We start from the raw sequence: 46,044 nt of genomic DNA on the forward strand, positions 1-46,044 counted from the left end.
CAGCACTCCGAGTTCACCACCGCCCTCATCCGCTACGCCGGCACACTCTGGCATCCGGAAGCCGGGCACTGACACACGAGACCTGAGCGCGGCGCTTGGCGAGTCTCGCCAAGCGCCGCGCTCAGTCACACCCTGCGGCCACCGGCGCGCAAGTCACCGGGTGGTCGTCGGACCCGCCACATTGCCGCGCGTCAGCGACTGCCACGTAGTGACCAGATGTGCCATGAGGCGGTCGGAGCGATGATGGGAGCATGACGCGCAACGAGCACCAAGCTCTCGTAGTGCAAACAGAATCCGGCCGCCGGCTGCGCGAAAGAGGTCGAGCCGCTCATACGAGTCCTCTATCGATTCGTCGCCGAAGAGGCCGCCCAGAGCGATCCTCTCCACCGGGGCCAAGGGGCTGCCCAGCAGCTCCAGCGGCGGCAAAGGCCTCGCCCGCGTGCCGGAGCTGCACGAAGCGGCACATCAGATTCCTGCGGGTGGTAGAAGCCCTCCAAGCTATCGCCCCCGCCGAGGAGTTGGCGATGCACCGGGCTGAGCTCAGCCCACTGTCGGTCGGTCAAGCGCAGGTCATCACGTGGGCGCAGCCACCGATAGGCATAGGCATAGAACAGCACCTTGCGGGTCACGGATGACGCGTTGGCTCCGCGCGTATGCCACACCCGCGGATCGAGCAGCAGCGCCGATCCCGCTGGAGCGAGCACCGGCATTGCGCCCTCTACGGCTTGCGCCGGATCGGCAGGCGGCGTGAGGCCCTCACGCCGATGACTACCCGGCACGAGCCAGAGGTTGCCTCGGTCCGGGCAGCTGGTGTCGGTAAGGAAGTACCCCACCTTGATCGAGAGCAGAGGGCGCGGATGCGCGAGCGGGCCGATCGCTCCAGCCATGTCCTGGTGCCAGCAGTACTGGAACGGGCCGGCGGTCGACGAAGTGGTGTTGACGTCCAGGTGGGAGTGGTAGACGAAGATGTTCCAGCCGAGCACGTCGGTTACCAGCGACAGAGCGGCAGGAAGATCGACGAGATCAAGGAACTCCGGGTGCCGTTGCGCCAGACCGCTCAGGCGCAAATCGGGTTGGCTGCTCGTTGCCGCCGACTCGGGAAGTACCTCGTCCAGGCCCTGTTCTCCCGAAGCTACGGCGAAGTGACAAGTAGCTCTCTGTAATTAGAGTGACGCTCGGTCAGGGAGAGCGAGGCGGGGTCCGGGGACTTCGCTGGCCGCCTGGAGGGCGCCGAAGTCGGCGTGAGCCGCCTCGACGGCTTCGGGGTATGCCTCGCGCTTGGCGTGTTCGGCGAGCGCCCGGTAGATGCTGGCCACCGAGGGGTTCTGTCCCTTGCGCTTGCCGGTGGGGATGAACAGGTCGGGCTGGATCTGCTCAACGGACTCGCCGAGCGCCCGGCGCCGCAGCACGGTGTGCAGCATGTCGTCGGTGATGACCGGGGGCCGGCCGCCGTGCTTTCCCTTGCGGGCCGCGGTGTCGAGTGTCCCGTCGAATTGCGCTTGTCTGTGGATCTTGCCCTGAGCTGCGGGGCTGCCAGGTCGGATGAGAACACCCGGCTCTGGATTCTCAGTGCATCTGGCTTGTGCGGAATCCTGCATGGGGGACGAGTCGACCGCCCCAGGTCAGAGGCCGAGCCGACCGTCTATGAAGGGTTCCGGGATCAAGGGCGCAGCAACCGCTGAGCGGTGGCCAGCGTTACCTCGATGTCGTCGCTCCAGGAGCAGACCTCCAGCCACGAGAGGTAGCCGCCCTGTGCGAAGACCAGGATCTCGCCGGGGCACTCGCCGTCTTCCGTGAAGATCTGGGCCTCGGCCGCCACCACAGTGCCCGGGCCGGATGGCGCCGGTTCCACCGCTTGTGCGTCGAGATCGAAGTACGCGGTGCCGCACCCACATGTGCAGCGTTCTCGTACGCGGATGTGCGGCACCTGCCAGCGAAGTGCGAGGTGGACCGGATCGTCCTCGCCGAGAACGGCCTCCAACACGAGGGCTACATCGGCGGGCAGTGTCTCGGTCACCTCGCCACCGTATCCCCTGCCCAGATGCGTTTACATGCGGCCCAGTGAGAATCCGTCAGCATGAACGAGAACCAGTGAGAATCCGCCAGCTCCCATGCGACAGGACATCGAGCCCCTCGGCCCTGTTCTCGTATAGCTACGGCGAGGGGACAAGTAGCTCAGCGTGATTTCAGGGCCTCTGCTTGACTGTGGGGCTCGGGGACCGCTCCGTTGTTCATGGCGGCGAAGTCGGCGTGCGCGGCTGTGATGGCTTCGGGGTACGCCTCGCGCTTGGCGTGTTCGGCGAGTGCGCGGTAGATGCTGGCGACGGAGGGGTTCTGGCCCTTGCGCTTGCCGGTAGGGATGATCAGGTCGGATTGGATCTGCTCAACGGATTCGCCGCCCGCGCGGCGGCGGAGGACGGTGTGGAGCATGTCGTCGGTGATGACTGGAGGTCGGCCGCCGTGCTTGCCCTAGCGGGCCGCGGTGTCGAGTCCCTCCAGCGTGGACTCTCGGATGTTCTCCCGTTCGGTCTCCGCCATCGCCGCGAAGAACGCGAACAGCTGCTTGCCCGGGCCGGTCGGGTAGTAGATGCCGGGCAGGGGCCCGGCGAGCATCTCCAGGACCAGGCCGTGGGCGGTGAGGTGGTCGGCGAGCGCGGTTAGTTCGGCGGCGTCGCGGCCGAGCCGCTTCATCTCGTACACGGTGAAGATGACCCGGCAGTGCGGGGCGTGCGCCTTGACCTCCCCGTCCTCAGCGCCTCCTCGAATTTCGGGCGTACGCGTCGAGCTGGGAGTCGAGTTTCTGCCCGAGGGTCGAGCAGCGGGCGTAGCCGATGCGGATGTCCGCGCTCGGCAGGTCAGAGTCGATCGATGCCGGGGGCGGGGTGCCCGGCCGCCACGGCCGGCCCGGTCCGCGCTCGGCCGGGGTGGGCACCCGCAGCGCTTTCTTCAGCCGAGGCACCGCCCCGCTACGTGGAAGGAGGCCGCCGATGAGCCGCGAAGCGCTTGCGGGCCTTCAACGATTGCCGAAGGTTTTGCTGGTGCACGCCCAGGTGCACTGCACTGTTGGGTTAGCCTCATCGAAGCCGTTGCCGGTCAAACGACCCTGGAAGTCGAACCGGCCGACGTACCGCCCCCTGGCCCCTCCGCTCCAGTTGACTCTGAACGAAATCTCTTGGTCGGTCGCCTTGGCGTCGTCAATCGTCCCGTGCTCCCCGGGGTAATCAGCCGTGTTTTGCGGAGAGGCGAAAGTGCCATCATCGTCTTGATTGTCGATGTGGATTTGCACTACGTGACCAGTGCTCTGCTGGATCGTCCAATCCCCTCGAACGTCCTTGACAGCCATAGCCGTACCTCCAGTAAGGAATGCCAGCATTTGGTTTCCCCCTTTGCACGCTACCGCGCATGCCAACCGCACGCCATTTGAGGCAGTTTGGTTGATTAGGTGACTTCGCCTCCGTCCCACGACGAACCGAACGGGTGTCGATACGCAGGGCCGCCATGTCCAAAGCACCAGGGAAGACACGTGCGCTCAGGCCGCTGCACTCAGCCGCGTCCACGGCGTCGGCTCAGCTCCCGAGCCGTCCCGTCACGCCGTGGCCGGTGCGCTGTCGGGGGTGCGCGGTCCGGGGATGACGATGGTTGCCTGAGCGGCCGGGTCCAGTTCCAAGCGGCTGTTCATGTCCAGCTCGAACCGTCCGTAGGGGTTCACGTGCGTCCAGAACAGCGGGGACAGGGCCCGCCGGTCGGCGTCGGTGAGCCGCTTCTGCCACTTCTCCTCGTTCAGGATTTCCTGGAGCAGCAGGGTGTTGACGTGCACCAACGCCGACTGGAGCAGGTGCAGGGCGAGCATGGAGACCTCCTGGGACTCCTTGTCGGAGCCGGTCAGGTCGCCGTCCTTGCCGTAGAACAGGTCGTGATTGGCGGAGTTCCAGTTCTCCACGACCTGGAGCCCGTCGTTGATCTCGCGCCGCAGCTCCGCGTCGGCGAGGTAGTCGCAGATGAACGCCGTACGCACCGCCCGCCCGAGTTCCTCGATCGCCCGGTAGGTGGGGTGCTTCGGGCCGCCGCGGGTGAAGCGGCGCAGGACCTGCTCGGCCTCGGCGGTGCCCAGGCGCAGGGCGGTGGTGTACTTCACGATCTGGTCGTACTGCTGGCGGATCAGGTCCCAGTCGATCGTCTTGGTCGACAGCACCGGCGCCAGGTTCGGCCACGTCTCGTCCTGGCCGGCCGCCGGCCGGTACAGGCGCGCGGAGCCGACGTTCTTCAGCCTGGGCAGCAGGCTGAAGCCGAGCATGTGGGCGAAGGCGAACCCGACGATGGAGGCGCCGTGCGTATCGGTGTACTGCCGGTCGATCTCCACGTCCGTGCAGTGCCGCAGCACGCCCTCGATCATCGCGGCGACCTCGGAGGCCGGGCAGGACTTGAGCTGGCTGTAGACGCACAGCGACTTCTTCTCGACGTGCCAGTAGATCATCACCCCGGGCCCGCGGTATCGCTGATGCCACTCGGTCATGAAGTTCGAGCTCCAGGAGCCGAACTTCTTGGAGTCGCTCGCGCAGGCGGTGCCCTCGCCCCACCACGCCTGATCGCGGGCGGCGAAGGTGGCGTTGACCAGCCGCACCAGCGCCGCGCGCAGGTTGGTCCGGTTGACGAACAGGTGCCGTACCCGGCGCAGGACGGCCTCGCTCTCGCCGTGCTTTCCGGTGACCGCGACGCGCTTGATGCCCATGTTCGTCCCCAGCGCGAACAGCACCAGCAGCAGCCGGCGCCGCAGTACCGCCTTCGGGACCGCCTCCCTGGTGGCGACTGAGGTGAACTCGGACGTGAAGCCGGTGGCGAACTCGGCCTCCTTGAGGATGTCGATCAGGTCGATGGTGCCCCAGCGGCGCTCGATCTCCGCCTTCAGCGCGACCAGGTTCTCCGGCTCCTCCTGCTTGCCCAGCGGCGAGACCTTGGTCCACGGCTCGCCGTGCTTCCTGACGATGTCCACCCCGCCCGTGGTGCCCAGCTCCAGCGCCGCATCGAAGCGGGTCAGCGCCTCCCGCAGCCGCTTCTGGAGGGCCTCGATGAACTTCTCCGGGTCCTGCGGCTGGCGGATCGCGTCGTAGTGCACATCGCGGTTGTCCTCGAAGTCCGGCGGCAGGTCGTCCTCCGGGTTCTGCCACCGGTTCGCGCCCGGCACCCAGATCTCCCGCCGCCGCAGCGCGTCCCGCAGCGCCACGAGCACGCACAGCTCGTACGGGATGCGCTCGACCCGGCCGCGCTCATCCACGACCGCCTTGCGCCAGTCCTCGCGCACCACCCCAGCCAGCGGGATCTTCTCCGCCTCGTCGAAGAACGCACCCTCCTTCGCGATGGGCTGGTCCAGGTACCGCTTGAGCGGGTCGATCGCGTCCATCACCGGCCGGTAGGCGGTGTTGTTGCACTTCAGCTCCAGCGCACCCAGCAGCGGCGAGAGCATCCGCCGCCAGTGGTTGGAGTACGACGAGCGCAGCACCGTCCGCACCCGGGCCCGGTAACGCGCCTCGTTCGCCGCGGCCTCCGCCGCCAGCGCCTTCAGCGTGGACTCCCCGGCCACCGGATAGATCACCTTGCGGACCGTGCCGCCCGGCTCCGCCACCGCCGCCTCCGCCAGCCGCAGCAGGATGCCCTCCTTGCCGCGCACCCGCTTGAGCTCCTTGTTGAACTCGCCCTCGACCCTTCTCCGCCCGCGTGTTGATCTTCTGCACGAGCTGGATGAACAGCTCCACCAGCGAGTCGGTGATCTCCGTCTCCCGCACATGGCACAGCGTCGACAGCAGCGTGTACCGCACCGGCCCCGCCGCCGCCCGCAGGTCCGAGGGATACTCCTTCGCCGCACGCGCTCGCCAGGCCGCCACCAGCTTCCCTGACACGTCCCCGAACAGCTCAGGCGGCAACTGAAGCCGGCGCACCCGCTGGAGCTTGTTCACCTCCGCGAGCAGGCTGTCCAGCCCCGACGCGCCCGGGTCCGCCTTGAGCTCGGTGAAGAACGTGCCCCCGCCGCCCGCGCTCTCCTCATCCGCTCCGGCGTCCTCGGCGATCAGGTCGTCCAGCCGGGACCGGGTCGCCGCCGACAGCCAGTCCACGGTGGCCGCGCAGAACCGCTCCTCGAAGGTGCTGACCGCCTTGCCCACCAGCCGCGCGATCTGCCCTGGGGCCGGCGGCTCCAGCCGGTCCTTGCGACAGCGGGCCACCACCGCATCCGCGAGCCGGTCCCGGTTCAGCTCCACCCCGCACAGCTCGACCGCCAGCCACTCGGCGAGCTGGGCCTGGTCCTCCTCGGTGCACTCACGGAAGCCGAACGCGCCCCGGATCTCCATCCGGTGCCGCTTGATCGCCCGCCCCGACCAGTCGTACGCGGCCCACTCCTCCGCGGGCACCCTCACCTGCTGGGCGATGTACGACACCGCCGACACCGGCATCTCCCCCGCGTCCTCCGGGAACCGCGCCTCCACCTCGAAGAACTTCAGCAACAATGCGAACCCCAACCGGTTCGCCCCCGACTTGTTCCGCAGCCGCTCCTGGTCCTCCTCCAGCAGCGTCCACACCTCGATCAGGTCCTCCGGCTCCCACTCCTGCCGCACCCCGCGCTCCCTCCGGTCGTCATGACCGGACCAACCTCGCCGAGCACGGCCCCTGATGAGCTCAGAAGATCAAAAACGCTGACAAGCACACCCCAGATCCGCTACAGAGAGCTACTTGTCACTTCGCCGTAGCTTCGGGAGAACAGGGCCGTCCACAGCGCCGACCAGTCGACTGAGACGCTCCGCGGAGAGCGCTCCCGGTAGCAAAAGGTGCCCTGCCTGAAGGAACTCCTGGACATGCGCACACCTCGCGCTGAACGTTCCCAAAGAGGTGTGCTCGATGGACATGGTGGGTTTATTACCCGCGCGGTGGCACGCCAACACGGACCCCTGGCCAGCCCTTGGAGCATTGGTGCGGGCACAGGCCCCGTGACAACGCAGGCGTAACTACGGCCGGTCGATCGGGATCTCATAGACGATCTCGCCGTGCGCAGCCGGGACGATGATGTCCGCGGTCTCCACGGGACGGCCGTCGTCACAGAAGTACGTCCGACGGATGTGCGTCACGAAAGCGCTCTTCTGCACACCGAGAACGTTTGCCTCCGCAGCTGTGACCAGCCGCGGCTCCGGCTGCTCCACCGCATGAGTGATCACCACATCGATCGCAGCCATGCGTTCGACCACACCTAGGCCCGCGTACGGCCCACCTTCGGGCAAGACGACGATCGTGCCACCCGTGAGGCTGTAAGGCTCCCAGCTGGTCGACATTTGCACCGGCCTGCCATCAGCCAGGAACTCATACTCGGTGCGGACGCACGGATCACCCTCAGCAATTCCGAGCCGTGCCGCGATCTCAGGCGGCGCCGGCACCTTCGCCTCAGTCCGGTGCTCCCAGGTCCCCCGCTTGCCGAGGCCTGCCATGTCCGCGCGGAACGGTGACCCGCCACCTTGCTCGCGCCACCACGACCGGACCATCCGCAGCCGCTCGCACGGTTCTGCCACGTATGTGCCCGAACCCGCCCGCCCCTCCAGCAGCCCCTGAACGATGAGCAGCTCTTGCGCACGGCGAACGACGTTATCCCCCACCTCGTATTTCTCAGCGAGCTGGGCACGGGACGGCAGCCGGTCTCCCGGCGACCACTCACCGCTGGCGATGCACTGCCGGAGCCGCTCAGCAACAGCGAGGTAGGGCGGTTGGTCAGACATGTAGCAAATCTAGTCCACTAGCTCTAGTCTAGTTAACTAGCTTCACCGTGAGTGATTTCGCCGCAACGGAGGATCTGCCGTGCCCGCACCTGCATCCCGAGCGCAGGACATCGCGGCGCGCCTCTCCGCCGTCGATTTCGAACCCCGCGTGATCCGCTACGCCGATCGGCTCCAGGTCGAGGCCGACGTATCGGAGCCGTCGTCTCCGGCTCGCTGGCAAGCAGTCATTGCCGCGTTAGCCCGCGCCGACCGGTTCGGACTCAGCGGCAGTGCCGACGGACTCACCGCATGGGCCGTTATCTGGACGAAAGCCTGTGCTCATGCGCAATGCGGTGAAACGCCCCGCAAAGAGACGGACGAGCCGCAACAGCCGTCCGACCTCGCCGCCGGCCACTGGAGCTGACCCGTGAATGAGGACACCGACGACACTCTCGCAACCGGACAGTGGGCCCGCCCCGTAGGGCGCGCCTGGTGACCGCGTCGGCCTCCGACCGCGACTTGTTAGAGCACTGCCGCGCGTCCACCTTGTGGCCCCAATACGTCGGTGACCTGCATGGGCAGTGCCGAGGGACGCACGAGTACCGACTCCCGCCGAAACCGCCGGAGACCGCCGGTCCACTCATCACGACCTTCCGTTGCGACTGCCCCTGCCATGAGGCCGGTTCGCGCCCGGCGGGCTTGACCGAGGACCCCACTCGCTGAGATCAGGCAGCCCGCGAAGCGCGGCGCCAATAAGTGCACAACCTTTTCTCTCCCGACCACAGGAGCGGTGATTCAGGGTGGCTAAGCGTTACGAACTGATTGCTGATGATCTCCGTCAACAGATCGGCACGGGCACGATCGAATCCGACGCGCGCTTGCCCACAGAAACCGCCTTATCGTCTCAATACCGCGTCGGGCTGCCAACGGTGCGACAGGCGCTCAGTGTTCTGCAAGCAGAAGGGCTGATTGAGAAGCGTCACGGTCGGGGCAACTTCGTCCGGCGATCACGGCAGCAGCTTGAGTACGCCAATGATCGGAACCTGCCCGAGGCGGATTCGACGCGACGGCACGAGCCGACCGCAGGCTCTGATACAGACGTCACGGTCAGCTGCTGCGAACTAGGGGCAACGGATGAACTCGCATCCCGCCTTGGCGTGCCGGTGGGCACCCGGCTGCTTGAGTTCACCTATCGCAGCCAGCGCGTCGAGGACGATGCTCCTTACAGCATCGTCCGGTCATACATGGTTCGCGCCATGGTGGCCGAGGCCACCATGGCTCCCGTCTCGGACCGGTCGCCTTGGGGGGACGCGTACCGAGAGTGGTTTACCGGCACGGGAATTGAACTGGATCACGTGGTGGAGCGCCTCACGGCGCGCCCGCCGAGCGCAGACGAGGCGCTGGCTCTCGGCATCGCTCCTGGAGTATCAGTCGTAGCCATCCAACGAACCTCGGTCGACACCAGAGGGGTTGTGGTGGAAACCGCAGACTTACTGCTGTCTGGTGATCGAGTTGCTGCGGTATACACCACCCCAGTCATCAGAGCGCGCCAGCTCTGCTGAACTTCAGACCCCGAGCGGCCGTACCGATTCAGGTACGGCCGCTTCCCGTTGCTCTCACTTATCAAAATCGAGACCGAGCATTCGGATCGCGTTGCCACGCAGGATCTTGTACGTCGTCTCCGGCGAAAGGCCTGCGACATGCTCCGCTGCGACCTGCTTGGTGTGTGGCCAGGTCGAGTCGACATGCGGATAGTCCGTCTCGAAGGTCGCGTTGTCCACGCCAACTGTTTCAAGCGAGGCGACCCCGTGCTTGTCCCGGAAGAAACAGCAGAAGATCTGCCGGTAGTAGTACGTGGAGGGCGGCTCGGGAATCAGATCGCGAACCCCTCCCCACGCCCGATGCTCCCGCCAGACGTCGTCGGCACGTTCAAGGGCATACGGGATCCACCCCATCTGTCCTTCGGCATAGGCGAGCTTGAGCTGTGGGAACCGCACCAAGACACCGCTGAAGAGGAAGTCCATCATCGAAGCCATGGCGTTGTTGAACGACAGAGATGCCTGCACGGCGGGCGGCGCGTCAGGCGAAGCAGCCGGCATCTGCGAGGATGAGCCGATGTGCATGCAGACCACCGTGCCGGTGGCCTCGCACGCGGCGAAGAACGGGTCCCAGCAGCCGGAGTGGATGCTCGGCAGTCCGAGGTACGTCGGGATCTCGCTGAACGTCACGGCCCGGACGCCCCGCGCGGCGTTCCGGTGGATCTCCTTCACGGCGAGTTCCACGTCCCAGAGCGGTATGAGGCACAGCGGGATCAAGCGTCCGCCACTGTCACCACACCACTCTTCCGCCATCCAGTCGTTGTAGGCCCGGACGCAGGCGAGTCCGACCTCCAGGTCCTTGGCCTCAGCGAAGGTCTGTCCGCAGAAGCGCGGGAACGTTGGGAAGCACAGCGACGCTTCGACATGGTTCGCCTCCATGTCCTGGATGCGGGCCTTGGGGTCCCAGCACCCCCTCCGCATCTGCTCGCGGGTGATCCCTTCGAGGGTCATCTCATCCCGCGAGAAGCCGACGGCGGCAATGATCCGCTTGTACGGGAAGAGACCGCCCTCGTACTCCCACCAGTCCGTTAGCGGCCCGTCGGGGTCCGTGGTGATCCGATATTTGCCGCCGACGTACTCCAGCTCTCCGATGCCGGCGGTCAGAGGCTTGGGTCCGCGGTCTCGGTACTTGGCCGGGAGCCAGGTCTCGAAGAGGTGCGCTGGCTCGATGACGTGGTCATCGACGCTGATGATCCTGGGCAACTCGCTTGGGGCACTCATGCGTCTCCCTCGCAGTCACCCGTCCTCGTGGCCTCCCGAGGGGGCGACCACTTCTGACGGGCCGTCAGTTGACAGGCTAGCCTGAGCCCCCAGGCGTGTGCAGCCCCTTGCGCGGGTCACCTCGTTCGCTCGTCCTCAGACGGCCAGAACCCAACGCCGAACGTGGTCGACTCGGAAGCATCGAGGGCCAACTCCGACTATCGACTATCTGCCGCCCTCACTGTCGGCATGAGCATCTCCTCAACGCAGATCGCGGCAGCGCGTGACCCAAGCACGTCCGCTTATACACGCCATGCCACACTAGCGAGATGAGCATGCCCAACTCATGGCGCCCATACGGAAAGTCCTTTGGCGTAACCGTCGCCAACCCGCACTGTTGGCCGGATGGAGCGACAGCAGAGCCGCTCGTTTCCTGCTTCTCACCCAAGGCCGACGAGCAATGAGATGGCGCGAAGCGCAACGAAAGCACCGCCACCCTCCCTGTCAAATGCGAGAAAATACTCCTTTGCCTTACAAAAAGCCCTGCCGACCAGCGTAAGGAATTCGTGATGAGTGCCGTAGCGGCAAGCAGCTTTATGCTCATGGCGTCCACAGAATCTACAGTCACGAGTGGCACTCTGATCGCCGCGATTCCAGTGGCAGCTCTAGCCGGGCTGATTTCTTTCTTCTCGCCATGCGTACTGCCGCTTGTCCCTGGATATCTGAGCTATGTCACGGGCCTCTCTGCGGCAGACCTGGCGAGCGTAGAGGAGAAAGGGAAGCGCGGCCGAATGCTTACCGGATCCCTCCTCTTCGTGCTCGGCTTTTCCGTCCCATTCGTTACACAAGGTGCATTTTTCGGGTTCTTCGGCAGAACACTCTTGGAATACCAGGAGTCAATAACTATCGCCCTCGGATTCATTACGATCCTACTAGGCCTAGCCTTCATGGGGTTCTTGCCTGGCTTCGCCCAGCGGGACTTCCGCATCCACCGCAAACCAGCAGCCGGCTTGCTGGGTGCGCCCCTACTCGGCTTCGTTTTCGGCCTGGGGTGGACTCCTTGCCTAGGCCCAACTTTGGGCACAGTTATTGCGCTTTCGATGAACGAGGCGAGTGCCAGCCGAGGAGCCCTACTGATCTCCTTTTTCTGCCTAGGCCTCGGGCTGCCATTCATCCTTGCCGCGATTGCCTTCCGCAGGGCGCTAGGGGCTTTTGGGTGGGTAAAGAAGAATTATAAGTGGGTTCTTAGAGCTGGCGGGGGCCTACTGATCATCGTCGGCATCCTGCTGGTTACTGGCGTGTGGGGCGACATGGTGGCCCAAATTCGGGAGTGGGCACCTGGATCTGAAACGATAGGCTTCTGACCGCTGAGAGTTTAACTCCTCACGAACCACAAACCTCTGACATGCCGCTCGGCCGTCACCTTATCCGCCGGGAGCAGTCCGCTGGAGAGCTGCCAAGCGGAAGGGGCATGCGCTGCGCCGGTCAATTCGATGCGCCTACTGCCACCGTCACAGCCGTTGTGACGGTGGCAGTTCTTTTTGTGGAATCTACCGCCAAAGAGAACTTGCCGACAGGGACGGCGACCTCCCACCGGTCGAGGCAGGAGAGAGCTGACCAAACGGCGAAAAACCGCCCCTCCGCGGCCTGAAATAGACCACGAGAGTAACGAAATGTCCACCGCCGAGCGACTTGTGGAGTCGCACTTTAAATCAATGTTGCATGGCCCAAGCCGCTCTGTATGATCTTCCGGGCATGGCAAGCGAAGTCGGCATAAGTCGACACAGTTGAAAGATGACCAATTTCAATTTGCGGCCATGCCCGACGCAGTGGAGGGGAAAGCAATGAAGAAGCGCGTCATATCCTATTCCGTGGCCATGGCCGTTATCGTGCCCGTCATGGCAATAAGCACATCCGGGCAGGCGTTCGCCGACGGAAACGTGCAGTGGAAGAACCAGGCCACTGGTCGGTGCCTGGCTCACATGCCCGGCATGGTGCTCGCTGGCGACTGCGACAACCCGTCGACTAAGTGGCGGGACGTGGAGCAGAGCGACGGAACGTACCAGCAGCGCTGGGTCGACCAGTGCCTCGACAGCAACAAAGCGGGCAAGGTCTACATTCTCCGGTGTGAAAACGGCAACGACAACCAGAAGTGGTACGAGCAGAAGACGTCAACTGGTTGGCGCTTGAAGAACAAGGCCACGGGTCGCGTCCTTGACAGCAACTTCAGCGGAAGCGTCTACACGAACTTCGACGAGGGCGACGGCAACAAGCACCAGCGCTGGGCCTAGTACCCAGTCGGGACCCCAAAGGGTCATTTGCCCCAACTCGGCCGCAGAGGCCACGCCAGTGACCACTGACTACTAGCGTGGCTTCGAGCGCACTGGCCCACCGAATGGGGCGGTAGCGGGCCAGGCGCTTGAGCCGATCGGCATTTGTGCTGGATGTCCTGATGTTGGGCGGCGCCTTGGGAGAAATCTGGGAGATGATCTTCCCGGAGGGCACCGCGAGAACCAGGCCACACCAACGCAGACCAACGCCCTGACCTGCGGTGATCTCGATCAGCGCAGGTAGAAGACCTCTCCGTACCTTGTTCGGGACGAAGAGGTCGTGGGTTCAAATCCCGCCACCCCGACTTCGTAAGACCAGGTCAGGGGCCTGATCCACTCAGTGGATCAGGCCCCTGAGTGGTTTCCGGGGGCCTTTTGGAACCTCATCCTGGAATCCCCAAGGAAGAGGGCATGTCGTGGGCCTCGTCCATGAGGCGACGGGCTTCGTCCGGTGGTGATTCGGGCGGTACGACCAGAAGGTCGCAGCGGCCGATGCCGTAGGACAGCAGACAGATCCTGTGCCGGCCGGCCGCCGTACCGCATCGACTCAGGTGCACCACCCGGCCCACGAGAGTCATCCGGCGGGGACTGACGGGCCACATGCCGCCGTCCACCGTGATCCGGGTGATGCTGCCCCACCTGGCGTCCAGCGCGACGAGCAGCGCGGTCAGTTCGTCTCCCAGGTCGTGTGAGCGGGGCCACCATGCTCCGTCGGTCCGGCGGAGTCCGGTGTCCGGCTCCGCCAGGGCCAACCGGGCGGGGAGGGACGCCTGCTGCGGGGCGACGGTCGGCTCGCTCATGGTGCCGGTCACGTGGTGGGCCTTTCAGGTCTCGTCGCGATGCGGGTGGTCGGTGACCAGCCGGGGCCGGAACGGTCCCAGCACCTCGGGGGTGTGGACCGTGTCCACGGTGAGGTGGAGTCTGGTGCCGCCGTCACCGTCACCGGCGCCGCAGCTGCGCGGTTCGGTGGCGGCGAAGCGGAGGCGGAGCACCTCGGAGATCCGTCTCGCTGTTTCGGGGCACGCGGCGATGATCCGGACCTCGGCGCAACCGGCGGCGGGCAGTGTCTGCCCGGCTGCGTTCACCGCCGGGCGGTCGCGGGTCACACCCGGCTCCGGGCATGCGTCCTGCTGCGGAGCCGACGGCGCGGACGCAGCCGTCCGCGGCCTCCGTCCCGGTGGTCGCGTCGCTCGCCATGGTCGGACCGGTCGCGGGATTCCGGCAGATAGCGCTCGTACGGAAGAGCCGCGGCGCGTCGGGGGTGCTGTCGGTCGTGCGGATGGATCACGAATTTCTCCCAGGCCGATCGTTGCGGGCATCCTCGCCACGGCGGCGAGGATGCCCATGGAGGTCATGCCTCCGCGTGCCGTGGTGTGTTGGGGTCCCGTGCCGGTGACGCGTCGGCGTGGCCGGGCCCGCCTTCGGGCTCCCATGTCGTCCCGCTCGTGCCGTCGTTCCGCGCCGCGGCCATGAGAGCGCTCGCCGTGAGCCGGTTGTCGGGGTCGCCGGCCGCGGCCATCAGGTGGGCGGCGGTGCCGGGGGCGGTCTCCGGAGGGATCACCAACAGGTCCCAGCGGCCGACGCGGAAGGAGAGCAACAGCAGATCGTGGGGGTCCTGCTCGGCGAACCAGCCCACGTGCACCACGCGTGTACCCACGGGGACCTTGCCGGGGATGACGGGCCAGTGGGCGGGGTTCACCGCGACACGGGTGATGCGCCCCCAGGGGAGATCCAACGCCATGGCCAGGGCGGGGAGTTCACGTGTGAGATCGCGGGAGTAGGGCCACCAGGCACCGTCCACCGGCCCTGGCCGGGTGTCGGCGGGATTGAGGAACAGGCGCACCGGCAGCGACGGGGCGCTCTCGATCGGGGATGTCGTGGGGGTGCTGGTCGTCATCATGACGCGGACCCGTCTCCGAGCGCGTCTCCGTCTGCCCGGACTGATGGTTCGCCGAGAACGGCACCGGCGCGAAGCCGGTGCGCGAAGAATTCTCGGTAAGCCGAGCCTACTCCGCCACTACCCCGAATGTGTGCCCGCGCGGGCACCGGTTTTCCTCCGGCGGCAGGGTCGACGAGAGGCTCGGGCGGGCGTCACGCCGAGCCGTCGCGTTCCGGGTCCGTCGGTGGATTCTCCGTGGGGCCCGGGTGGGCTGGATTGGTGCCGGTGTCGATGAGGATCTGTTCGGCCTGGGTGACGTTGTCGGCCCGGACCGCCCGCGCCATCGCGGCGCGTGCCGCATCCGGCGTCGCCTGCGGCGGGATCACCAGCACGGAGAAGTGGTCGTTGTCGCCTCGGGTGATGAGGACCGTGTCGTCACCGGTCGGGAAGGAGTCGATGTGCACGACCCGGTCGTCGATGACGAGGCGCGTCGGGAGTTCGTCCCAGGCACTCGCGTCCAGGCCGATGCGCGTGATGGGGCCGATGTGCTCGGTCAACGCGATGATCAAGCCGGGCAGTTCCGTACCGATATCGCGGGAGCGTGGCCACCACGCGCCGTCGAGAATCCCCTCGCGCGAGTGTGTCGTCTCCAGCCGCACGAGAGCCGTCCCCGGTTTCACGGCCTGGTGGATGGCGTCCGGCAGGAGCTTGGGAAGGCCAGGGAATTCGGAGTCGGCCATGATGGATCCACCCGTCTGCGGGGTTCGGCATACGCCGCGCGCCCGTGGCGCCTTCGGCGTGATTGCCGCAAGCGGAATGCCCTCGGTAGCTTCACCTTACTCTCCGGTCGGCATGGCGGCCCGTCCGCGGAATTCGGCCACGGAAACGGGAAAAGAGCTGGTCACAGGCCTTCTGGAGAACTGCCCGGAGTAGAGTGAAAGAGCCCGGCAGTCGTCGGCCCCGCGCGGGCGGCGTGGTGTGGGGCACGGCGCGGCAGGGGCACCTGGCTGACGGATCCATGGCTCGCATGGCGACGCCGGATATCTCGCATGCCGACGCCGGACATGGAGAAGGCGGCAGACATGGCAACACTGCGCGAGCGGAAGCACTACCGCGAGATGGTCTTGCAGGCCCTGTACGAAACCACGGAAGGAAACCGTCTCCTGGGTGTCACCGGGGCAAAGCTGCGCGACGATCTCGATGTCCACGAAGAGGACCTGGCTGCCGCCTGCACCTATCTGGTCGGCGAAGGCTTGATCGCGGTCGACTGGGCGACGGGCAATACCCCCGCGATGGTCACGCTGACGCACCAGGGAATTCGGCTCATGGAGGCCGAGGAGGAGCAGCGCGGCTGAGGGGCTGCTTTCCGTATCGGTACGCAGGAAAGCAGCCTGCCGGGAAATCGCCCCAGGCGTAGCATGGGAAGTGGGTCCGCGCACTCTCATGTGCAACGACCTGGAAGGGCGGCCCCGGTGTGTACGTGCCGGGGCCGTTGACACGGCACGTACACACCGGGGCTGGCCCCCGCTGCCCGCTCCCTCAACCGGTCGGCTCGCCACGGCGCGGCTCGGCGCCGAGGAGTTATCCACAGGCTGCGGCACTCACGGGCACGTTGTCGCCCGTTCGGCGCAGAATGGGGGGCATGACTGAGAGCAACGGGCCCCAGCGGGGCGACGGGTCCATGCGGGCCGACGGGTCCATGCCGGATTGGGAGAGGCGCTTCCGGGCGCCGCGGGTGGGGCTGCCGAGGTGGGCGGAGGACGCCCCGGACCGGTCGCTGTTCACGTCGAACGTGACGGGCACCTTCGAGCTGTACGCGTGGGACCGGGCGACGGGCGCGCAGCGGCAGGCGACCGACCGGCCGAACGGCACGACGGGCGGCCTGCTCTCCCCGGACGGCGAGTGGATCTGGTGGTTCTCGGACAAGGACGGCGACGAGTTCGGCGTCTGGATGCGGCAGCCCTTCCACGGCGGGCCGGACGAGCCCGCGACGCCCGGCCTCGATCCCTCCTACCCCGACGGGCTGGCCCTCGGCCGGGACGGCACGGCCGTCGTGGGGCGGTCCACGGACAAGGGGGGCTCGACGGTCCACGTCGTGCGGCCCGGGGCCGAGCCCGTGGAGATCTACCGCCACACGGAGTCCGCGGGCGTCGGTGATCTGTCCCACGACGGCACTCTGATCGCGATCGAGCACACCGAGCACGGCGACGCCATGCACTCGGCGATCCGTGTCGTCCGGGCGGACGGCACGGCCGTCGCCGAGCTGGACGACACCCGGGGCGGCACCGAGGAGCTGGGCCTGTCCGCCATGGGCTTCGCGCCGGTCGACGGGGACTCCCGGCTGCTCGTCGGGCACCAGCGGCGCGGCCGCTGGGAGCCCCTGCTGTGGGACCCGGTGACGGGCGAGGAGACGACGCTCGCCGTCGAGCTGCCCGGCGACCTGGGCGCGGACTGGTATCCGGACGGCTCCGCCCTGCTGATCGAGCACAGCTACCAGGCGCGCAGCGAGCTGTGGCGGTACGAGCTGGGGAGCGGTGAGCTGACCCGGCTGGAGACGCCCGAGGGCACGGTGTCCGGGGCGCTGCCGCGTCCGGACGGGACGGTGGAGTTCCTGTGGTCCTCGGCCGCGAAGCCGCCGGTGGTGCGGTCCACGAGTGGGCGGGTCGTGCTGGACCCGCCGGCGCCGGCCCACGGGGTGGGCAGCGCCCCGGACTCGGTGCCGGTCAGCGACGCGTGGGTGCCGGGGCCGGGCGGCGATGTGCACGCGCTGGTGCAGAAGCCCGCGGGCGAGGGGCCGTTCCCGACCGTCTTCGACATCCACGGCGGCCCGACCTGGCACGACAGCGATGCCTTCGCCGCGGGTCCGGCGGCCTGGGTGGACCACGGTTTCGCGGTCGTGCGGGTCAACTACCGCGGGTCGACCGGCTACGGCCGGGCGTGGACGGACGCGCTCAAGCACCGGGTGGGGCTGATCGAGCTGGAGGACATCGCGGCGGTGCGGGACTGGGCCGTGGCGAGCGGGCTCGCGGACCCGGACCGGCTGGTCCTGGCGGGCGGCTCGTGGGGCGGATATCTGACGCTGCTGGGCCTCGGCACCCAGCCGGACGCCTGGGCGCTCGGGCTCGCGGCGGTCCCCGTGGCGGACTATGTGACGGCGTATCACGACGAGATGGAGGCGCTGAAGGCCCTGGACCGCACGTTGCTGGGCGGCACCCCGGAGGAGGTGCCGGAGCGCTACGCCGCGTCGTCACCGCTGACGTACGTCGACGACGTCCGGGCCCCGGTCTACATCTCCGCGGGCATGAACGACCCGCGCTGCCCGATCCAGCAGGTCGAGAACTACGTGGACCGGCTGACGGAGCGTGGCCATCCGCACGAGGTGTACCGCTATGACGCGGGGCACGGCTCGCTGGTGGTGGAGGAGCGGATCAAGCAGCTTCGGCTGGAGATCGCTTTTGCGGAGCGTCATCTGAGCCGTCCGGCCGGGTCGGACCGTCCGGGCGATCCGGACCGTCCGGGTCCTCGGGGGTGATGCCGAGCGCCAGGTCCCGGGCGGCTTCCGTCTCCCGGCGGAACAGCCGGAACCACATGAAGACGACGAAGCCGGCGACGGCGAACCACTCGCCGGTGTAGCCGAGGTTCTGGAAGGCCTTGAGGTCGAGGCCGCTGCCGGGGGCCGCGGACGGGGGCACCGGGATCATGGCGCCCGATGCCTTGGGTGCGGTGATCCACGCGTCGTACACCTGGTACGGCACGAGGTTGACCAGCGAAGCCGCGCTGATCACACCGAGCTGCCCCTGGGGCAGGCCGCCGCGTGCCCGTACGCCCTTGGAGCCGACGGTCTCCGAGGACTGGAGCGCGCCGGTCACGGTGACCTGGCCGGCGGGCGGGGCGGGCACCTTGGCGGCGTCGGCCCGGGAGTTCGCGTCGCCGGGCAGCCAGCCCCGCACGACGGGCAGGGCCTTGCCACCGTCGGTCCGGAGCAGGGTCAGGACGTAGAAGCCCCTGCGGTCCTCGAGGTCCCGGTCCGGCACGAGCAGCTGGTGCGCGGTGTCGTAGCGGCCGGTCGCCGTGGCCTGACGGCCGGAGGTCTCGGTGCTCACCGGCAGCAGGTCGTGCAGCGGCTCGGCGGCGGCGGTGCGGGCGTTGTCGGCCTGCGTCTGCTGTTCACGGTGCGAGTCGACGCGCGATTCGAAGCGGCCGAGCTGCCAGCTGCCCATGAACAGACACACGGGGATGGCCAGCACGGCGAAGACGTTGATCCCCCACCAGCGGGGAGTCAGCAGGAACCGATACACACCACCACGGTACGGGCATCGATCCGCCGGGCGGCACCGGCCCCTCCCGTTCCGGGCCGGACCGCTCCGCCGGGCCCCGCTCCCGGTTCCCCGGGCCCGCCCGACCCGGCCGGCTGATCGACCGGAGGAACGCCTCGCTCGAACCGGCCCCGTGGGCGCGGGCTACGGCTTGGTGCCGAGCGGGCCGGTGCGGTAGACCGTGCCGGCGCAGGCGTCGTTGATCTTCGCGTCCGCGGCGGCGGGCTCCCCGGTGTCCGGGGTGTGGCTGACCACGACGCTCGCCGGCGGCTTCGGCTCAGGGGTGTCCTGGCCGGTCGGCTGGTCCATGGCCGTGGTGCCGGAGGCCGGGGGGGTGCTCGCGGCGGGCGACGGGGAGGCGCCGCCCCCGCCGTTGGCGCAACCGCTCGGACCGCCGCCGGACGCCGGGATCCAGGCGAACTTGACCTCGTAGGCCTGGCCGGGCTGGAGGATCACCTCGCTGGGCTCGGTGGACGGGTCGGGCAGCCCGGTCGCGGCGTCGCCGGCCGTGTGGTCCACGACGGAGACGCGGGAGGTCTCGGCGCTGCCCTGCCCGGCGACGTCGACGGCGCCCGGCCCGCCCACCGTGCACACGGCGTGGGAGACGTTGACGACGCGGAAGGAGCCGTAGACGCGGCCTTCACGGTCGGCCGCGCCGACGCTGCCCGCGCCGTTGCCGAGCTGGTTGCGGTCGCAGGTCGGCGAGGTCGCGGCGAGAGTGCTGGTGGGTCCGGGAAGGGGACCGCCAGGGGCGCCGCCCGCGTGGCTTTCGGGGCGGGCGTCCTCTCCCTTGCGCTCCTCCTTGTGCTCCTCGTCCTTGCGGTCGGCCGGGTGAGAGGAGCCCTCCTCGGGCTCGCGGCCCTCCCCGCCGCCGCTGCGCCGCCCCTCGGCGGTGCCCTCATCGGTCTGCTGGCTGCTCGCGGCGTTCGCCGGACGGTCGTCGGCGGTGCCGACGGTGGTGGCGACGCGCAGGAGCGCGGGCATGGCCGTACCCCCGAGGATCACGGCCGCCGCCACGCCGACGACGACCTGCCGACGCCGCGTACGCCGGGCGGGGACGGCACGCCGCAGATGCTCCAGCGCGTCGGCGGAAGGCTCGAGGTCGTCGACGGCGCCGTGCAGCAGCCGGCGCAGCGCCTGCTCGTCGACGTCGCCGGCGGCCATGTCGCCGTCGCTCACGCCGCCTTCGGCCGCCGTACCCGTGCCGAAGCCCTGATCGAGGTGACCGACCGGGCCGAGCTGACCGGCCTGGCCGAGCCGGCCCTCACCGGCCTGGCCCTCACCGGCGCCCTCATCGATCTGGCCGATACGACAGTCCTGGTGCTGCTGTTGGTCCTGGCCAGGCTCCTGATCCTTACGGACGTCCTGGTTCCGGCGACCGCCCGGGAAGTGGTGGTTCATGCCGGGGCCTCCATGGCGACGCGCAGCGCCGCGATGCCCCGCGAGCCGTACGCCTTGACCGAGCCGAGCGAAAGGCCCAGCGTCTCCGCGACCTGCACCTCGGTCATGTCGGCGAAGTAGCGCAGAACCAGGACCTCGCGCTGGCGGCGCTGCAGTCCACGCATCGCTTGAATCAATTGGTCGCGCTCCAGCTGTTCGTACGCGCCCTCTTCCGCGCTCGCCATATCGGGCATCGGCTTGGAGAGCAGCTTCAGCCCGAGAATGCGGCGGCGAAGCGCGGAGCGGGACAGATTGACGACAGTCTGCCGCAAATAGGCGAGGGTCTTTTCCGGGTCGCGAACCCGGTTGCGTGCGGAATGCACCCGTATGAAGGCTTCCTGCACCACGTCCTCACAGGAGGCGGTGTCGTCCAGGAGCAGGGCAGCGAGGCCGAGCAGCGACCGGTAGTGGGCGCGGTAGGTCTCGGTGAGGTGGTCGACTGTGGTGCCCGCAGCCATCGCCTCGTCAGCGTCCCCACGCTGCGGGGGTATCTGCGCGGGGCGGGCGGCGGACCAGGGAGCGATCACCGGCATGCCACCCGACGTGCGCGAACGCGGGCGCGCTGCGGCGCTGCTCCGCCTCGGGGCGGTTGCGATGCTGATGACCTCTGCCACGCCTGTTGGACACGCTTCCCCCCGTCAGGGTTGTACGCGCAAGGCACCGCGTTTGACGATGCGCCGAACGACGATGCGCCATATGCCCTCATGCGTACCAGCTCTTCCCGAATACCCCGATTTTGGTACCGCCGCGAGAGACGGCAACAAAGACGCTCCCCGCCCTGCTGTGGTTGCAGTGGGCGGGGAGCGAATCGTCGAACAGATCGTCTGCCCAGTTCAAGAGGTCCGGACCAACGACTTGATCACAGGACCTTCACACGTCCCCCAAGTATTACGGGGCCGTCAGCTCCGCCGCCACGACTTCTGCGATCTGGGCGGTGTTGAGGGCCGCGCCCTTGCGTAGATTGTCGCCGCAGACGAAGAGTTCGAGCGCATTCGGGTCGTCCAGCGAGCGCCGTACCCGGCCGACCCACGTCGGGTCGGTGCCCACCACATCGGCGGGCGTGGGGAATTCGCCCTCGGCCGGATTGTCGAAGAGCACGACCCCCGGCGCGTTGGCCAGGATCTCGTGCGCCTGGTCGACCGTCACCTCGTTCTCGAACCGCGCGTGCACGGTCAGCGAGTGCGTGGTGATGACCGGGACCCGGACACAGGTCGCGGTGACCCGCAGGTCCGGCAGCCCGAGGATCTTGCGGGATTCGTTGCGGACCTTGAGCTCCTCGGAGGACCAGCCGTCCTCCTTGAGCGAACCGGCCCACGGCACGACGTTCAATGCCAGCGGGGCCGGGAACGGCCCCGTCGTGTCGCCGACCGCGCGCCGCACATCGCCGGGCTGCGTGCCCAGCTCCGTGCCGACGACGGCCGCGAGCTGCGCGCGCAGGGTGTCGACGCCGTCCTTGCCCGCGCCGGAGGCCGCCTGGTACGAGGAGACGATCAGCTCGCTCAGCCCGAACTCGGCGTGCAGGGCCCCCATCGCCACGATCATCGACAGGGTGGTGCAGTTGGGGTTGGAGATGATCCCGCGCGGCCGCATCCGCGCCGCGTGCGCGTTCACCTCGGGCACCACCAGCGGCACGTCCGGATCCATCCGGAAGGCGCCGGAGTTGTCCACGGCGACCGCGCCCTTGGCGGCGGCGATCGGCGCCCAGCGCGCGGAGACCTCGTCGGGCACGTCGAACATCGCGACGTCGACGCCCTCGAAGGCCTCCTCGCTCAGCGCGACGACCTCGACCTCCTCGCCCCGGACGGTCAGCTTCCGCCCCGCCGAGCGCGGGGACGCGACGAGACGGATCTCGCCCCAGACGTCCTCGCGCTGCGACAGGATCTCGAGCATGACCGTACCGACGGCGCCGGTCGCGCCGACGACGGCGAGGGTGGGCTTACGGCCCGTACGCGCGGTACGGGCCGCATGGCCGTCGGTCATCGACCGGTGCCCCCGTAGACGACCGCCTCGTCGCTGTCGGTGTCCAGGCCGAAGGCCGTGTGCACGGCGCGCACCGCTTCGTTCACATCGTCGGCACGGGTGACGACCGAGATGCGGATCTCGGAGGTCGAGATCAGCTCGATGTTCACGCCGGCGTCCGACAGCGCCTCGAAGAACGTCGCCGTGACCCCGGGGTTGGTCTTCATCCCGGCGCCGACCAGCGAGATCTTGGCGATCTGGTCGTCGTAGCGCAGCGAGTCGAAGCCGATGCCGGCCTTCGTCTTCTCCAGCGCCGCGATGGCCTTGCGGCCCTCGGTCTTCGGCAGCGTGAAGGAGATGTCGGTCAGACCGGTGGACGCGGCCGAGACGTTCTGCACGACCATGTCGATGTTGATCTCGGCGTCCGCGATCGCGCGGAAGATCGTCGCGGCCTCGCCCGGCTTGTCCGGCACCCCGACGACCGTGACCTTCGCCTCGGACGTGTCGTGGGCAACCCCCGAGATGATCGCCTGCTCCATCGGCTGGTCCCCTTGCGGTTCGTTGCTGACCCATGTGCCCTTGAGCCCCGAGAAGGACGAGCGCACGTGGATCGGGATGTTGTAACGGCGTGCGTACTCGACGCAGCGGTGCAGCAGCACCTTGGACCCGGAGCTCGCCAGCTCCAGCATGTCCTCGAACGAGATCCACTCGATCTTCCGGGCCTTCTTCACGACCCGCGGATCGGCGGTGAAGACCCCGTCGACGTCGGTGTAGATCTCGCACACCTCGGCGTTCAGCGCCGCGGCCAGCGCGACGGCGGTGGTGTCGCTACCGCCGCGGCCCAGGGTGGTGATGTCCTTCTTGTCCTGGGACACACCCTGGAAACCGGCCACGATCGCGATGTTGCCCGCGTCGACGGACTGCTGGATGCGGCCCGGCGTGACATCGATGATCCGCGCTTTGTTGTGGACCGAGTCGGTGATGACTCCGGCCTGGCTCCCGGTGAACGACTGTGCCTCGTGACCGAGGTTTTTGATCGCCATCGCCAGCAGCGCCATGGAGATACGCTCTCCGGCGGTCAGCAGCATGTCGAACTCGCGCCCGGCAGGGATCGGCGAAACCTGCGCGGCGAGATCGATCAACTCGTCCGTCGTGTCACCCATCGCGGAAACCACGACGACCACCTGGTGGCCGTTCTTCTTGGCTTCCACGATTCGCTTGGCGACCCGCTTGATGCCTTCGGCATCGGCAACGGAGGAGCCTCCGTACTTCTGCACGACAAGGCCCACGTGCGCTCCTCGCAGCTATATGTAATGAGGTCGACTCAGTCTAACGAGCAGGCCGAATCCACCTCGCCAATATCACATGGTGAGACACCATGCTCACCACATGACCGGCGCGGCAGGCCGTGCGACGTCCCTGTCGCACCCGGCCGCGCCCGTTCCGCGACGGTCCCTGCCCGTATCGCCGGAGCGCACACGGGAACGTAAGCCAGGTCACACGCCGGGCCGCCGCCCGGTCGCCGTTCTCCGGCTCCCGGGCTCCCGACTTCCGGCACCCGGGCCCCTGACTCCAGGCTCCCGGGCTCCGGCTACCAGCAACCGGCTCAGATCGAGCGCAGTCCCAGCGGGCCCGCGATCTCGGCCGCCATGACCTTGCCCGCCTCCTCGGCCAGCTGCTCCTCCGCCGCGGCGTCGTCCGTGTCCAGCCCGCCCAGCTCGTCCAGCGGCTGGTCCAGACGTACGTGCGCGACGAGCGACTGCAGCGCCCGCAGCGCGGCGGTGGCGGTCGGGCCCCAGTTCGACAGGTAGGAGAACTGCCACCACCACAGCGCCTCGCTGACCCGGCCGTCGCGATAGTGCGCCATGCCGTGCCGCAGGTCGGTGATGATGTCGGCGAGGTCGTCCGAGATCCGGCACGCGACGGGCGCGCTGCGCGGCACGTACGGGTCGAACACCTCCGAATAGACGTCGACCGGGTCCAGCAGCCTCGCGAACCGCTCGCGCAGCTCGTCGACGTCCGGCTCCGGGCCCACGTCCGGTTCGTACCGCTCGTCCGGCAGGAAGTCCTCGTGGGCGCCCAGCCGACCGCCGGTCAGGATGAGCTGGGAGACCTCCAGCAGCAGGAAGGGAACGGCACTGTCGGGCTCGTCGCCTCGGGACACCTCGGCGACGGCCACGATGAAGCTCTCGATCGAGTCCGCGATCTGGACCGCGAAATCGTCCGGATCGCGCTTGGCGTCGTGAAGCGTTGCGTCAGACATCGAGAAGTCGTCTCCCTTCGAAGGCACGCCCGAGCGTGACCTCGTCGGCATATTCCAGATCTCCACCCACAGGCAGACCACTGGCCAGCCTCGTGACCTTCAAACCCATGGGCTTCACCATGCGCGCGAGGTACGTGGCCGTGGCCTCACCCTCAAGATTGGGGTCGGTGGCCAGGATCAGCTCGGTGACCGTGCCGTCCGCGAGCCGCGCCAGCAGCTCACGGATCCGCAGGTCGTCCGGGCCCACGCCCTCGATGGGGCTGATCGCCCCGCCGAGCACGTGATAGCGACCGCGGAATTCCCGCGTCCGCTCGATTGCGACGACGTCCTTGGACTCCTCCACGACGCAGATCACCGCAAGATCGCGGCGCGGGTCGGAACAGACCCGGCACCGCTCCTCCTGCGCCACATTGCCGCAGACCACACAGAACCGGACCTTCGCCTTGACCTCGGTCAGTGCGTGGGCGAGCCGGCGGACGTCGGCCGGCTCGGCCTGGAGGATGTGGAAGGCGATCCGCTGCGCGCTCTTGGGACCGACGCCGGGCAGCCTGCCCAACTCGTCGATGAGGTCCTGGACCACGCCTTCATACACGGATCGGATTCTCCTTCTGCGCTTCTTCGGTTAAGGGTGTTTCAGCGGTTGCGGCTCGCCGGTTACGGGCGGTCCGCCACCGGCCGGTCTCAGAACGGCAGACCGGGGATGCCGCCGCCGCCCAGGCCCTGGGCGAGCGGGCCCAGCTTCTGCTGCTGCAGCTGCTGGGCGGTGGCGTTGGCGTCGCGCACCGCGGCGAGGACGAGGTCCGCGAGGGTCTCGGTGTCCTCGGGGTCCACGGCCTTGGGGTCGATGACCAGTGCCTGGAGCTCGCCGGCGCCGGTGACCGTGGCCTTCACCAGGCCACCGCCCGCCGTGCCCTCGACCGGGGTCCGAGCCAGCTCCTCCTGGGCCGCGGCGAGGTCCTGCTGCATCTTCTGGGCCTGCTGGAGCAGCTGCTGCATGTTCGGCTGGCCACCACCGGGAATCACGGGTTCGCTCCTGGCTGTCGACGACGATTGCTTCGGTAGCCCGAGCCTACGTGCTCGTCGCGCGCCGCGCCCTACGCCGTCGGAAGAAGTCCGGGAGCGCCCGGGGGCGCGGGCGGCGCCATCGCGTCGCCCGCAGTCCGTCGGCCCGGGCTCCCACGCGCCGGCTACTCGTTGGCGATCTCCTCGATGACGGTCGCGCCCAGCTCGCGCACGATCAGATCGTGGCCGGTCAGCGCGGTGTCGTCGAGATCCGGGTCGTCCTCGGCGGGCATGTCGTCCTCGATCGCGACATGCGGCGGCTCGGGCTCCCGCTGCGGCTGGGACGGCTGGAACTGCCCCGCCGAGGGCCCTGCCGGGGCCTGACGCGCCTGCGGGGCGGGAGCGGCGGGCGGGGCCGCGGGGGCCGCGGCAGCGGCCTGCGCCGGCCGGGGCGCGGCGGGAGCACCGCCCTGACCGCCGGAGAAGCCGCCCGAGAAGCCGCTGGAGGCACCCGGGGTACCGGCAGAGCCGAAGCCGCCGCCCGGCCCGCCGAAGCCGCCCGGGCCGCCCCCGAAGCCACCGCCGGGCGCGCTGCCGCCGCCGGAGGGATCGACGACCAGCTCGACCTTCCACTGCACGCCGAGCGCGTCGCTGAGCGCCTGGCGGAGCACGTCCTCGCTGCCGCTGTTGGCGAAGCTGTCGCGCGCTCCCGCGTTGGAGAAGCCGACCTGGACCGTGCTGCCGTCGAAGCCGACGACCTGGGCGTTCTGGCTGAGCAGGATCCACGTGAAACGGCGGCGGTTCTTGACCGCCTCCAGGATGTCCGGCCACATCTGCCGCACCTGGGCGGGGTCACCGCTCTGCGGCGGCTGCTGGCCGTACGAGCCACCGGACGCGGCCGGGGCCGCCGCCGGGGCGGGGGCGGACGGCGCCTGCCCGGGGGCAGCGGCGGAGGGCCAGGCACCGGCCTGAGTCGCCGGGGCGGCCGCGGCCGGTGGTGCGGACGAGGCGGGAGCGGCGGGCGTGGCAGCGGACGGCCAGGCTCCGGGCTTGCCGCCGCTCGCCGTGCCATTCGCCGCGCCGCTCTCGGGGCCGACGGCCGCGGTGGGCCAGGCACCGGCCGGGGCCGCCGCAGGGGCGGCGGGCGGCTGGGCGGCCGGGGCCTGAGGCTGGGCCTGCACGGGCTGCGGCTGTACGGGCTGCGGCTCGGCGGCGGGAGCGGGGGCCACGGGAGCGGCCGGGGCCGCGGCGGGCGCGCCGGAGACCGCCGCGCGGGCGGCGGCGGGGCCGGTGAGGCCGGAGGCAGCCGCCGGGTCGTGGGCCTGCGACCCCGGGGCGTATCCCATCGCGGGACCGCCCTGCGGCGCACTCACGAAGGCACCGGCGAGGGCACCGCGCTCCAGCTTGTCGAGCCGGGCCCGCACGGACCGCTCGTCGTCGAAGGCGGCGGGCAGCAGCACCCGCGCGCAGATCAGCTCCAGCTGGAGCCGCGGGGACGTCGCTCCGCGCATCTCCGTGAGGCCCTCGTTGACCAGGTCGGCGGCGCGGCTCAGCTCGGCGGCACCGAAGACGGACGCCTGCGCCTGCATGCGCTCCACGACGTCGACGGGGGCGTCGATGAGCCCCTTCTCCACGGCGTCGGGCACGGCGGCGAGGATCACGAGATCACGCAGCCGCTCCAGCAGGTCCGCCACGAAGCGGCGCGGGTCGTTGCCGCCCTCGATGACGCGGTCGACGACCTCGAAGGCCGCGCCGCCGTCGGCGGCCGCGAAGGCGTCGATCACCGAGTCGAGCAGCGAGCCCTCCGTATAGCCGAGGAGGGACGTCGCCATGGCGTATGTCACACCGTCCTCGGCGGCACCGGCCAGCAGCTGGTCCATCACGGACATCGAGTCACGCACGGATCCGGCGCCGGCCCGCACGACCAGCGGCAGCACGCCGTCCTCGACGGGGATCGCCTCGCGGCCGCAGACCTCGCCCAGATATTCGCGCAGGGTGCCGGGCGGGACGAGCCGGAACGGGTAGTGGTGCGTACGCGACCGGATCGTGCCGATGACCTTCTCGGGCTCGGTGGTCGCGAAGATGAACTTGAGGTGCTCCGGCGGCTCCTCGACCACCTTCAGCAGGGCGTTGAAGCCCGCCGAGGTGACCATGTGCGCCTCGTCGATGATGTAGATCTTGTAGCGGCTGGAGGCGGGCCCGAAGAAGGCCTTCTCCCGCAGCTCACGGGCGTCGTCCACGCCACCGTGGGACGCGGCGTCGATCTCGATGACATCGATGGAACCGCGGCCGTTGCGCGCGAGGTCCTGGCAGGACTGGCACTCGCCGCACGGCGTGGGCGTGGGGCCCTGCTCGCAGTTCAGACAGCGGGCGAGGATGCGCGCGCTGGTCGTCTTGCCACAGCCGCGCGGACCGCTGAACAGATACGCGTGATTGACCCTGTTGTTGCGCAGCGCCTGCTGCAACGGGGTGGTGACATGCTCCTGCCCGATGACCTCTGCGAAGGACTCGGGGCGGTAGCGGCGGTATAGCGCGAGGGACGACACACCTACGACGATATCGGGCCGCACTGACAAGTGGTCTCGATCACAGCCCAGACCCCTGCCCGGGGCCCGCCGCGGGCCCCCCGGGAAACGCAAGGGCCCCCCACGCACCCGCCAGAGCCCACTTACCCTTGCTGCCTTCCGGCCCTGGGGGAGTTAGGTGAGATAGCGCCACGTGAGGGGCTTGCCCTCAGCCTAGCCGATCCCGGGCGCTGCTCGCGCCCTCCCCTCCCCCGAACCCTCCCCCGACCCCTCCCGGGCACCCACCTCCGAGGGAGGTGTTCGCGAGCACCCCTCAACGTCTTGTATTGTTTGCGGCGGAGGATTCGCCTAGTGGCCTAGGGCGCACGCTTGGAAAGCGTGTTGGGGGCAACCCCTCACGAGTTCGAATCTCGTATCCTCCGCACAGTGCCTCACCGGGCACTAACGAAGGCCCCGACCGGGAAACCGGCCGGGGCCTTCGTGTTTCTCCGCCTCAGCCTGCGGCCTGCCCGTCCGCAGCCGCCCTGACGGGTTCTTCCGGTGCCGTCGGCAGACCGCCGAGCCTGCTGACCGGGGACAGGACGAGTGCGATCAGTACGGCGGCGGATCCGATGGCCGCCGCGGTCAGCGCGCCATGGGCGCCGATACGGCCGGACAGCAGGCCCGCCGAGAGGCCGCCGAGTGCGCCGCCGCCGAACAGCAGGGTCCGGAAGACCGCCGTCATCCGGCCCGTCATCGACTGCGGGGTGCCGGCCTGGCGCAGGCTGACGATGATCACGCCGGCGACGCCGAGTCCGAGATAGGTGGTGAAGAAGGAGAGGACGAACATCCCCACCATCACCGGCCGGGGGCCGGCGGCCACGGCGATCAGCGTCGGGCCGATGAGAAGGGCCGACTGGGCGACCAGGTAGACCAGCCCGAGCCGGAAGCGCCGGATGACCTTCCGGGAGATCGCCGCGCCGATCACTCCGCCCACGGAGGCGGTGGCGAAGATGCCGCCGAGGGTCGTCGGGGCCAGGTGCAGGTCACGTGTTCCGTACAGCAGGAACATCGTCCACACGGTGACCATGGAGAAGTTGCAGCAGAACCCTATGAGCGCAAGGGACCGCAGGACCGGGTTCTTCAGGACCCAGCGCAGACCGTCCCGGAGCTCGGTCGGCAGGTGCCGGCGTACGGCCGAGGGCCGGGGGCGGGGCTCGGGGGTGCGGATGAGCAGCAGTGAGGCCAGGGACACCAGATAGGAGAACGCGTCCACGATCAGCGCCACGGGTGCGGTCAGGGCGCCGATCAGGACACCGGCGAGCCCGGGTCCCGCCACATCGGCCGCCGATGAGCTCATCCCCGTCTTGGCGCCGGCTTCGACGTAGTGCCGGGGATCGCGCACCAGGGTGGGCACGTAGGACATCCAGCTCACGTCGAACAGCACCGAGGCGACACCGACGGCGCAGGCGATCACCAGCAGCGAGACCAGGCTGAGCGCGTCCGTCCAGTACAGGACGGGCACGAGGGCCAGCAGGACCATCCGGACGAGGTTGGCGCCGAGCATGAGCCGTCGCCGCCGGGCCCGGTCCACCCACACCCCGAAGACCAGGGCGAGACCGAGGTAGGGGACGAGTTGCAGGAAGCGCAGGACACCGACCTGCTCGTCGGTGGCGTCGAAGGCGGTGACCGCGGTCAGCGGCAGGGCGAGGTTCGTGACCTGGGTGCCGAGGAGCGAGAGTGACTCGCCGAGCCAGAACTTGAGGAAGTCGCCGTTGCGCCAGAGGCTTTCCTTCGGCGGTTCCACGGTGCGTGTCTGCGCGGCGGTCATCGCCGTCCCTGGCCGGCGAGGTCCGCGACCGCGTCGGCGACATGGTCCACCTCCTCCTCGGTGTTGTAGTAGTGCGGCGACAGGCGCAGGCACCATTCGACGCCCTTGTCCGCGAAGTCGAACTGGGCGAACTCACGGAAGCTGAGTGCCGAGTTGATGCCGCGGGCGTCCATGGCTGCCTTGAACGGCTGCGGCTGCCAGCCCTCCACTCCGAAGGTGACGAGCGCGGCAAGGCGCGGGCCACGGTCGAGCACGCGCACCCCGGGTACGGTTTCGAGCCGGTCGCGCAGCCGGGCCGCGAGCGCCGGTGTGCGCTGCTCGATGGCCTCGATGCCGACCTTGCGGGCGTAGCGCGTCGCGGCGGCGCTGCCGAGCACCGTGGCGTAGGGGAACTCCCACTCCTCGAACCGGGCCGCCGTCCCCACGGGCTCGTAGCCGCCCGGCTCGGTCCAGCGTGCGCCGTGCATGTCGATGAACAGCGGTTCGTAGCCCGCGCGCAGGACGCGGTCGGAGACGTACAGGAATCCGGAGCCGCGCGGGCCGCGGAGGAACTTGCGGCAGGTGGCGGTGAGGAGGTCGCAGCCGATCTCTTCCACGTCGATGACGAACTGGCCCACCGACTGGCAGGCGTCGACCAGGTAGAGCAGGTCCAGCTCGCGGCAGTGGCGGCCGATCCGGGCAACCGGCGAGACGAGACCCGAGTTGGTGGGGACATGGGTGGCGGACACCAGGCGGGGGCGGTGGGTCCGCATCAGCGCGGCCATCGCCTCCACATCGACCCCGCCCTCGGGTGCGTCGGGCGCATGGACGATGCGTACGCCGAACCGCTTGCGCAGGGACAGGAAGGCGATCTGGTTGGAGACGAAGTCGTCGCGGGTGGTGAGGATGACGTCGTCGGTCTCGAACGGGATCGAGGACAGGGCGTTGGCGTAGGCGTGGGTGGCGCTGCCCGCGAAGGCGATGTTGTCGGGCGTGGCGTTGATGAGGGCGGCGATCTCCGTGTAGAACTCGCGGACTTCGGCAGCCCGGGCGGCCGACGCCTCGTAACCACCCATCCGCGCCTCGAGGTTCAGATGGCCGACCATCACGTCGAGGACCGGGGCTGCCAGCAGGCCACAGCCCGCGTTGTTGAAGTGGATGACCTTCCGGCACCCCGGGGTTTCGGCCCGCAGGGCGGCGACGTCCAGCTGAAGTGCTTCCCGAGCTGATCCAGTAGCGCTATTCTCATCTCTCATGAATGACGGTAGCACTTCTGGTGAGTTGGCCGACAGTCTCCGTACGCTGCTCTCCCGGCTTTCGCCCGGCGACCGGCTGCCGAGCAGCCGGGAGTTGATCAAGGAGTACCGGGTCGGCCCCGCGACCGTGGCGCGGGCCATCGCCGCACTGGCCGCCGAGGGCGCGGTGGTGACCCGACCGGGCAGTGGGACGTACGTGGCGCAGCGCACCCGGCTCCACGACGAAGCCGCTGCCGTCGACACGGACTGGCAGACGGTCGCCCTCACCGACCGCGCCGTCGACACCCACTTGATGGCCGAGCCGCTCGGACCGTCACCGGCCGGGACGATCACCATGGACGGCGGCTATGTGCACCGCTCGCTCCAGCCCACCCGGGCCCTGAGCGCGGCGCTGGCGCGGGCGGCACGCCGTCCGGACGCCTGGGACCGCGCCCCGGCCGGCGGTCTGCCGGAGCTGCGCACCGTGTTCGCCCACATCATCGGCGGCAGTGTGGCACCGGAGGACGTGCTCGTCACCGCGGGCGGGCAGAGCGCGCTGTCGATAGCGTTCCGGGCCATCGCCGGGCCCGGCAGCCCGGTCCTCGTGGAGTCACCCACCTATCCCCGGGCGCTGGCCGCGGCCCGCGCCGCGGGGTTGCGGCCGGTGCCGGTACCGCTCGACGCCGACGGCGTACGGCCCGACCTGCTGGCCGACGCGTTCGCGATGACCGGCGCACGGCTGCTGTACTGCCAGCCGACCTACCAGAATCCGACCGGCACCGTGCTGGCACCCGAACGGCGCAGCCAGATCCTCGATGTGGCGCGCGCTTCGGGCGCGTTCGTGATCGAGGACGATTTCGCGCGGCACCTGGGACACGGCGGCCCGGTGCCGCGACCACTGGTGGCCGACGACCGCGACGGCACGGTCGTCCACGTGACCTCCCTGACCAAGCCCGCGGCACCGAGCCTGCGGATCGGGGCGCTGGTGGCCCGCGGGCCGGTGATGGAGCGCATGCGGGCGGTGCGCCTGGTCGACGACTTCTTCGTCACCCGCCCACTCCAGGAGGCAGCGCTGGAGGTGCTCAGCTCCCCGTCCTGGGAGCGGCACGTCCGGTCCCTCGGCACGGCGCTCAGGGAGCGGTGCGGCATGCTGGCCGCCGCGATCACCCAGGAGATACCCGGTGCGGCCCTGGCCGGGCTGCCCACCGGTGGACTGCACTTGTGGGTTCGCCTGCCGCCCGGTGTGGACGACACCGTGCTCACGAACGCCGCCCGGCAACGCGGCGTCGCCGTGAGCGCCGGCAGCCGCTACTTCGCCACCGAGCCGCCGGCGGCTCACCTGCGGGTCGGGTTCGCCGCCACCGCCGACCACGCCGAGCTGACCGAGGGGGCACGTCGACTGGGAGCCGCGCTTGCGGATCTCGGCCCCAGGCAGGAGTGAGGCGCATGAAAGGCATCGGCCCGGGGGCCCCGGCTCGCATCCGGACCCTCCCGGCGACCCCGGGGCGCCGTCAGGCGGTCGCGCCGCGCAGGCGGGCCCCAGCCCGTCGAGGAGGGGCTGGAGGCCGAAGTCGAACACCACGGCCGCTGTTCGACCGGATGCCTGTCGGCGACGGGCTACGCGCCCCGACCGGGAAACCGGCCGGGGCCTTCGTGTTTTCCCGCCCGGGGCGGAGCCGTCAGGCCGTCGCGGCGGGGAAGTCGCCGAGGCAGTCGGCGAGGAGGCCGAAGACGTGCGCCGCCTCCGGGGCCACCGTGGCCGCGATGCGGTCGTTGGGGTGACCGGCCAGGGTGAGTTCCTGGATGCGCTGGAACAGCAGACGCTGGGCGGCCGCGAGGAGGGCCGCGGCGGCCCGGGGGGCGATGGCCGGGCTCGCGTCGGGGGCGGCGTCCGCGAGGGCCGCGGCGAGGGCCTCCTCCCGCTGGTCGTGGAGGTCGCGCAGCCGGGCGGTGAGGGTGGGGCTGTCGGCGATCATGCGGGCGAACTCCGGGCCGGCGAAGCCCGCGACGGGGTCGCGCCGCTCGAGTGCGGTGCCGAACTCCCGGCGCAGCGCGGCGAGGGCGGACTCGCCGTCGGCCCGGCCGGTGACGGCGCGAGCCAGGCTCGCGGTGAATTCCTCGTGGTGGTCGAGGGCCAGGTCCTCCTTGCGCGGGAAGTAGTTGGTGACCGTCTTCTTGGCGACCCGGGCCGCGGCGGCGATCTCGGCGATGGTCGTCTGCTCGAAGCCCTGCTCGATGAAGAGCCGGGTGGCGTGGTCGGAGATCAGCTGCCTGGTCTCCTGCTTCTTGGACTCGCGGAGTCCCGGTGTCTCGATACCCATGAGGAAATCTTACATCCGTAGCAAAATTATGCTTGACGTATCTCGTGCGCTCTACGTAAAGTTACGTCCGTCGCAAAAATCGCCTCAGCGAAAGAGAGTCCGCATGCGAAGGATCGACACCGCCAAGCTCGCCGCCGCCCAGGGCACCGGCCCGGCCCCCACCACCCGCCGCCTGACGCGCGACCTGCCCCGCACCGGCCGCAGGACGGCCGTCCGCACGCAGCACCAGGCGCCGCGCCGCACCTACTGACCCACCCCGCCCCGAACCCGCCCTGCCCCGAACCCCGCCGAGGAGCTGCCGTGAACGTCTCCGTCTCCACCCTTTCCCTGACCGTCGCCGATGTGGAAGCCTCCCGTGACTTCTTCACCACCCACCTCGGCTACCGGGTGGCCATGGCCGACGACGGCTTCGCGTCCCTGACCCGCGACGACGCCGCCGTCGACATCGTGCTGCTCCGCCAGGGCATCGAGGTCCTCCCGGCCGAGCAGCGCGACCAGCGCGCGTCCGGCCTGATCGTCGCCTTCACGGTCACCGACCTCGCGGCGGAGGAGGAGCGACTGCGAAGCGGAGGCGCGCCCATCACCATGCCGCTGCGCGAAGAGCCCTGGGGCGAGCGCCTCTTCCAGACGACCGACCCCAACGGCGTCGTCATCCAGCTCGTCGAATGGGTCCAGGCCTCCCCCGACGCCTGAGGGATCCGCGCCCGGCCCCGGGCTACGCCCCCGTCGCCGCCTTCAGCGCCGCCCGGGCGAAGGCCCGGACCGCGCTCGTGTTGTCCGCGGCCCGCCAGACCAGGCCGTAGCCGATGGGCTCGGCGTCCGCGAACGGGACGTAGGCGACGCCGGGCCGGGCGTGGTACGTGGCGGTGTGGGCCGCCGACAGCAGGGCGCCCTTGCCGCCCGCGACGAGCGTGAGCGCTTCCTGCATGTTGGTGACGGCCGGGCCGCGGGCGATCGGCCGGCCGCCGGGCGTGTGCGTCGGGGCATGCTGTTCCAGCCAGTAGTCCGGGACTTCGCCGTCGACGGTCAGCAGCGGCACGGCGGACAGGTCCTCCAGCGACACCGCCGCCCGCGCGGACAGCGGGTGGCCCGCGGCGATCGCGAGCACGCGCTCCTCCGTGAGCAGGGCGGGCCCCTCCCCCAGGTCGTGCTCGCGCACCGGGAACTCGGTGAGCTGCACGTCGAACTCGCCCTTGCGCAGCTGTCCGTACGGGTCCGACAGCGGCACTTCGCAGATCTCCACGGCCAGCCCGGGGTGGCTGGTGTGCAGCGCCTCCGCCGCCTTCAGCACGATCTCCCCGGCCGGCGGGGTGGAGAAGCCGACGTGCAGCACCCCGTCGATGCCGCGCGCGGTCGCCGTGGCGCGGGCGACGGCGGCCCCGATCGCGCGGTGGTGCGGTTCGAGGTCGTCGCGCAGTTGCCGGCCGAGGGCGGTGAGGGCCACGCGGCGGCTCGTGCGGGCGAACAGCGGGGCACCGACGCGGCGTTCCAGGCGCTGGACGAGCTGGCTCACCCTGGCCCGGGACAGCCGCATCCGGTCGGCCGTGCGGCCGAAGTGCAGCTCCTCGGCGAGGAGCAGAAAGCACTCGAGTTCATCGCGTTCCACGGCCGCCCCCTTTGGCCTACGGATCGGTAAGCCCGGCTGAACGAACGTTGCGATCTTCGCCGTTGTTCCCCCGTGGTGCCTGGCCGAGGGTGGTGGAACCGACCGCTTCCCCACACCACCACCGAGGAATTCAGATGAGTGCGCTGAGCCCGCGCAGCTGGGGCGTGCTGTTCGTCCTGTGCGGCGCCATCTTCCTGGAGGGCATCGATGTGGCCATGCTCAATGTGGCCCTGCCGTCCATCCGTGCCGATCTCGGCATGTCCACCGGCGAGCTCCAGTGGGTCATGAGCGCCTACGTCCTCGGCTACGGCGGCTTCATGCTGCTGGGCGGCCGGGCGGCGGACCTCTTCGGCCGCCGCCGGATGTTCGTCCTCTGGCTCACCGTCTTCCTGCTGTTCTCCGGGCTCGGCGGGCTCGCCACCGAGGGCTGGATGCTGATCGTCGCCCGGTTCGTCACCGGGGTATCCGCCGCCTTCATGACCCCGGCGGGGCTGTCCATCATCACCACGAGCTTCGAGGAGGGGCCGCAGCGCAACAGGGCCCTGTTCATCTACTCCGGCACCGCGGCGGGCGGCTTCTCGATCGGCCTGGTCGTCGGCGGGCTGCTCACCTCCGTCGGCTGGCGGTGGGTCTTCTTCGCACCGGTCGCGCTGTCCTTCCTGATCCTCGTCACCGCGCTCGTGCTCGTACCGAAGTCGCCGCGCCCCGAGCGGACCGGGCAGGGCGTCGACCTGCTGGGCGGGGCCACCGTCACGGCCGCCGTCGTGCTGCTCGTCCTCGGCGTCGAGCGGGCCGCCCACACCGGTGTCGGCTGGACCCTCGGCACGCTCGGTGCGGGCCTGGTCTCCCTGGCCGCCTTCGTCGCCGTCGAACGGCGCTCGTCCTCACCGCTCGTACGCCTCGGCCTCTTCCGCTCCGGCTCCCTGGTCCGCGCCAACCTCATCGGGCTGCTCTTCGCCGCCGGGTTCTTCGGCTTCCAGTTCCTGGTGGTGCTGTATCTGCGGGAGCTGCGCGGCTGGTCGACGCTTCGAACGAGCTTCGCGATGATCGTCATCGGCATCGACGCGGTCCTGTCGCCCACCCTCACGCCCAAGCTGGTCAACCGGTTCGGCAACGCCCGGGTGATCTTCGGCGGGCTGCTGCTGGCGGCGCTGTCGTACGCGCTGTTCCTGCCGGTCGGCGCCGACTGGACGTACCCGGCGATGTTCCCGAGCCTGATCGTCCTCGGGCTGGCCTTCGCGCTGGCGTACGGGCCGCTGACCATCGTGGCGACCGACGGCGTCAAGGAGGAGGAACAGGGGCTGGCCGGCGGTCTGCTCTACACCTCCTTCCAGTTCGGCGCGGCGCTCGGCCTCTCCGCCGTCACCGCGGTGAACGTCGCCGCCACCGGCTCGGACGCGCCCGCGGCCCTGCTCGACGGCTACCACGCCGCGCTCGTCGTCCCGCTCGCCGCGGCCCTGCTGGCCGCGCTCGTCGGCGCCTTCGGGCTGCGGTCCCGGGCGGGCGGCAGCCGGGCGGTCGCGTCCGGCGCCACCGCCGAGTGCGCCGAGGTGTCCGTGGCGCCCTGAACACCGCTGCCGGGCAGCACGCTCCGGCACGGGAATCGCCCGTGCCAAAGCGCCCTATACAGTGTTGAGACAGTCGAGTTCGATAAACGGGGGGCCGACATGGGTCTGTTCGGGAACGCGCACACCGTCGATCCGGTGTCGGCGCAGCAGGAGTACGCGCGGCTGCTGGGGCACGGCGAGCAGGTGCACGCCGCCTACCTGCTGATTCGCGACACCATGCTCTTCACCGACCGTCGGCTCGTCCTCGTCGACAAGCAGGGGATCACCGGCAAGAAGGTGGAGTACCACTCCATTCCCTACCGGAGCATCACGCACTTCGCGGTGGAGACCGCCGGTCACTTCGATCTCGACGCCGAGCTCAAGATCTGGCTTTCCGGCAGCCCCACCCCGATCCAGAAGACCTTCACCAAGGGTGTCGACATCTACGAGGTGCAGGCCATCCTGACGCAGTTCGTGGCGCGGTAGCCGGGCGGCGCCGAACCGCCCGGCCACCGGGCGGCTCAGCGCCGCCAGGCCGCGTTCCGTTGGAGGTACGCGGCGATGTCGGCCATGTCGTTCAGGATGCCCAGGAGGCCCTGGATGTCGCGCGCCGAGGCGCCGTTCACGCCGACGAAGAACACGTCGTAGTGCCCCTCGCGCGTCTCCAGATACCCGGCAAGGGTGTCCCCGCCCACGGCCAGGCGGTTGTTCAGCGCGTCGGCGCCCGCGAAGGTGCCCGGCTTGGCGAAGACCTTGCCCCGGGCGGGGCAGTGCCGGCAGTTGTCCGCGAGGGATCCGTCGACGCCCAGGACGGGCAGCGCCTCGCGGAAGCGCCGTGCCTCGGACGTGTGCTGCCAGTACGTCAGGATCTGTGTGAGGGCGCGGGGCGTGGCGCGGTCGTTGGGGTTCCCGCCCCGGCCGTCGGCCAGCTGCACCGCCTTGCGGTCCACGTGCGCGCGCTTCAGGAACTTCGCGAGGACGGGGAATCCGTCCTGGCAGTCGGTGCTTCCCGCGTGGACGGCCATCAGGCAGATCCCGAGGTTCGCCCCGAGGTTGTGGCTGACCTTGAAGATGAGCTTCGCGTACTGCGCGTAGGGCGGTGAGGTGTACCGGGCCACCTTGGGTGCGCCCCGGTAGGAGTGCGGCAGCTTGCCCGTCGGGTTGGGGGCCACGGTCTTCGCGCGGACGTCGACCCCGGCCCGTTCCAGTGCCTGGATCAGGGCGGTGCGGCCGAAGGCGTTCGGGTCCTTGACGTCCGACACCCGCAGGACCGGGGCGGAACGGGCGGCGATGGTGCCGGACAGCCGGATGCGGGTGCCGTCGGCGGAGGTCGTCACCTTGATGTCGGTGGGTTTACCCGCCGCCACCGTCTTGACGGTGGACGTCACGCGGTAGGGCGCGACCTTCGGACGCCAGTCGAGACGGGCCGCCTGACCGGCGTGGCGGCCCGGCGTGGTCAGCAGATCGATGACGTTGTCATTGATGATCAGCGGCGTGGGCGTCGGCTCCAGCGTGGTGTCGCGGTGGAACAGCCGGGGGTCGACGACCACGTCGCCGTCGACGTGCCGGATGCCCGAGGCGCGCACCTGCCGGGCCAGCCGGTTGATGCCGGCCAGCGGGTTCTGCGGGGTGAGGGTCGCTCCGGGAACGTCGTTGGCGTAGGTGTGGTCGATGTCGGTGTAGGCGACGGTGCCGTTCGCGCGTGTTCGGCCGCCGAGGGTCAGATCGCCCTGGGCGACCAGGTCCAGATCGCCCTTGAGGGTCGCCCCCCGGCGTTTGCCGACGGCGTGCACCGGTGTGACGAAGCGGTGACCGCCTCCGAGGGTGCGCCAGGTGCCACTGACGCTGAAGAGTTTGGCCGCGGAGCCGGGGATGAAGAACTGGTCGGCGTTGCGGGAGTGCGTCACCTCGCCGCTCTCCGGGTCCTGCTGGAACAACCCCCACCGGGCGTGCCGGTACGAGGGCTTGTCCATGATGGAGGAGATGCGGGGGTCGAGGTCGTGGTCCTTCCCCGACGGGGCGGGCGTCGCCCGGGCGAGGCCGGTCGCGGTGAGGCTGCCGGCCAACAGGAGGCCCAGGGTGCTGAGGACGCGCCGTCGGCTCCGGCGTCGCGTGGCGGCTGGTGACATACGGACTCCACCGGTGGTGTGAGGATGCGCGAGGGCCCGAAATGGGCGCTTTGAGGGTATTGCTCGCGATCACCGGCGGGGCGCGGCACGGCGGCCGTATCCCCCGGACGCCCCAACTCGCGCGACCGGGCGCCCGGAGCGGCGCGGACCTGGCGTTACGCGCCGTGCGGCTTCGCGCGGACGTGCATCCGTTCGCCCTGCGGTCCGAACAGGCTGATGACCTCCACCGGCGCCTCCCCGGTGCTCCCGAACCAGTGCGGCAGCCGGGTGTCGAACTCCGCGACCTCCCCCGCCGTGAGCACGGTGTCGTGGTCGGCGAGCACCAGCCGCAGCTTCCCGCTGAGCACGTAGAGCCATTCGTACCCCTCGTGCGTGCGCGGCTCGGGCGTGCTGCGGGCGGCGGCGATGACCATCTTGAACGCCTGGAGCCCGCCGGGCTGCCGGGTCAGCGGCACCACCGTCGAGTCGCCGCGCCGGATCGGCTTCAGCCTCACGCGCGGGTCGCCGACGGGCGGGGCGCCGACCAGCTCGTCCAGGGGCACCTGGTGGGCGTGCGCGATCGGCAGCAGCAGCTCCAGGCTCGGCTTCCGCAGCCCGGACTCCAGCCGCGACAGCGTGCTGACGGAGATGCCGGTGGTCTGCGACAGCGCCGCGAGGGTGCAGTTGCGCTGTCGGCGGATGTGTTTGAGCCGCGCTCCAACGGCGGCGAGCACGTCTTCCATTCCCCTATTGCAGGAATGGCAACAAGGTTTGTCAATCGCGCGACGCGGGGCGCAGGGTCGGCGCCAGAAGTGGTCGACGTGATCGAGGAAGAGCTGAGGGAGTACGCGCGATGAGCGACAAGGACTTCGACTGGGCCGCGATGGCCGATCTGCTGGAACTCGAGGGCGAGACCCACAGCCCCTACGTACGCCAGGCCTTCGAGGAGCTGGGGCACCTCACGCCACGGCGGATCCTGGACATCGGCAGCGGCCCGGGGGTCGCGGCCTGCCGGCTGGCCGCACGGTTCCCGCAGGCGGAGGTCACCGCGGTGGACGGGTCGCCGGAGCTGCTGGCCCGCGCCGGGGAGCGGGCCGAGCGGCTCGGCGTCCGGCTGCGGACGCAGGTGGCCGAGTTCCCGGAGGGGCTCGCCGACGTGGGCACGGCGGACCTGGTGTGGTCGGGGCAGGTCGTGCATCACGTCGGTGACCAGCAGGGCGCGCTGGACCGGCTGGCCGGGCTCCTCGAGCCCGGCGGGGTGCTGGCCATCGTCGAGGGCGGCCTGCCCGCCCGCCAACTGCCGCGTGACCTGGGCTTCGGCCGTCCCGGCCTGCAGGTCCGGCTGGACGCGGCGATGGCGGAACGCTACAACCGGATGCGCGACGAGCTGCCCGGATCGGTGGCGGTGGTCGAGGACTGGCCCGGCATGCTGCGGGCCGCGGGCCTCACCGGGGTCCGCAGCCGGACGTTCCTCGTGGACCATCCCGCGCCCCTGGCCGAAGGGCCGCGGCGGGCGGTGCGGAGCACGCTGGAGCGGCACCGCAAGGTGCTCGACGGGCTCTTGGACGCCGAGGACCTGGCGACGCTGGACCGGCTGCTCGACCCGGCCGACCCGGGGGGTGTCGACCGGCGCGCGGACCTGTTCCTGCTGACCGCGAAGACCGTGCACTTCGGGCAGCGGGCCTAGGGCGCAGGGCGGGTGGCCCAATCCCCTACCCGCCCCTTCCCGTCACCGGGGCTCCGGTCCTCAAGTGCCGGACGGGCTGTATGCCCGTCCGGCGACCGAGGACGACAGAGCCTCGTCTCACCTCCCCGACTTCGTCAGCGTGCAGGTGGCCGTGGCCGTCTTGCCCGGGTCGCTCTCCGAGCGCGCGGTGAGGACGACCTTGCCGTTCCGTTCGGCACCCGGCTTCGCGGTGACGGCGACGCCGACGGGGACCGTGGTTCCGGACGCGGCGGCGGTGAGCCGGTTGGGGAGCCAGGCGGACCAGCCGCGCCCGGAGGCCGTGGCCGACAGCCGGTAGACGTCGGAGGACAGCCGGGGGTCGGCGGAGGCGGCGCGCCCGGTGTTGGCGAGGTCGAAGGTGCACATGGCCCGGCCGTTCGCGGGCTCGCCCTTCGCCGTGCCCCGTCCGAGCGCGAGTCCGCGGTCCTGCGGTCCCGCGCCGTCCAGGGACTTGACGCCGATGCCGTAGGAGAGCACTCCGGAGGCGTCGCGCCGCACGTCGAGGATGTAGAAGTGCAGCCGGTTGGCCTCGTCGACGTACTCGTCACTGCTGCCGGAGTCGGCCCCCGCGTGGAAGAGCGCGTCGCTGAGCTGCCGGTAGTCGCCCATGGTGATCTTCTGCGGGGTGCCGTCGGGGCGTGTGAAGTCCACCAGGTCGATGTCCTCGGGATGGGCGTCGACCGCCCAGACGAACGGGGCCCGGTCCGCGTTCTTGGTCTTGCTCAGCAGCACCCCGCTGTCGGGCGTGAACGAGTCCATGCCCATGCGGTCGACGACTTCGACCGTGTAGTTCTCGTAGCCGCCGCCGTCGCACAGCGGGTCGGTGGCCCGGTCGCAGGCCGGGGAGAGGTCGCGGCCCATGGTGATGTTGACGCCGGTGAGCCCCTTCTCGCCGGGCGGCGCGGAGCGCGCGGTGACGCGGGCGACGACGAGGCCGGAGTTCTTCAGGGCGTCGCGGTCGAGCCGCAGGACGTTCTTCTCGTCGACGATGCCGAGTTTGAGCTTGTCGCGCAGTACGTGCTGGGCACCCATCGATCCACCGGCGGCGGCGGGGATCCGCCAGCGGGTGTGCGGGCCGCCGGGGCCGTTGAACGAGCCTCGGGAGAGCATGCCCCAGATGCCGGTGTAGGCACGGCTCAAAGGCGTGCCGTAGGGGTTGTTGTAGTTGTCCCCGATGCCCAGGATGTGGCTGAGTTCATGGGCGAACGTGGCCATGCCGGAGCTCTCGGCCTGGGTGGACGAGCCGTTCGCCGCGTTGGGCCAGATGCGGGCGGCCGCCTGCCAGGACGTCCACGGCACGTAGCGGGTCCTGGCCGCGTTCCCGCCGCCGGGGATGGGGGACGGCGGCCCCCAGGCGGCCGGCACGTCCTGCGGGGACGCGAACTTCATCTGGCCGAACTCCTGCCAGGCGGAGGACTCGTCGACCCCGGCGGTGAGGTAGAAGACGAAGTCGAAGTCGTCGACCCTGTCGGCGCCCACGTCGGCGGTCCACGCGCGCTTGCCGTCGACGCGGATGTCCTTGCCGCAGGTGTCCCCGACCGGGCAGGCGCCGGGGTTCATCCCGGGCTCGATGCCGTACTGGTAGGATTTCCACGGCATCCGGTAGACGCCGAAGGCGGTGAGGTCGACGCCGACGCGCCCGCCGGAGTCCTCCATCCAGTACTCGTTGATGGTGTGACCGTGGTTGAGCGTGCCGGGCTTGTTCAGGAAGTCCTGGTAGAACTTGGGCACTTGCGCGCGGGGGATGCCGGAGGCGCCGGGCAGCGGGTTGCCGAAGATGCCGGACCCGGGCGGTCTGCTGACCGAGAACTCCTCATCGGGGTAGTCCAGGAGCACCAGGGCGCCTTTGAACGTGCGCTTCGTGGGCTTGACGTCGGGGTCGGCCCAGTCGGTGCCGGGGACCGCGCGGTATTCGGCCCAGGTCATGTCGTCGGGGTTGCGCCAGCGCTGCGGGTCGATCGGCTGGACGAGGGGCGGTCGCGGCCGGGGGCCGGTGTCGGGTACCGCCCGTGCGGGTCCTGCGGCTACGGCGGCCAGGACACCGAGGAGCAGGGCGAGAACGCTCAGGCTGCGTAACCGACGTGACCGACGGACGCGTCTGCGGCGGAGGAACAAGACTCACCTCTTGTCTGAAGTCATCGGACGAGGAGATGGCAAGCCGTTCGATGGGGGTACCCCACCGTTGGTCAAGGTAGAGCTGAGGGAGACGTGACGCCAGAGTGCCCGCGTGACGTTTGTGAGGACGGATGAGGGCCCCGGCCGGTGGAACCGGCCGGGGCCCTCCTGGTTCGTCGTGCGTTCAGCGGCCCGCCTGGGCCGACCGGGACTCCGGAGTCGCGCTGCCACCGCCCGCCGCGCGGACCTGCTCGGCGAGGACGCCCAGCGCCGCCTCCGACGCCGAGCCCTTCTCGGCCGTGTACGTGATCAGGAGCTGGTCCGGATCGGTCAGGCGCAACGCCTCGTACGACAGCGTGAACTCGCCGACCGCCGGGTGGCGCAGACCGAGACTCCCGTGCCGCTTGGTGCTGACGTCCTGATCGGCCCAGACGTCGCGGAACTCCTCACTGGCGGCCGAGAGCCTCTCCACCAGCGCCGCGTAGCGCGGATCGCCGGGGTGACGGCCCATGTCCATCCGGAAGTTGGCCGCCAGGCACTCCGCCTTGCGCCGCGGGTCCGTGAACCGGTGGCGCACCTCGTCGTCGCAGAAGAACAGCCACAACTTGTTGCGCCGCTCGGGCGGGAGCGCCGCCGGGTCCGTGACGAGGGCGGCGTACAGCGGGTTCCAGGCGAGGAACTCGCTGCCGCGACCGATGACGCAGGCAGGGGTGTCCGACATCGTCTCGAGGAGCCGGCGCACCCCGGGGCGCACCTCCTGCGGCGGCGGAGCCGGCACCGGCCCGCGCGCGCCCACCGGCACGGCCCGTACGAGGTGGTGCAGATGGGTCCGTTCGTCCGCGCCGAGCCGCAGCGCCGTGGCGACCGCGTCGACGATCTCGTTCGAGACGTTGTCGGCCCGGCCCTGCTCGAAGCGCGTGTAGTAGTCCACGCTCACCCCGGCCAGCTGGGCCAGCTCCTCCCGGCGCAGCCCGGGGACGCGTCGGCGCTCGCCGTACAGCGTCAGCCCCGTGTCCTCCGGCTTGATGCGCGCGCGGCGCGACCGGAGGAATGTGCCCAGTTCGGCTCTCTGATCCATGCCGTCGATCCTAGGGACGCAAGGGGGTTCCGACAGACCCAGGCTGGGCGTCACCCGGGCTGGGCCGGACCCTGGGCAGCTCCCGCCGTCGGCGGAAACATGGAGGTCAACACAGAGGAACCGCAAGGAGACAGCAGGATCATGAGCACTTCCGTCACCCAGGTCGCCGCCTACGCCGCCCCCGCCCCGAAGGCACCGCTGGAGCGCACCACCGTGCCGCGCCGCCCGGTCGGCGAGCACGACGTCCTCATCGAGATCAAGTACGCGGGCATCTGCCACTCCGACCTCCACCAGGTCGCCGAGGACTGGGGCCAGGCGCTGTTCCCGATGGTGCCGGGCCACGAGATCGCGGGCGTCGTCACGGCCGTCGGCTCCGGCGTGACGAAGTACGTCCTCGGCGACCGGGTGGGCGTCGGCTGCTTCGTCGACTCCTGCCGCACGTGCGAGAACTGCCTCGCCGGTGACGAGCAGTTCTGCGCGAGCGGCATGACCGCCACCTACCCCTCCGCCCCGGACGGTTCGGCGACCTACGGCGGCTACTCCACCCACATCGTCGTCGACGAGAACTACACCCTGCGCATCCCCGAGGGCATCGCCCTCGACGAGGCCGCACCGCTGCTGTGCGCCGGCATCACGCTGTACTCCCCGCTGCGGCGCTGGAACGCCGGCCCCGGCAAGAAGGTCGCCGTCGTCGGCATGGGCGGCCTCGGCCACATCGGCGTCAAGATCGCGCACGCCCTGGGCGCCGAGGTCACCGTCCTCAGCCAGTCCCTGCGCAAGCAGGAGGACGGGCTGCGCCTGGGCGCCGACCACTTCCACGCCACGAGCGACCCGGAGACCTTCACCAAGCTGGCCGGCTCCTTCGACCTCATCGTCAACACGGTGTCGGCCACCATCGACCTCGACGCGTACCTCGGCCTGCTCCGGACCAACGGCACCCTCGCCAACGTGGGCGCACCCGGCGAGCCCACTCCCGTGGGGATGTTCTCGCTGATCGTCGGCAACAAGACCCTGGCCGGATCGATGATCGGCGGCATCGCCGAGACGCAGGAGATGCTCGACTTCTGCGCCGCGCACGGCATCGGCTCCGAGATCGAGACGATCGCCGTGGATCAGATCAACGAGGCGTACGAGCGGCTGGCCGCGGGAGACGTGCGCTACCGCTTCGTCATCGACACCGCCACCTTCGCCACCCGGTGAGTGCGCGGTGTCCCTGACCGTCATCTCCAGGTTCGAGGCACGACGGGGCCGGGAGGACGGGCTGCGCACCGAACTCGAAGCCCTCATCGAGCCCGCGCTCGACGAGCCCGGCTGTCTCGGTTACGACGTGTACGCCGACCCGAACCGCCCCGAGGTGATGGCGCTGGTCGAGCGGTGGACGAGCGAGGAGGGGCGGGCCGCGTACCTCGCCTCCCCCTGCGCCCGCAGGGCGGCGGAGGTGATGGGCACGCTGCTGTGCCGGCCGCCGGAAGTGCAGTACCTGCCGTGCCCGTGCGCCCGGCCCAGTGGCCCGCCGGGGTGAACTGCTCGCCGCCGGCCCCGCGCGGCCGGGGCACGGGGCGGGGCGGCGACGGTCCGGCCGTCAGAGCGCCGGCGGCGCTCCGAGCAGGGCCGACGCCGTCTCGAACGGGGTCGGGGCGACGGCGGGCGCCGGCGCGGGGACGTCGTGGCAGGTGAAGCCCAGACGGGTCAGCGCCCGGGTCACCTCGCCCGCGGTGAAGTCGCGCCGGTCCTGCCTGGTGATCACTTCCCCCACCTGCTTGACGGGGTAGGTGCGGCGGCCGATGGTCACGGACGGGCCCGTGACGGGTTCGGGCTTGACGCCCTTCATCGAATGCTCGACCTCACTCTTGACCAGGTCGAAGGGGAAGCGGGCGATGACGCAGCGCATAGTGCCTCAACAGGGTGGGAGGGAAGACCGGTAGCGGATGCGGACCGGGGGGATCAGGCGGCGTTACGGGGCGGGGTGCGGCGCTGGGCGGCGCCGCCGGACCGTTCCCGCGCGGAGGCGGAGGCGGCGGAGCGGCGCGCCTGGGCCGGTCGGCTGCGCTGGCCGCGCGCCGAGGAGCCGCGCTTGGGGCGTTCGGCCGCCGGCGCGGAGATGGTGACGGGGACGCCCGAGGGTGCCTGGGCACCGGTGATGCGGCTCAGCTCGGCCTCACCGGAGCGGACCTGGGCGATGTGCGGGGTGATGCCGGCGTCGGCCATGAGGCGGGTCATGTCGCGGCGTTGGTTGGGCAGGACGAGGGTGACGACGCTGCCGGATTCTCCGGCGCG

Annotated in this window: 47 protein-coding genes, 1 tRNA gene, 1 other RNA gene and 2 pseudogenes; 16 read left to right on the top strand and 35 right to left on the bottom strand. The window is 69.9% G+C overall.

Annotation, left to right across the window (positions count from 1 at the left end; all coding sequences use genetic code 11):
• Positions 1 to 341 precede the first annotated feature (341 nt).
• The 8 genes from FHS38_RS33645 to FHS38_RS33670 form a co-directional block, all read right to left on the bottom strand.
• Positions 342 to 1,067: a phytanoyl-CoA dioxygenase family protein gene (locus FHS38_RS33645; RefSeq protein WP_184740209.1), complete on the bottom strand. Its 726-nt coding sequence runs from the start codon at positions 1,065 to 1,067 to the stop codon at positions 342 to 344.
• A 96-nt stretch (positions 1,068 to 1,163) separates the two neighbouring features.
• Positions 1,164 to 1,421 (bottom strand): hypothetical protein, encoded by a 258-nt coding sequence (locus tag FHS38_RS33650; protein WP_229822929.1) that lies wholly within the window; start codon positions 1,419 to 1,421, stop codon positions 1,164 to 1,166.
• 239 nt (positions 1,422 to 1,660) lie between these two features.
• Positions 1,661 to 2,017 (bottom strand): hypothetical protein, encoded by a 357-nt coding sequence (locus FHS38_RS33655; protein WP_184740212.1) that lies wholly within the window; start codon positions 2,015 to 2,017, stop codon positions 1,661 to 1,663.
• Between the two features lie 158 nt (positions 2,018 to 2,175).
• Entirely contained in the window at positions 2,176 to 2,430 is a 255-nt protein-coding gene (locus FHS38_RS35880) for a hypothetical protein (protein ID WP_229822928.1), read from the bottom strand.
• Between the two features lie 39 nt (positions 2,431 to 2,469).
• Positions 2,470 to 2,691 carry a recombinase family protein gene (locus tag FHS38_RS35885; RefSeq protein WP_229822927.1) on the bottom strand — a complete coding sequence of 74 codons (222 nt, stop codon included), beginning with the start codon at positions 2,689 to 2,691 and terminating at the stop codon, positions 2,470 to 2,472.
• 58 nt (positions 2,692 to 2,749) lie between these two features.
• On the bottom strand, positions 2,750 to 2,959 hold the full coding sequence (locus tag FHS38_RS34945) for a hypothetical protein (protein ID WP_221495676.1): 210 nt from the start codon (positions 2,957 to 2,959) through the stop codon (positions 2,750 to 2,752).
• A gap of 54 nt (positions 2,960 to 3,013) precedes the next feature.
• On the bottom strand, positions 3,014 to 3,343 hold the full coding sequence (locus FHS38_RS33665) for a hypothetical protein (protein ID WP_184740214.1): 330 nt from the start codon (positions 3,341 to 3,343) through the stop codon (positions 3,014 to 3,016).
• A 243-nt stretch (positions 3,344 to 3,586) separates the two neighbouring features.
• Complete coding sequence (locus FHS38_RS33670; RefSeq protein WP_229822926.1) at positions 3,587 to 5,665, bottom strand: Tn3 family transposase; 2,079 nt, start codon at positions 5,663 to 5,665, stop codon at positions 3,587 to 3,589.
• Between the two features lie 71 nt (positions 5,666 to 5,736).
• Here FHS38_RS33670 and FHS38_RS34950 point away from each other — a divergent pair, with 71 nt between their 5' ends.
• Complete coding sequence (locus FHS38_RS34950; protein ID WP_221495688.1) at positions 5,737 to 5,922, top strand: hypothetical protein; 186 nt, start codon at positions 5,737 to 5,739, stop codon at positions 5,920 to 5,922.
• Positions 5,923 to 6,203: 281 nt separating this feature from the next.
• Here FHS38_RS34950 and FHS38_RS35890 read toward each other — a convergent pair.
• Positions 6,204 to 6,605, bottom strand: a pseudogene (locus FHS38_RS35890) (DUF4158 domain-containing protein); the annotation flags it as partial.
• 387 nt (positions 6,606 to 6,992) lie between these two features.
• A complete protein-coding gene (locus FHS38_RS33675) occupies positions 6,993 to 7,751 on the bottom strand; it encodes a GntR family transcriptional regulator (RefSeq protein WP_184740216.1) in 759 nt (252 codons plus the stop codon).
• Positions 7,752 to 7,830: 79 nt separating this feature from the next.
• Between FHS38_RS33675 and FHS38_RS33680 the strand changes: the two genes are divergently transcribed.
• Entirely contained in the window at positions 7,831 to 8,154 is a 324-nt protein-coding gene (locus tag FHS38_RS33680) for a hypothetical protein (RefSeq protein ID WP_184740217.1), read from the top strand.
• Between the two features lie 376 nt (positions 8,155 to 8,530).
• Positions 8,531 to 9,292 carry a GntR family transcriptional regulator gene (locus FHS38_RS33685; RefSeq protein ID WP_184740219.1) on the top strand — a complete coding sequence of 254 codons (762 nt, stop codon included), beginning with the start codon at positions 8,531 to 8,533 and terminating at the stop codon, positions 9,290 to 9,292.
• Positions 9,293 to 9,346: 54 nt separating this feature from the next.
• Here the strand turns inward: FHS38_RS33685 and FHS38_RS33690 are convergent, their stop codons facing one another.
• Positions 9,347 to 10,549 (bottom strand): amidohydrolase family protein, encoded by a 1,203-nt coding sequence (locus tag FHS38_RS33690; RefSeq protein ID WP_184740221.1) that lies wholly within the window; start codon positions 10,547 to 10,549, stop codon positions 9,347 to 9,349.
• 548 nt (positions 10,550 to 11,097) lie between these two features.
• Between FHS38_RS33690 and FHS38_RS33695 the strand changes: the two genes are divergently transcribed.
• Positions 11,098 to 11,892 (top strand): cytochrome c biogenesis CcdA family protein, encoded by a 795-nt coding sequence (locus FHS38_RS33695; RefSeq protein ID WP_184740223.1) that lies wholly within the window; start codon positions 11,098 to 11,100, stop codon positions 11,890 to 11,892.
• A 453-nt stretch (positions 11,893 to 12,345) separates the two neighbouring features.
• Entirely contained in the window at positions 12,346 to 12,819 is a 474-nt protein-coding gene (locus tag FHS38_RS33700) for an RICIN domain-containing protein (RefSeq protein WP_184740225.1), read from the top strand.
• A 422-nt stretch (positions 12,820 to 13,241) separates the two neighbouring features.
• Here FHS38_RS33700 and FHS38_RS33705 read toward each other — a convergent pair whose 3' ends face one another.
• From FHS38_RS33705 to FHS38_RS33720, 4 genes are all read right to left on the bottom strand, one after another.
• On the bottom strand, positions 13,242 to 13,670 hold the full coding sequence (locus tag FHS38_RS33705) for a DUF5994 family protein (protein WP_184740227.1): 429 nt from the start codon (positions 13,668 to 13,670) through the stop codon (positions 13,242 to 13,244).
• A gap of 12 nt (positions 13,671 to 13,682) precedes the next feature.
• A complete protein-coding gene (locus FHS38_RS33710; protein ID WP_229822925.1) occupies positions 13,683 to 13,964 on the bottom strand; it encodes a hypothetical protein in 282 nt (93 codons plus the stop codon).
• A gap of 245 nt (positions 13,965 to 14,209) precedes the next feature.
• Entirely contained in the window at positions 14,210 to 14,755 is a 546-nt protein-coding gene (locus tag FHS38_RS33715) for a DUF5994 family protein (protein WP_221495681.1), read from the bottom strand.
• A 194-nt stretch (positions 14,756 to 14,949) separates the two neighbouring features.
• Positions 14,950 to 15,477, bottom strand: coding sequence for a DUF5994 family protein (locus FHS38_RS33720; RefSeq protein WP_184740229.1), 528 nt, complete (start codon positions 15,475 to 15,477; stop codon positions 14,950 to 14,952).
• 342 nt (positions 15,478 to 15,819) lie between these two features.
• Here FHS38_RS33720 and FHS38_RS33725 point away from each other — a divergent pair, with 342 nt between their 5' ends.
• Both FHS38_RS33725 and FHS38_RS33730 read left to right on the top strand, forming a co-directional pair.
• Entirely contained in the window at positions 15,820 to 16,092 is a 273-nt protein-coding gene (locus tag FHS38_RS33725; RefSeq protein WP_184740291.1) for a hypothetical protein, read from the top strand.
• Positions 16,093 to 16,379: 287 nt separating this feature from the next.
• Positions 16,380 to 18,269, top strand: a complete 1,890-nt coding sequence (locus tag FHS38_RS33730) for a S9 family peptidase (RefSeq protein ID WP_373301879.1) — start codon at positions 16,380 to 16,382, stop codon at positions 18,267 to 18,269.
• Here the strand turns inward: FHS38_RS33730 and FHS38_RS33735 are convergent.
• The 10 genes from FHS38_RS33735 to ffs form a co-directional block, all read right to left on the bottom strand.
• Positions 18,166 to 19,035, bottom strand: coding sequence for an SURF1 family protein (locus FHS38_RS33735; RefSeq protein WP_184740231.1), 870 nt, complete (start codon positions 19,033 to 19,035; stop codon positions 18,166 to 18,168). The genes FHS38_RS33730 and FHS38_RS33735 overlap by 104 nt on opposite strands.
• 162 nt (positions 19,036 to 19,197) lie before the next feature.
• The gene (locus tag FHS38_RS33740; RefSeq protein ID WP_184740233.1) at positions 19,198 to 20,454 is read right to left on the bottom strand and encodes a hypothetical protein; all 1,257 of its coding nucleotides are present in this window, start codon (positions 20,452 to 20,454) and stop codon (positions 19,198 to 19,200) included.
• On the bottom strand, positions 20,451 to 21,026 hold the full coding sequence (locus FHS38_RS33745; RefSeq protein WP_184740235.1) for a SigE family RNA polymerase sigma factor: 576 nt from the start codon (positions 21,024 to 21,026) through the stop codon (positions 20,451 to 20,453). Before FHS38_RS33745 ends, FHS38_RS33740 begins: the two co-directional genes overlap by 4 nt.
• Positions 21,027 to 21,381: 355 nt before the next feature.
• Complete coding sequence (locus FHS38_RS33750; protein WP_184740244.1) at positions 21,382 to 22,473, bottom strand: aspartate-semialdehyde dehydrogenase; 1,092 nt, start codon at positions 22,471 to 22,473, stop codon at positions 21,382 to 21,384.
• Positions 22,470 to 23,741, bottom strand: a complete 1,272-nt coding sequence (locus FHS38_RS33755) for an aspartate kinase (protein ID WP_184740246.1) — start codon at positions 23,739 to 23,741, stop codon at positions 22,470 to 22,472. The genes FHS38_RS33750 and FHS38_RS33755 overlap by 4 nt, the downstream gene beginning before the upstream one ends.
• Positions 23,742 to 24,058: 317 nt before the next feature.
• Complete coding sequence (locus FHS38_RS33760; protein WP_184740248.1) at positions 24,059 to 24,715, bottom strand: DUF5063 domain-containing protein; 657 nt, start codon at positions 24,713 to 24,715, stop codon at positions 24,059 to 24,061.
• Positions 24,708 to 25,307, bottom strand: a complete 600-nt coding sequence (gene recR, locus FHS38_RS33765) for a recombination mediator RecR (protein WP_130878400.1) — start codon at positions 25,305 to 25,307, stop codon at positions 24,708 to 24,710. The genes FHS38_RS33760 and recR overlap by 8 nt, the downstream gene beginning before the upstream one ends.
• An 89-nt stretch (positions 25,308 to 25,396) precedes the next feature.
• Positions 25,397 to 25,738: a YbaB/EbfC family nucleoid-associated protein gene (locus tag FHS38_RS33770; protein WP_130878401.1), complete on the bottom strand. Its 342-nt coding sequence runs from the start codon at positions 25,736 to 25,738 to the stop codon at positions 25,397 to 25,399.
• 164 nt (positions 25,739 to 25,902) lie between these two features.
• Positions 25,903 to 28,263, bottom strand: coding sequence for a DNA polymerase III subunit gamma and tau (locus FHS38_RS33775; RefSeq protein ID WP_184740250.1), 2,361 nt, complete (start codon positions 28,261 to 28,263; stop codon positions 25,903 to 25,905).
• Between the two features lie 89 nt (positions 28,264 to 28,352).
• Positions 28,353 to 28,447: signal recognition particle sRNA small type (gene ffs, locus FHS38_RS33780), an RNA gene on the bottom strand.
• Positions 28,448 to 28,579: 132 nt separating this feature from the next.
• Here ffs and FHS38_RS33785 point away from each other — a divergent pair.
• Positions 28,580 to 28,664 (top strand) — tRNA-Ser (locus FHS38_RS33785).
• Between the two features lie 71 nt (positions 28,665 to 28,735).
• Here the strand turns inward: FHS38_RS33785 and FHS38_RS33790 are convergent.
• Together FHS38_RS33790 and FHS38_RS33795 are read right to left on the bottom strand one after the other, a co-directional pair.
• The gene (locus FHS38_RS33790) at positions 28,736 to 30,052 is read right to left on the bottom strand and encodes an MFS transporter (RefSeq protein ID WP_184740252.1); all 1,317 of its coding nucleotides are present in this window, start codon (positions 30,050 to 30,052) and stop codon (positions 28,736 to 28,738) included.
• The gene (locus tag FHS38_RS33795) at positions 30,049 to 31,287 is read right to left on the bottom strand and encodes an aminotransferase class V-fold PLP-dependent enzyme (RefSeq protein ID WP_184740255.1); all 1,239 of its coding nucleotides are present in this window, start codon (positions 31,285 to 31,287) and stop codon (positions 30,049 to 30,051) included. Before FHS38_RS33795 ends, FHS38_RS33790 begins: the two co-directional genes overlap by 4 nt.
• On the opposite strand from FHS38_RS33795, the gene FHS38_RS33800 reads away from it, so the two are divergent.
• Positions 31,286 to 32,707 (top strand): aminotransferase-like domain-containing protein, encoded by a 1,422-nt coding sequence (locus FHS38_RS33800; protein WP_184740257.1) that lies wholly within the window; start codon positions 31,286 to 31,288, stop codon positions 32,705 to 32,707. The two genes, FHS38_RS33795 and FHS38_RS33800, sit on opposite strands and share 2 nt — an antisense overlap.
• A 238-nt stretch (positions 32,708 to 32,945) precedes the next feature.
• On the opposite strand, the gene FHS38_RS33805 is transcribed toward FHS38_RS33800, so the two are convergent.
• Positions 32,946 to 33,587: a TetR/AcrR family transcriptional regulator gene (locus FHS38_RS33805; protein WP_184740259.1), complete on the bottom strand. Its 642-nt coding sequence runs from the start codon at positions 33,585 to 33,587 to the stop codon at positions 32,946 to 32,948.
• 103 nt (positions 33,588 to 33,690) lie between these two features.
• Between FHS38_RS33805 and FHS38_RS33810 the strand changes: the two genes are divergently transcribed.
• Positions 33,691 to 33,837 carry a hypothetical protein gene (locus FHS38_RS33810; RefSeq protein ID WP_184740260.1) on the top strand — a complete coding sequence of 49 codons (147 nt, stop codon included), beginning with the start codon at positions 33,691 to 33,693 and terminating at the stop codon, positions 33,835 to 33,837.
• 50 nt (positions 33,838 to 33,887) lie between these two features.
• The gene (locus tag FHS38_RS33815) at positions 33,888 to 34,280 is read left to right on the top strand and encodes a VOC family protein (protein ID WP_184740262.1); all 393 of its coding nucleotides are present in this window, start codon (positions 33,888 to 33,890) and stop codon (positions 34,278 to 34,280) included.
• 22 nt (positions 34,281 to 34,302) lie between these two features.
• Here FHS38_RS33815 and FHS38_RS33820 read toward each other — a convergent pair whose 3' ends face one another.
• Positions 34,303 to 35,193 carry a LysR family transcriptional regulator gene (locus FHS38_RS33820; protein WP_184740264.1) on the bottom strand — a complete coding sequence of 297 codons (891 nt, stop codon included), beginning with the start codon at positions 35,191 to 35,193 and terminating at the stop codon, positions 34,303 to 34,305.
• 134 nt (positions 35,194 to 35,327) lie between these two features.
• On the opposite strand from FHS38_RS33820, the gene FHS38_RS33825 reads away from it, so the two are divergent.
• Both FHS38_RS33825 and FHS38_RS33830 read left to right on the top strand, forming a co-directional pair.
• Complete coding sequence (locus FHS38_RS33825; protein WP_184740266.1) at positions 35,328 to 36,761, top strand: MFS transporter; 1,434 nt, start codon at positions 35,328 to 35,330, stop codon at positions 36,759 to 36,761.
• Positions 36,762 to 36,860: 99 nt separating this feature from the next.
• The gene (locus FHS38_RS33830) at positions 36,861 to 37,226 is read left to right on the top strand and encodes a PH domain-containing protein (protein ID WP_184740268.1); all 366 of its coding nucleotides are present in this window, start codon (positions 36,861 to 36,863) and stop codon (positions 37,224 to 37,226) included.
• Positions 37,227 to 37,261: 35 nt separating this feature from the next.
• Here FHS38_RS33830 and dacB read toward each other — a convergent pair whose 3' ends face one another.
• Positions 37,262 to 38,869, bottom strand: coding sequence for a D-alanyl-D-alanine carboxypeptidase/D-alanyl-D-alanine endopeptidase (gene dacB / locus FHS38_RS33835; protein ID WP_184740270.1), 1,608 nt, complete (start codon positions 38,867 to 38,869; stop codon positions 37,262 to 37,264).
• A 155-nt stretch (positions 38,870 to 39,024) separates the two neighbouring features.
• Entirely contained in the window at positions 39,025 to 39,591 is a 567-nt protein-coding gene (locus FHS38_RS33840; protein WP_184740272.1) for a helix-turn-helix domain-containing protein, read from the bottom strand.
• A 110-nt stretch (positions 39,592 to 39,701) separates the two neighbouring features.
• On the opposite strand from FHS38_RS33840, the gene FHS38_RS33845 reads away from it, so the two are divergent.
• The gene (locus FHS38_RS33845; RefSeq protein ID WP_184740274.1) at positions 39,702 to 40,535 is read left to right on the top strand and encodes a class I SAM-dependent methyltransferase; all 834 of its coding nucleotides are present in this window, start codon (positions 39,702 to 39,704) and stop codon (positions 40,533 to 40,535) included.
• A gap of 117 nt (positions 40,536 to 40,652) precedes the next feature.
• On the opposite strand, the gene FHS38_RS33850 is transcribed toward FHS38_RS33845, so the two are convergent.
• Positions 40,653 to 42,500, bottom strand: a complete 1,848-nt coding sequence (locus FHS38_RS33850; protein ID WP_229822924.1) for a M6 family metalloprotease domain-containing protein — start codon at positions 42,498 to 42,500, stop codon at positions 40,653 to 40,655.
• Between the two features lie 373 nt (positions 42,501 to 42,873).
• A complete protein-coding gene (locus FHS38_RS33855) occupies positions 42,874 to 43,767 on the bottom strand; it encodes a helix-turn-helix transcriptional regulator (protein WP_184740278.1) in 894 nt (297 codons plus the stop codon).
• A gap of 141 nt (positions 43,768 to 43,908) precedes the next feature.
• Between FHS38_RS33855 and FHS38_RS33860 the strand changes: the two genes are divergently transcribed.
• Positions 43,909 to 44,967 (top strand): NAD(P)-dependent alcohol dehydrogenase, encoded by a 1,059-nt coding sequence (locus tag FHS38_RS33860; protein ID WP_184740280.1) that lies wholly within the window; start codon positions 43,909 to 43,911, stop codon positions 44,965 to 44,967.
• A 7-nt stretch (positions 44,968 to 44,974) separates the two neighbouring features.
• Positions 44,975 to 45,289 (top strand): putative quinol monooxygenase, encoded by a 315-nt coding sequence (locus FHS38_RS33865; RefSeq protein WP_184740282.1) that lies wholly within the window; start codon positions 44,975 to 44,977, stop codon positions 45,287 to 45,289.
• 60 nt (positions 45,290 to 45,349) lie between these two features.
• On the opposite strand, the gene FHS38_RS33870 is transcribed toward FHS38_RS33865, so the two are convergent.
• Both FHS38_RS33870 and FHS38_RS33875 read right to left on the bottom strand, forming a co-directional pair.
• The gene (locus tag FHS38_RS33870; RefSeq protein WP_184740284.1) at positions 45,350 to 45,658 is read right to left on the bottom strand and encodes an SCO5918 family protein; all 309 of its coding nucleotides are present in this window, start codon (positions 45,656 to 45,658) and stop codon (positions 45,350 to 45,352) included.
• A 53-nt stretch (positions 45,659 to 45,711) separates the two neighbouring features.
• A pseudogene (locus tag FHS38_RS33875) lies at positions 45,712 to 46,044 on the bottom strand (DEAD/DEAH box helicase); the annotation flags it as partial.

It is taken from the genome of Streptomyces netropsis, from assembly GCF_014203545.1.
Lineage (GTDB): Bacteria > Actinomycetota > Actinomycetes > Streptomycetales > Streptomycetaceae > Streptomyces > Streptomyces netropsis.

Excerpts from the sequence above, each read along its gene's own strand:
- FHS38_RS33650 (WP_229822929.1), bottom strand. The coding sequence starts at position 1,421 with ATGCTGCACACCGTGCTGCGGCGCCGGGCGCTCGGCGAGTCCGTTGAG.
- FHS38_RS35880 (WP_229822928.1), bottom strand. The coding sequence starts at position 2,430 with ATGCTCCACACCGTCCTCCGCCGCCGCGCGGGCGGCGAATCCGTTGAG.
- FHS38_RS35885 (WP_229822927.1), bottom strand. The coding sequence starts at position 2,691 with ATGAAGCGGCTCGGCCGCGACGCCGCCGAACTAACCGCGCTCGCCGAC.
- FHS38_RS33665 (WP_184740214.1), bottom strand. The coding sequence starts at position 3,343 with ATGGCTGTCAAGGACGTTCGAGGGGATTGGACGATCCAGCAGAGCACT.
- FHS38_RS34950 (WP_221495688.1), top strand. The coding sequence starts at position 5,737 with ATGAACAGCTCCACCAGCGAGTCGGTGATCTCCGTCTCCCGCACATGG.
- FHS38_RS33675 (WP_184740216.1), bottom strand. The coding sequence starts at position 7,751 with ATGTCTGACCAACCGCCCTACCTCGCTGTTGCTGAGCGGCTCCGGCAG.
- FHS38_RS33690 (WP_184740221.1), bottom strand. The coding sequence starts at position 10,549 with ATGAGTGCCCCAAGCGAGTTGCCCAGGATCATCAGCGTCGATGACCAC.
- FHS38_RS33695 (WP_184740223.1), top strand. The coding sequence starts at position 11,098 with ATGAGTGCCGTAGCGGCAAGCAGCTTTATGCTCATGGCGTCCACAGAA.
- FHS38_RS33700 (WP_184740225.1), top strand. The coding sequence starts at position 12,346 with ATGCCCGACGCAGTGGAGGGGAAAGCAATGAAGAAGCGCGTCATATCC.
- FHS38_RS33715 (WP_221495681.1), bottom strand. The coding sequence starts at position 14,755 with ATGACGACCAGCACCCCCACGACATCCCCGATCGAGAGCGCCCCGTCG.
- FHS38_RS33720 (WP_184740229.1), bottom strand. The coding sequence starts at position 15,477 with ATGGCCGACTCCGAATTCCCTGGCCTTCCCAAGCTCCTGCCGGACGCC.
- FHS38_RS33725 (WP_184740291.1), top strand. The coding sequence starts at position 15,820 with ATGGCAACACTGCGCGAGCGGAAGCACTACCGCGAGATGGTCTTGCAG.
- FHS38_RS33730 (WP_373301879.1), top strand. The coding sequence starts at position 16,380 with ATGACTGAGAGCAACGGGCCCCAGCGGGGCGACGGGTCCATGCGGGCC.
- FHS38_RS33740 (WP_184740233.1), bottom strand. The coding sequence starts at position 20,454 with ATGAACCACCACTTCCCGGGCGGTCGCCGGAACCAGGACGTCCGTAAG.
- FHS38_RS33745 (WP_184740235.1), bottom strand. The coding sequence starts at position 21,026 with ATGCCGGTGATCGCTCCCTGGTCCGCCGCCCGCCCCGCGCAGATACCC.
- FHS38_RS33750 (WP_184740244.1), bottom strand. The coding sequence starts at position 22,473 with ATGACCGACGGCCATGCGGCCCGTACCGCGCGTACGGGCCGTAAGCCC.
- FHS38_RS33760 (WP_184740248.1), bottom strand. The coding sequence starts at position 24,715 with ATGTCTGACGCAACGCTTCACGACGCCAAGCGCGATCCGGACGATTTC.
- FHS38_RS33790 (WP_184740252.1), bottom strand. The coding sequence starts at position 30,052 with ATGACCGCCGCGCAGACACGCACCGTGGAACCGCCGAAGGAAAGCCTC.
- FHS38_RS33800 (WP_184740257.1), top strand. The coding sequence starts at position 31,286 with ATGAATGACGGTAGCACTTCTGGTGAGTTGGCCGACAGTCTCCGTACG.
- FHS38_RS33795 (WP_184740255.1), bottom strand. The coding sequence starts at position 31,287 with ATGAGAGATGAGAATAGCGCTACTGGATCAGCTCGGGAAGCACTTCAG.
- FHS38_RS33805 (WP_184740259.1), bottom strand. The coding sequence starts at position 33,587 with ATGGGTATCGAGACACCGGGACTCCGCGAGTCCAAGAAGCAGGAGACC.
- FHS38_RS33810 (WP_184740260.1), top strand. The coding sequence starts at position 33,691 with ATGCGAAGGATCGACACCGCCAAGCTCGCCGCCGCCCAGGGCACCGGC.
- FHS38_RS33825 (WP_184740266.1), top strand. The coding sequence starts at position 35,328 with ATGAGTGCGCTGAGCCCGCGCAGCTGGGGCGTGCTGTTCGTCCTGTGC.
- FHS38_RS33830 (WP_184740268.1), top strand. The coding sequence starts at position 36,861 with ATGGGTCTGTTCGGGAACGCGCACACCGTCGATCCGGTGTCGGCGCAG.
- dacB (WP_184740270.1), bottom strand. The coding sequence starts at position 38,869 with ATGTCACCAGCCGCCACGCGACGCCGGAGCCGACGGCGCGTCCTCAGC.
- FHS38_RS33840 (WP_184740272.1), bottom strand. The coding sequence starts at position 39,591 with ATGGAAGACGTGCTCGCCGCCGTTGGAGCGCGGCTCAAACACATCCGC.
- FHS38_RS33845 (WP_184740274.1), top strand. The coding sequence starts at position 39,702 with ATGAGCGACAAGGACTTCGACTGGGCCGCGATGGCCGATCTGCTGGAA.
- FHS38_RS33850 (WP_229822924.1), bottom strand. The coding sequence starts at position 42,500 with ATGACCTGGGCCGAATACCGCGCGGTCCCCGGCACCGACTGGGCCGAC.
- FHS38_RS33855 (WP_184740278.1), bottom strand. The coding sequence starts at position 43,767 with ATGGATCAGAGAGCCGAACTGGGCACATTCCTCCGGTCGCGCCGCGCG.
- FHS38_RS33860 (WP_184740280.1), top strand. The coding sequence starts at position 43,909 with ATGAGCACTTCCGTCACCCAGGTCGCCGCCTACGCCGCCCCCGCCCCG.
- FHS38_RS33870 (WP_184740284.1), bottom strand. The coding sequence starts at position 45,658 with ATGCGCTGCGTCATCGCCCGCTTCCCCTTCGACCTGGTCAAGAGTGAG.